Genomic DNA, 57,671 nt, shown 5'->3' with positions numbered 1-57,671 from the left:
ATCAAATGGTCATCCACAACTACAGCAAAGTGATAAGTTGGGAAACCATCTCTCTTAATAAGAACTTGGTCATCTTGGTCATCAGTATTAAAGGTAATCTTGCCCTTAATTCTGTCATTAAAGGAAATATCATAATCCTTTGGTAATTTTAGTCTAACAGTATGTTCTTCCCCATTAGCAACCCTTTGTTTAGCTTCTTCAAGAGGGATAGAACGGCAAAGGCCATCATATTTTGGTGTAAGACCATCAGCTCTCATTTGATCTCTTACCATATCCACTCTTTCTTGAGAGCAGAAGCAATAATAAGCCTTACCTTCATCAATTAATTGGTCGATATATTTATCATAAATGCCAGCCTTAACCCTTTCAGATTGGATATATGGACCAAAATCACCCTTTTCGGTAACCTCGCCATTTTCATCAAGCATAACACCTTCATCAATCTCAACACCAGACCATTTAAGGGCCTTAAGAAGATTTTCAAGGGCACCTTCCACAAAACGTGTCCTATCAGTATCCTCAATTCTTAAAATCATCTTTCCGCCAGTATGTCTAGCATATAGGTAGTTAAAAAGGGCAGTCCTTAAACCACCAATGTGTAGATATCCTGTTGGAGAAGGTGCAAATCTCACTCTAACGTCACTCATCATAATCTCCTTTATAGTTTTTCTTTAAATCATTTCTTACTTCTATTATAATATAAAATTTAAAATTAATAAATAAGTAAACAAAGGGAAGCAACTCCCACTTCCCTTCAATACCTTAACTTATCTAATTATAACATTATTTTCTATATAAAGCAACTTTATCTGTTGTTATTAGGGGTTTTTCTTATACAATATTAGATTATTATTTACTGTTATTCTTCGTAACTTAATATCAAAATAAATTATTATTATTTACAATTGAATCTTCGTCTAAAGGAGGGGCGAAGGGGGCGGCCGATGCCCCCTCATGCCCCTCCTTAAACCTCCCCATTTCACCCCCTCCCGGCTCCTTAAGCGGAGTGCGAAAGAGGAAGATTTTTTTCAAAAATCTTCTTTGTTATGGTGGATTACTTCGTATTTATTTAGCCTTGTTCATTCTGATTTAAAATCAAAAGTCCCCTAAAAATCACAATCTAGTCCAACTAGGATTTTTATAGTTACCTATCATCTTAGTATTAACAATATTTTTATTTAAGTGTTGTTGTCAGTGTGATTTTCTTTACGGTGACTTTTTATTTTAAATCTTCCAATAGATTAGAAAACCTATCGCTATCGCGATAAAAATATAAGCCCCACTTATCGCAATGTTTGCGATAGCAAACGAGCCTTAGAACTGCTCACAAGTTACCATTCTCTCAGAAAACAGACCTATATACCAAAGGTCGGGAGATTTTGTAAATGAATGAGCCGTTTAAAAATCTGATTGTTTGAGCGTAGCGAGTTATCAGATTTTAGGCGAATGAATGTCAAAATCACTAAGAATATAGATAGCTAATACAAGGGGGTTTGTCTACCAAGAGAGGCTTGCCGAAGGCAAGCTTCTAATCATGCTCCCCGCTTTAGGGGCCGCCTGGGGGTGTAACGGAGAGGGGTTTAAGGGGAGGCCGATGAGGGACCATGCGGAAGGTCCCTTGGGCCTCCCCTTATTACGAAGATTCAATAGTATATAAATATTATTATATATAAGATAAAGTTACGAAGAACAATACTATATGATATTGTATCACTAAAAGAAAAGACTCTTGGCCCTCCCCCTTTGGCGAAGTCATCAGCTTGATGACAATAATTTAATATGAGATAAAATAACGAAGAAAAATAGTAAATAATTACCATTCATTTAAAAAATAAAAAAAATGCTTTTATCTTGGATAAAAAAAAGGGGATAATTAGGGGGAAGCCCCCTAATTCCCTTTTTATTATTGTAAGAAAAACTCATCTAATGATTTCTTACTTGCAAATGGTGAAAGCCTCACAGCTATTTCTGTGCCTGCTTCCTTTAATTTCTTAAATATCCTCAAATCATTATCATCTACTGCCACTTCTTCTGTTAGGCTTTTTTTGCCCTCTTGCATGTGGATTATGCCTATGTTTAGTTTTTCGATTTTTATGCCGGAATCTGCGATTTTTTCTAAATCTTCTGGGCTTTCTACTATGGTGAAGTAGTCTCCTGGGTTTTTTTCTAGAAAATCTCTCACATCTGCCACTTTTAGGTAGGTCGCTTCAATATTTTCTGGAATTGTTAGGTTCATTACTTCTTGTCTAAAGTCATCTATGGCCACCCTATCATTGGCTATTATTACCTTATCTATCCCGTATTTTTCGCACCATATCTCTACGACCTTGCCGTGGGATAGGCGGGAGTCGATTCTTACTAATGGGATTTTCATTTAGGCCCTCCTTATATACATTTCTTTTGGCTCATCTATGATTAGATCAGGCTTTCCTTCTTCTAGGATTTTCCTATCCCTAAAGCCCCAAGAGCAAGCTACTGTGTAGATATTTGCGTTTTTGCCGCATTTTATGTCTACTTCGCTATCTCCAAAATAGATTATATCTGAATTATTTACCCCAAATCTCTCTTTTAAGATCATGATCCCTTCTGGAGATGGCTTTCTTTGGTAATCTTCCCTATAGCCTAGGATGTAGTCAAAATAGCCCTCCCCAAAGACTGCTGGAATTACCTTATTACAGGTTTCATCTGGCTTATTGGAAAAGCAAACTAAGGGCTTGCCGGTTTTTTTAAGCTTATCTAATACTTCTTTTATCCCATCATAAGGCCTTGTAAGGTGGGATGGGTTATCGTCATAGGCCTTGTTGTAGGTATCTAGGAAATCTTTTCTGTAGGAAGCATCCCTTTCTGCTCCCACATAGTCTAATACTTTTTCGCAAAGGACTACTGGCCCATTGCCTACAAATTTTTCGACCATGACTTTTGGACACTCGCTAAGGCCAAAGGCTTTTAAAGTTTGGTTTATAAAGTAAGTTATGGTATCTATCGTGTATAGCAAAGTACCATCTATATCAAATATATACATAAGTCTCTCCTCATTTCTTATGATTAATATACTTGTTTTAGCCCCTTATGGGTAATTTTTTGTAAATTTAAGAGCAAATTTCTAATTTTTGGGTATAAAATAAAGTAATAATATAGAAAAGAGGAGCTTATGAGCGAGATTAGAAATTTATCCATGCTTAGTGACTTTTATGAGTTTACAATGGCGGCTGGATACTTTGAAAATGGTATGAAAGATAGGGTAGCAGTCTTTGATGCCTTTTATAGGAAAAACCCCGATGGCGGTGGTTATGCTATCTTTGCAGGTCTTAACGATGTAATCGACTTTATCAAGAACCTACATTTTACAGAAGATGATATAGAATATTTTAGAGAAACTGAAAACTTCTCTGAAGAATTTTTAGACTACCTTGCTAATTTTAAATTTACAGGCGATGTGTGGGCCTTTCCTGAAGGGTCTGTCATGTTTCCTGGCGAGCCAATTATTACTGTCAAGGCCCCTATCATTGAGTGTTCAATTATAGAAACTTATTTGCTCTTGTCAATGAATTTTAATTCACTTATAGCAACTAAGACTAACAGGATTGTATCATCTGCTAGGGGCAGACTAGTTATGGAATTTGGGGCTAGACGTGCCCAGGGAGCTGATGCTTCAATTACAGGAGCTAGGGCTGCCTATATTTCTGGTGCCCCACTTACATCCAACACTTATTCATCACAAAAATACGGCTTTAAGGCGGCTGGAACCATGGCCCACTCATGGATTCAAGCCTTTGACTCCGAGTATGAAGCCTTTAAAACCTATGCAAAGATGTATCCAGATAATTGCATACTCTTGATAGATACCTACGATACCCTAGAATCAGGCCTTGTTAATGCCATGAAGGTCTTTAAGGAAGAGCTTGTACCAAAGGGACTTAAAGGTGGAGTTAGGATTGATTCGGGAGATCTTGCTTATCTTTCTAAGGAAGTTAGGAAAAGACTTGATGAAAATGGCCTTAAGGACTTTACCATAGTCGCTTCCAATTCCCTTGATGAATTTAAAATCGAATCCCTCCTTGCCCAAGGAGCAGAAATCGACTCCTTTGGTATTGGTGAAAGGCTAATTACAGCCAAATCTGACCCGGTTTTTGGCGGCGTTTATAAGCTTGTTGCTATGGAAAAGGATGGAGACCTTAAGGCTAAGATTAAGGTGTCAGAAAATGTTGAAAAAATCACAACTCCTGGCTTTAAAAAGGTCTACAGGCTCTATGACAAGGCTAGTGGCAAGGCTGAGGCTGATTATATAGCCCTTGCCCATGAAGAAGTTGACGATTCTAAGCCTCTTGTAATCTTTGACCCACTCTTTACCTGGAAGATGAAAAAGATGAAGGACTTTAGGGCAAGAGAAATGCAGGTTCAAATCTTTGAAAATGGTAAGCTTGTCTATGATGAACCAGACCTTGAAGAAATCGCAGAATATAGGAAAGAAGAAGTGGAAAGCCTTTGGGATGAGGTGAAAAGGTACGATAGCCCACACAATTACTACGTGGACCTTTCCCAAGACTTGTGGAATCTAAAGCAAAAATTGATTTTAGAAGCAAAATCCAAATAAGAATCCAAAAACAGGCTACAGACAAATTTATGTATTATTAATATCAGCCTTGTTTATGGGATTCTCCCTCACTTCGCTCGTCAGAATGACCTGAGAAGATGACCTTATAAAAAAATTAAGCTCCAAGCTGGATATTTTCCTGGCTTGGAGCTTTTTTATCTATTCATCTTTTAGGGCATCCTTGGCTAGGACATAGCCGCCTATAAGGCCTGCTTCATTGCCAAGTTCTGGGAAGACTATATATTCGTCTGGATCTGGGATATTTATATAGTGATTGTCAAGTTTTTTAAATTCTCTTCTGATTTTTTCAATCATGCCTTCCTTATTTACTACACCGCCACCTATTATTATGATGTGTGGTCTTAGGATCATGGTGTAGGTCATAAGGCCCTTGGCTATATATCTAGCGAGGATATCAAAGGCTGGGTCGTCTTTATCGAGATTTTCTCCCCTGACCCCTGTCCTTAGCTCAAGGGCAGGTCCTGCGCAAAGACCTTCAAAGCAAGAATCGTGGAAGTCGCACTTGCCCTTTACAGTATCGCCTTCTTCTCTGGCAAGCTCTATGTGTCCCATTTCTGGGTGGGAAAATCCCTCAAGTAGGACCCCATCTTGAATATAAGAGCCGCCAACCCCTGTGCCTATGGTTAGGTAAAGAGAAGAACGCTTATCCTTAGCTGCCCCATACTTGTATTCACCAATTCCGCTTGCTCCAACATCAGTTGTAAAGCCTATTGGTAGGTCAAGTTCTTTTTTGATTGAACCTAAAAGGTCAAAATTTCTCCAAAGCTTTTTTGGAGTTTCTAGGACAAAGCCGTAGGTCTTAGATTCCTTGTCCACATCAATTGGCCCAAAGGCTCCAATTCCAATGCTTTCTACAGGATTAGCCTTTAGAAAATCGACCACATCCTTCATATTTTCCTTAGGATCAGATGTTTCAATCCTAATTTCCTTGACAATATTGCCTAATTCATCTAAAACTGCGCACCTAATCTTGGTGCCGCCTAATTCAATTGACCCGTACATACTTACTCCTTTTTGCTTTCTTACTTATATTATAAGCTATTTTAGGAAAAATTGGAAATCGCTTTTTTATATTTCTCTCTTAAAAACCCTTGTCTTCACTTAATTTCTTAAACCAGGCTCCAGATTTTTTGATAATCCTCTTACCTGTATCAAGCTGGTATTCTACAAGGCCGTACCTATTTTTGTAGGAATTTAGCCATGACCAGCAATCAATAAAGGTCCAAAGCTGGTAGCCCTTGCAATTTGCCCCCTCATCCATGGCTTTTTTGAGGTAGGTGAGGTGCTCTTTGATAAAGTCAATCCTATAATCATCCTCTATCCTGCCATCTTTTCTGAACCTTTCCTCATCTTCAACTCCCATGCCATTTTCAGAAATGAACCAATCGATATTTTTGTAATTGTCCCTGATATTGATGGCAATATCATAAATAGCCTGAGGATAGATTTCCCAGCCCCTGTAAGGATTCATGCGCTTGCCTGGCATGTCGTATGGCAGATAGTACTTAGTAGGCATAAAAATGGCATCATCCTTGTAGGTGTAAGGATTTTCCATAACTCTAAGGGGTTGGTAATAATTAACTCCTAAGAGGTCTACGGTGTTAGCTTTAATTATTTCAAGCTCTTCTGCTGTGAAATCTGGCATTAGGCCTTCTTTTTTGATTATATCGATCAAGTCTTTTGGATAAGTTCCGTGGACTGATGGATCTAGGAAGGATTTTTGGGCAAAAAGGTCCGCAATCCTTGCAGCTTCCAGGTCATTTTTGTTCTGGCTTCTCGGATAGGCTGGAGTTAGGTTTAGGATTATGCCGATTTTCTTATTTGGGTCAATCTCTCTTAAGGCCTTTATGGCCTTGGCTGATGCCAGCTGAGTGTTGTAGGCAACTTGGACTGCCTTTTTTGGATTTACCTCACATGGGTAGTGGTATTGATAGAGGTAGCCACATTCGACATGGACAATTGGCTCATTGAAGGTAAAAAAGCAATCCACATATTCTCCAAAGAGCTTAAAACAAGTCCTAGCGTAGTCTAGGTATTTTTCTACGACCTCTTTATTGGCCCAACCACCAATTTCCTGAAGGTACATTGGCATATCAAAGTGGAAAAGATTTATGAAAAGCTTGATCTTTTTATCCTTGATGGCCTTAAAATATGACTTGTAAAAGTCGACTGCCTTTGGGTTTACTTTCCCATCCATGGCTGGAATAAGCCTAGCCCAGGAGATGGATGTCCTAAAGGAATTGTGGCCAGTTTTGGCCAAAAGTTCGACATTATCCTTATAATCGTAGTAGAAATTGGAAGTATTTTCTGGTCCTATCAAGTCGTGGAACTTGTAAGGGTCTTCTTTGTACCAATAATCCCAGATATTATCGGTCTTGCCATCGGTATTTCCCCCTTCTGTTTGGGTGGCTGAGGTAGCAGATCCGAAGTAAAAATCATCAGGAAATTTTATCATATCTTCTCCCTTTCTTCTCTTAATTTGATGTTGGCATAGGCCCCGTAGAGGTTGTTGTCATTAAAAAATGACACCGGCCTTATATTTAGGCTTACTCCAGCAAATATCTCATCTTTTAGCTTTTCTTTTAGGGCAGTCATAAAGTTTTCATCTTCAGAAATCGCACCGCCTATATAAATTATTTCTGGATTTATGGAGTAGGCGATATTGTATAGGCCCATGGCAAGATAGGTAAACATCTTATCTACCTCGCTATAGCAAGGCTCTTGTTTTTTGAGGTAGTTTTCAAAAATCGTGTAGGTATCAAGGTCGAGCTTATATTTTTCCTTGATGACTCTTGCCACATTTGGTAGAGTGCCTAGGGTGGAGAGGTTTTTGACCTTACCATAATCATTAAAAAGCATATAGCCAAATTCGCCACTTTCTAGGCTAAGTCCCCTTAGGATTTCCTTATCTTTCACCACAGCCCCACCTATGCCAGAACCTATAATTACAAAGGCAAGCAAGCTTTTATCAATATTCTTATAATAAATTTCCCCAAGAGCTGCGCAATTAGCATCATTTTCTATGGCTACTGGAATTTTAAATCTCTCTTCTATATGTCTTGCAAAATTTCTCTCACCCAAGTATCCTAAGGATGTAAGGCCAGCTACCTGAAAGCTTTCGCTATCAACTGTCCCTGGGGATGAAAAGCCAATTGCCTCTATGTCATATTCTGCCACAAAGCTTTGGACAGTATCTTCAAGAAATTTGATAAATTCATCCATGGTCGGAAGGCTTTTGGCAGACGCTTTTTTTATTATTTTTTCATTTTCAATTAGTGCATACTTGGTGGATGACCCACCTATATCAAATACTAAATACATAATTCCCTTCTTATGTTATAATTATCTTAGGAGTGATTAGATGACAAATACTACTTATAATTTCATTATGGATATCATAAGCTCAAAATCTATCAAACTTTCTAAGTCTGAGAGGATAATTGTCGAGAAAATCAAGGATATGGACCTTGACCTAAATAAGCTTCATATAAATGAATTTGCAAAGCTTTTAGACCTTTCAAACTCAACCATAACCCGCTTTGCCCAAAAGCTGGGCTTTGATGGATATTCTGAGCTTAAATTTAATATTTCTCAAAAGCCGACTAGGTCCAAGTCCCTAAGCCAGGAAATCTACAAAAATTTTATAGATTCCTGCAAGACCTTTGATGATAAGACTATTGATTTTATCAAAAACCTTGCAAACTTTGGCAAGATTGCCGTAATTGGAATCGGTTCTTCTGGTCTTTGCGCCAATGAATTTGTCTACAAATTTGGCGAAATCGGCCTCGATAATACCGACTATGCCAAGGAGCCTTATTCTATAAATCTCCTTAGCAAGGGGCTTTCGGCATCTGACCTTTTGATTGCAATTTCCCTTTCTGGAGAAAACCACAACCTCCTTGAAGGAGTGGACAATGCAAAGACTAATAAGGCCAAGATCCTTGCCATCACAGGAGATGGGGAGTCAACCCTTGCCAAAGAAGCTTCCCTTGCTATCATCCTTCCACCCTATCCGAAATATTCCTACAAGATTTCAAAAATATTTCCTGTAACCTTTATCCTTGATATGATTTGTGAGGCCTATCTTAGCTAGCCTTTATCATTTCTATGCCAAGATATTTTAGGACAGCCTCTACAAAAATCGAATTAGACCAAGAAAACCAATCTCTAGTATATTTTTCTGGCTTATCCTTATCAAAACCCTCGTGACACAAATAGGTGCCTGCGTGGGTTTTTTCAAAATATCCAAGAATTTCCTCCTGCTCTTTTTTATCGGTAGCCGTCATAAGCTGGATGGAAAGAGCCAAGTGCCAGATATAACTTTCTGGAGTGTGGTTTGAGCCAATCCCCTTGGCAGCTGTGCCTTCATAATAATTTTCATTTTTTTCTGAAAGGATAAAGGCCCTAGTGGCTTTATAAATTGGGTCATCTTTTGCTAGATAGCCAAGATATGGAAGGGATAAAAGGCTTGGGATATTGGCATCATCCATGAGATTATATGAACCCAGCCCGTCTGTCTCGTAGGCATAAATCTTTCCAAAATCATCATCCTCTACTATGCCATATTTTTTTATCCCGCAATCAATCCCATCTGCTAATTTTTTCATCTTTGCTGATAAATCATTTGCCAAATCCTCCTGATCTAAGCAAGCCGCTAGCCTTCTTAGGGCTACCAGGCAAAAGGCATTGGCTGGAATTAAATATTGGTAGATGCAGGAATCATCGCTTGGCCTAAAGCCTGTCCAGGACATACCGGTATATCCAACATCTCCTCCCCTAGGCCCTCCCCTTAGCGAATCGCTAGGGGCCCATGGGTCTGGCCTTTCGAAGATGTAGGGAGAATTTTCGTGCTTTTGCTCTAATTTTATAAGGTCTACCATATCATTCAAAACTCTTAAAAAGTCTTCGTCAAAAATAGTCCCGTCCTTGGTCTTTTCATAATAAAGATAGGCTAGTTCCATCACATAGCAAAGGGAGTCTAACTCGTATTTTCTCTCCCAAACCCAAGGTGATTCAAAATCTGTGATATCCTTATCAGTCCAACACCTGCCATTAGCCTCAATATTAAAGGCATTAGCATAAAGATCCTTATCTAGAGAAAATATCTGTCTGGCTAGGACTTTTTTTATAAGATCGTTGGCTTCATCGCTATCTATATAAAAAAGCGGTCTAATCTGTCCAGATGAGTCCCTAAGCCACATGGCCTCTATATCACCAGTGATTACAAAGGCATCACCCCTGGCAGTTTCTTTTATGGTAGTGGTGAAGGTGTTGTTAATGGCTTTTTTAAAAATCTTTTTAATTTCATTGCTTATTTGGTCAGATTTTTCAACTCTTTCCACTAAGTCTCTTACAATTTCTTTCATCAAAGCTCCAATCTATATGTTTTAATCTCAAAGCCTGGCAAGTTTTCATCAATTTCATCCTTTATTTTTCTCTCACCTAAGATATCATATTCAACTGCCTTAAGGTCAATCTTTTTGGCTGATTTTCCTGGATTATAGACTCTTAGGATTGGTTCGTTTTTGTCATTCCTAAAAAGAGTTGAAAAAATATTGTCACCCAAGTCGATTTTAGGAAGATTTAAATCTTTATCTTCAACATCATTTTTATCTAGGCCAAGAGATATAAAATCTACTCTAGCTTGTAAGATATCTTGCCTATTTTTATCAAAATCATTTGCAAAGCTTGCAAAATAAAATTCAAAGGTCATTTCAGATAAGTCATCTTTTACAAGCTGGGCATCAGGTGTTGGGAAATATCCCCAATCGCCAAGCTCGCCCACTGACCTAAAGAGAGTAATATAAAGGCCTTCATTTTTTATCATCTCATATTCGGCAGGACCTATTGCTGAGATTCCAAATCCTTTTTTATCATCATCCATTACCTGGACATATCGGTTGAAATTTTGGGAATAGTCTGGGTTTTTCCATGTCTGTGGTGGGTAGGCGGCTCTTTCTACGCATTCAAAGATGGATTCTGCATAGACCTTGTCTGTTTCAAGACTATGACCAAAGAGGAGGCGCATCCTGTGGTCTTTGGCCAAGTTTTTAAGGCTGATTTTTATCTTAAGAGGGATATTTTTATCATATAGGATGATTTCCTTATCGATGGTCATCTCTATTAAGTCACTTGACCTATTAGCCCTTCTCTGGGTGATATCGTTAAGTCTTATCTGCTCAGCTAATAGCTTATCTTCGGCTGATTTTGGAAGCTTAAAGCTTTCCCTTATCCTAATTATGGTCTTGTCATTTTCTCTTATGATTTTTTGACCTATTAGTTTGCCGCCAAGAATCCTTGTCCCATCTGTCGATTGTCTGTAGATGTACTCATTGCCTATATCGCCTGTATCTTCGATTGCTAGGACGTTTTTAAAGGCAAGTCCAGAGTTTTTATCAAATATATCAAGGCTGGCATTATCATTTATACTTAGCTTGTAAAAGTCATTTTCGATTTGTTTTTCATTTATTTCACAAGATGCAAAGGAAGATTGACCTGTAACTAGACTTAAGATTTTTTTCTCAAAGGCTCCCAATTCTAAGGAAAATCTAACCCTGACCTTATTTGCAAAATATGGCTTTCTAAACTTATCATCTGGCAAAATATAGGCAAAACCTGTGCCTAAGTAGGTGATTTCTGCTGGGATTTCTTTCCCCTCCTCATCTACTAATTTCAAAGCTGGGGCGGATTTCCCCGCAAGTTCATCATAAACATCCGGATAATCTATACCGAAAAATTTCCTGTCTATTTCAATCTCTGTCACCACTTCCTTAATCCTCCTATAAGGGAGGGTATTTATGATGCAGATAGCATAATCATTGACATTGGCAGTGCTTTCTCTAATCTTTTTCTTGGCGAAATCTTCTAGGTAATCTAGACCTTCATCCACATTCTTAAAGCGTCTTAGATTGCCATCGTGGACAGAATCTACAGAGCAGCCGCAAATGCTGTCGTGGGGGTGGTTTTTGATTAATTCTTGGTAGAAATAATCTAGCTTTTGGTGAGGATAGGCATCCCTGTCCACAAAAAGAGTGAATAGGGGTTGGATAACTTCTTCAAAACGCATCTCCAGGCTCTTGTTGTATTTTTTAAGATAATACCTAGATGATGATGTGGAGTTTAGAGTCCACCAGCCATCAGTCGCCTGACTTCTAAGCTCTCCTTTGATTGTATCAATCTCTCCCACCTCATTTTCAAGTGCCTTAAAATAAAGGTCTAAATTTGAATGAACAAAGTCATAATCCTCATAAAGAGCATTGGCCTTTTTGATAATTTGTCCGATATTTTTCTGGACTGGCGAATGGTCACACCCATTCATTAAAAGAAGCTGGTTTGTAGATGCGTATTTTTCCATATCGGCTATGCGTTTATCCATGTAGGCCTTAAGGTCTTCCTCATCTTCTGGTATATCTAGGCCATTGGCATACCAATTTGCAAAAAGCACGCTTAGGGTCTTATCCCCATTTGGGCTCTGCCAATAAATTTCAGAATTTTTTGATGTGAAATCTTCTATAACTACATTGTCAAAGCCAGTCGCCTTAACTCCCCTGCCAAAATATGCCACGTCTATCCCTGCTTTTTTAAGAATTTGGCTGGCCTGGCCAATATTGCCAAAGGTATCTGGAAAATAGCCAATCATTGAAGGAGATCCCCACTTTTTTATATTTTTTATTCCAAGGCTTAGGTTTTTAAGGTTGGACTCGCCACTTGTAAGGAAGGCATCTTGGAGGATATACCAAGGTCCTAGCTTAAGCTTGCCAGTCTCTATCAAAGATTTAAGCTTATCCTTATTTTGAGGGCGGACTTCTAGATAGTCTTCTATAGGAAGATAATGGCCATCTAGCCAATAGTATTTAAAATCCGGGTCTTCAAAGGCCTCAAGGACTCCATCCATCAGGTCAATTAGGCGCATATGGTGGTTTTCATAAGGCAGGTACCACTCCCTATCCCAATGAGTGTGGCTTACCACGTGGACTGTCTTTCTCATTGGTCATATCCTAATCTTAGGTCTTCGTAGATTTTTTCAAGGACTCTGGAGGTCTTTACCTGTCTTTGTTCGAGCCTATCTTGGGTAAATTCTGTATAAATTTCTACCTTGCAATCTTCTGTCTTTTTATAAAGGTCTTTGGCCTTTTCTAAATCGCCGTCAAGTAGGGCCTTGACTGCTTTTAAAAGATAAGAAAGGGATTTGAAAAATTCCTTTACTTCCTCATATAATTTTTCATTTGTGTAGTTTTTAAAATAAGAGTCGATTGCCATTAGCTTTTTATCAATGAGGCCCTCAAGCCTTTTATAATCATTGTCTTGGTAGGCTTTTAAAATTTCCCCATCTTCCTGATATTTCCTCTCGGTGAACCTATCATAAACCCCAGATCCAAAGAAGGAATCAGAAATTATATATAGGTCATCAGCCACCCTGCTATCCACATAGGAAAGGGCTGCCTTAAAGGATTTAAGAGGGTCGTAGGCCTTTGGGTCCTTGGCAAAATCTTCTATTTGATAGATTGAAATCTTTGATAGCTCTGCCTGGTTCATTGGATTTGAGAGGATTGACTTGTAAGATATATCCCTGGAGTCAAAAAACTCGAAGATTTCCATAAAGATTTGATCTCTTAGGTAATCATTGACCGGCCAATTAAACCAGATGTCTGCTTCCTTGCCGTAAAGGTCAATAAATTCATCGTTAGATGCCTTTGTGATTGGAACTACAACATCATAGCCTGTCCACATGATAGATAAATTATCAAGGCCTCTTAAAAGCTTAAAGTATTCCCTACCCTTTTCATCAATCCAAGCTGAATTGTACCAAGGATGGACAAAAAGTAGCTCTTTATTTTCAAAATTTTCTAGGCGGGCTAATATATCTTTTACAAGCCTTAGGTGGAAGTCTCTTTGCTCGTAAGCCAAATCCCTATCTATATCATCCATACAAAGGGCAAAAGATGTGACGCCTGCCGCATGAAGGCTGTCATATTTGGCAAAAAGCTTTGAAATTTCTGCATCGTAGTCGTCAAATTTTATGAGATTTTGTCCAGGATGGATGGCCCAGATGAAGTCTACTGATTTTTCTTTGGCAAGGGAAGCTAGTTTACTAAGCTCAGCTAACTTTTCATCTGGATAGGCTTCTCTCCATTTTATATTGTGGTAAGGGTCATCCTTAGGTGCGTAAATATAGCGATTCATGCCTATATCTGATAGGAATTCTATCATTGATAATCTATCTTCAAAGCTCCAAGGTATTCCATAAAATCCTTCTATTACCCCTCTTTTTTCTAACATATTCACTCCTATTTTAAAATTTTATATTGAAAACATTTTTATTTATAGCTTAACTAGGAAAATAATGATTGCTAATAATAAAGTTAAATCACGTTCATGTAATTTGTCACTTGCGTTCGAAATGACGTGTTTCGATTAATTGTCCTCGGTCTTGTTTAAATTTGAAAATATTTTCATTTTTCTTTGAAAAGATAAAGGGCTGCTGCCCTCGTGAAGATAACCCCCACATCCAGGGAATATCCCTTAGGCTTAGCCTTTAGTGGATATTCCTCTAATTGTGTGGATTGCTTATTCACTTAAGCAACTGCCCCTCTAATTTTTCTTACTATTTATTGTTCCAAGCGTCTAGTTGTTTTTGAACTTCTTCTATTACCTTGTCTATTCCTGCTGTATTTAGTTTTTCTAGGAATTCGTCATAATAGCTTTCATCGAAGGCACCAGTTTTTAGGTTGATGGTGTATTCGTTTACTGATTGTTGGATGTTTGCTATTTCTGTTGCGATGTTACTTTCATCTAGGGTGAAGCCAAGAACTGGAGATGGTGCTAGTTTTTCTTCAAATTCTTTTGCTTCCTTGTCAAATTCTTCATCGCCGATTCCAGGTGCGCCATCTAGTGGTGTTCTATTTAGTGCTGATAGGAAGGTAAAGGCTGGTACGTCATAGTCATTGTCGATACCGTCAGCTTCTTTGTTATGTTTTACAACCTTGCCGTCTTTGTATTCGAAGTTTTTGCCTTCTATACCATAGCATAACATATCTTGTAATTTCTTGTCTGTGAACATTCTGTTGATAAAGTCCATGGCTAGTTCTGCCTTGTCAGATTGAGAGTTGATTGATACCATCTTACCTTGGGCCTTGTCATTTGATACTACTATCTTTTCACCTACTATGTTTGATACTACATCATTACGTGGAGCTACTGACCAGATTGCTGCTGATCCTGGTTCTCCTTCACCTTCTGTTAGAAGTACTTCATTTTCTGGCATTACTGTTCCAGGTTCAACTTGTGGTGCAGATGGTGAAATATAGCCATTATCCATGTATTCTTTCATCTTCATGATTTGTTCTTTAAATAGGTCTGCTGAATAGCGGTTGTAGGCTACAAGTTTGCCATTTTCTTCTTTTACAGCTACACCGTCTGTTACTAGGTATTCTGGTTCTGGCATGGCAAATAAGAAGTCTTTTGATACGCCAAATGGATATTGCATGCCTTCTTTTTCTTTTACTTCTTTAAAGATTGGTTCTAATTCTGTGATATTTTTGATGTTTTTGTAGTCTATGTTGTATTTTTCAACCATGGACTTTGTCCAAACAAATTGGTTGGCTGCTACTACTCCTGGATAAGCTGCAGGTATACCGTAGATTTTATCATTCATGCTTACGCCTTTTAGCATGTCTGGGTTGATTAGGTCTACAAATTCTTTGCCCTTCATTAATTCTGTTAGATCCATTAGAGCATTTTGAGATACTAATGTCTTATATGGGCCTGCCCAGCTTGCTGTGAAAGCTAAATCCCAATCTTCACCTGTTGATGAAGCTAGTTGTAGTCTTTGTTCATAGTCACCCCAATCGTAGAATACTAGGTTTAGGTGGTAACCTGCTTTTTGTTCATCTAGGTATTCGTTGATTTTGGCTACAGTTTCTTCTGTACCTGCTTGTGGGGTACCGATGTTAAGATAGGTTAGGGTTGGAATGTCACCTGTTTCAGTTTCCTTTGCCTTATCGTCCTTTTTTTCTGCAGTTTCTGTTGTTTCTGTCTTTTTTGTTTCTTCTGCTGGCTTTTCATTGTTTCCACATGCTGAAATTCCTAAAGCGAGCATTAGTGCCATTGATGTGTAAGCAAATTTTTTAACTAAATTCATAATCTCCTCCTTAATGAATTATTCTTTTACTGCTCCAAGTGTTAGGCCACTGATAAAGTATCTTTGGAAGAATGGGTAGGTTATGGCAATTGGCGCTGTTGTTATAACTACTATGGCCATTCTCAAAGTCTCCTGTGGCAAGGTTTTCATTGCTTGATTGGCTACACCTCCTATTTGGCTACCTCTTGATGCGAGGAAGGCCGTTGAATTTTGTACTCTTATTAACAGGTATTGGACTGGTATCTTGTTTAAGTCATCTATATAAAGCATAGCATTATACCAATCATTCCAATAACCTAGTGTTAAAAATAGTCCGATTGTGGCAAGGACTGGCAAAGATAGGGGTAGGACGATTTTGAAAAATATCTGAAATTCGTTGGCCCCGTCTATGGTTGCCGCCTCTATTAGGGCATTTGGGATGGACGTTTGGAAAAATGTCCTCATTATTATTATGTTAAAGGTACCTAGAAGTAGGGGCAAGATTAGGGCCCACACTGAGTTTCTAAGGCCTAAAAACTGAGTCATTACTAAATAGCTTGCTACAAGTCCGCCTGAAAAAAGCATGGGAATTGTAGAAACTTTTGTGAAAAATCCCTTAAATTCAAAGTCATCTCTGGATAGGGCGTAGGCATAAAGGGTTGTTAAGGATAGGGCAAGGATTACACCTACCACTGTTATAAAGATTGACACCTTATAGGCCTGAATTATAGATGATCCTGACCTAAAGATTAGCTTGTATGCATCAAAGCTTATCTTTTCAGGAAATAAGCTATATCCGTTTGTCGCAAGTGTTGCCTCATCTGTAATTGATATGACAAATACAAATAAGAAGGGCAAGATTGCCGAAATGGTCAAAAATATCAAATATATATTTAGGCCGATATTGCTAGCCCTAGACACTTCCAAGGGATCATAATGCTTTTTCTTTTTTATTTCTTGCATAATATCCTCCTAGAATAGGGACCTTTGTGGGTCGTATTTCTTGACTAGCTTGTTGGCTCCGATTATCAAAACCGCACCAACAGCCGATTGCAAGAGTGAAACTGCTGATGAAAGGCCGATGTCTCCATTTTTCATAAGGGCCCTAAATACATAGGTATCGATTACGTTTGTAACAGCATAAAGTGGTCCAGAATCTCTAGGCACCTGGTAGAATAAACCAAAGTCTGCCCTAAAGATATTTGCCAGACTCATTATAAATAAAACTGTCACAACTGGCTTAAGCATTGGGATTGTGATGTATTTAATCTGCTCCCACTTACTGGCTCCGTCCATAACCGCAGCCTCGTAATAGGTCTTATCGATTCCTGATAGGGCTGAAAGATAGACTACAGTGTTGTAGCCTAGGCCCTTCCAAGCATTGACAATTACCAAGAACACTGGCCACCAGGTCTTAGTGGTGTACCAATTTATATTTCTTCCACCAAATTTGGTGATAAGGGCATTTAGAAGACCCTTATCTGGTGATAAAAATGCAAATACTGCATAAGAAATAACTACCCATGACAAAAAGTAAGGCAAAAAGAGGGAAGTTTGGTAAAACTTCGCAGCCTTCCTATTTAATAGTTCATGGAGGGCAATAGCTGTAAACATTGCAAGAACAATGTTTACAACTATAAAGGTAGCATTGTACAAAATTGTATTTCTTATGATCACCCAAGCGTCGTTGGATTTAAAGAAGAACTTGAAGTTATCAAGACCAATCCAATCGCTGTGGTAGAGATTATAAAAGAAATTTTTAGAAAATACCTTATAATTTTTAAAGGGGATGATTACCCCAAACATTGGCAGATAGCTCATTATGGCAAACCAGATGAAACCTGGCAGGCAAAAGGCCATCAGAGGTAGGTTCTTTTTAAATCTTTGGCTAAATGGTTTTTTGGCCTTTTTCTTTCTTTCTTTCAATTCTTTTTGGTCAAGGACCTTAGGCTGGCCCAAATTATTATTATCCATTTTAACCTTCCTTATAAGTTTTTAACTTTACTTTGGTTTATAAAATTGCCCATAAAGCCCATAATTATCACCAGGACATAGGTCCAAAGAGAATTTTTTATCATAAGCTCTTCGATCAGACCCCAAATCAGGCAAATAATTATAGCATATAGGGGATATTTTAAAGCAAGTAGGGCTGAATTTTTGATAGTTTCCACAAAGCCCAGCTCTTTTCTAAAGGCCCTTTGGAGGATGGTATAAAAAATTATATTTCTAAAGGCTAGGCTTAAAAATATCCTAAGGATAAAAAGACCTAAGACCTCATTTTCCAAAATCCTCAAAGAATCACAGGAGTAAAAATATAGACTAAGCAAAAGGCAATAAGTCGCATATTTTTTGATGGGCCTAGTAGAAAAAAGCTCTTTAAAATATGGTCTATAAAATGATTTTTGATTTACAAATACATTCCTCGTTCCTATAAAGGCCCTTTCTATAGCAAGGCCTAAAAGTCCTATAAGGGGCACAAATAGGAAAATATAGGAGATGAGGCTTCTATCTATCAAAAGATTTATCAAAATTATAGGCAAAAGGATCAAACTTGTGTAGACTAGGGAAAGAAAAATAAATATTATTATCTCCCCAAGGCTTCCAAGGGATTTTGCTAAGGACTCCATCAGATAATTCTCATGGTTGTGTCTTTATCAAAAAGGTGGATTTCATCAAGGTTGATATCTAGATTTATCTCATCGTGCTTGTCGACTCCCTTAAACTTGCCCTGGACTTTGACTGCTATTTGGCTAGCAGCTTCTTCAGCTTGGGCATAGAGGATTGACTCATCACCGAGCATTTCAATGTTTTCTATGACAGCCTTTATTGATTTTCCGCTTTTTTCATCAAGATTTACGGCAAAGGACTCTGGCCTTATGCCAATGATTATTTCCTTGCCTTCATAAGGCTTGATGGCTTCTTTCTGGGCATCATTTACAGGGATTTCTTCCTTGCCGATTGTAATTTTGCCTCCGGCCGCCCTTCCGTTGAAGAAGTTCATTGGAGGAGAGCCGATAAAGTTTGCAACAAAGATATTAGCAGGCTTATCATAGATTTCTTCTGGAGTGCCCACTTGTTGCATATAGCCATCTTTCATTACGACTATCCTTGTAGCCATGGACATAGCTTCAGTTTGGTCGTGGGTTACATAGATTGTGGTTGTATCAAGCTGGTCGTGGATTTTGGAGATTTCTGTCCTCATCTGGACCCTAAGCTTGGCATCGAGGTTAGATAAAGGCTCATCCATAAGGAAAATATTGGCCTCCCTAACTATGGCTCGACCCAGGGCTACCCTTTGTCTTTGACCACCTGAAAGGGCCGCAGGCTTTCTGTCTAGGTAGTCTTTTAGCTCTAGCATCTCAGCAGCCTTTTCGACCTTTTTCTTAATCTCAGCCTTGTCTACCTTTTGTAGTTTTAGACCAAAGGCCATATTGTCAAAGACTGTCATGTGGGGGTAGAGGGCGTAGTTTTGGAAAACCATTGCAATATTCCTATCTTTAGGGCTAACCTCATTCATAAGCTCGCCGTCTATGTAAAGATTTCCGCCAGAAATTTCTTCAAGGCCTGCTATCATCCTAAGGGTAGTGGACTTGCCGCAACCGGAAGGACCTACAAATACAATAAATTCTTTATCTTCAATATCCAAATTGAAGTCAAATACCGCTTGGACACCATTTGGATAGATTTTGTCAATGTGCTCTAATTTTAAATTAGCCATATTTTCTCCTTTTCTCGTATGAAAAGGATTTTCTTATAGATATATCCCTTTCTTCTAAATATTATTTTATAACATTTGCATAAAAAATGCAAGTAAGTGGCACAATAATCACATTTTCATAATTTTTATGCAAGAGCTTCGAATTATGAAAATATTTTCATTTTTTATCTCGGAAAATGTTTTACCTAAGTAAAAGGCAAAATAGACAAAAAAAGATAGGCCAGATGAGTGGTCTATCTATTAAGCTCTTAGCTTTAATTTTCTTTCTACATACCTTTTTTCGACTAAGCGAGCAAAGCGAGAACATGAAGAAATCTATTTAGTTTTCTTATCTTTATATTTGGGTATTTAGAAAATTATGCCTAAATCTTTACTCCACTGGGTTTGACTCAACTACAGTCATCTGTCCCTTAAATTCATAAGCTTGGGCATCATTTGTTATTATAAAGAAATCTCCCCTCTTAAGTGGGTAAGTCTTGCCATCTACTAGGACCTCTCCCTGGCCAGCTACCACAAACTCTAAAAGGTAAGGCTTAGTCCTTTCTAGTTTAGCAGAAGTCTTTATGGTCATTTCCCTGACCTCAAAATATTCATTGGCTGTAAGGATTCTTAGGCCATAGCCGTCTTTTTCTTCTACTACGATCTTATCTTCATTTTCAATAATCTTGATGGCTTCCTTGGATTCTTCTAGGTGGAGATCTCTTAAATTTCCATCATCATCTTTCCTGTCATAGTCATAGAGTCTATAGGTGATATCTGATGCTTGTTGGATTTCTAAGATTAGAGATCCCTTTTTTATGGCATGGACGGTGCCGCTCCTTACAAAGAAGAAATCACCTAATTTTGTTGGAACTTCCTTTAAAAGCTCATCCCATTTTCTCTCGTCGATTAATTTGATGGCTTCTTCTTTACTATCTACATTTAAACCATAGATAATTGAGGCAGGCTCTTCATTTAAAATATACCAGCACTCAGTCTTGCCCCTTCCGCCATGAAGTCTTGCTGCCATCTGATCATCTGGGTGGACTTGGATTGAAAGGTCATCACCTGCATCTATTAGCTTTACTAAAAGTGGGAATTCTTCTTCTTTGGGATTTCCAAAAAGTTCTTTGTGATCTTTATAAACTTCCCTTAAATTTTTACCTGCTAATTCTCCATTAGTTATGACTGAGCTTTCGCCAGCCATGCCTGAAATCCCCCAATATTCTCCGACCTTGCCATCTGATACATCAAGCTTAAAGACAGTCTTTAGCTTGTCTCCGCCCCAAATTTTCTCACGATAGTCGCCTTTTAAAAATAATACTTTCATCTCTACCTACCTTATATTTTCAAGTATCCTAAGTGTCTCTTGGATGTGGGAATCGCCTAGGTTATTTATATCGCTATAAGGCACTCCCATTACTACTACAATATATTCCTTTTTATCCTTTACCGCCAGGGTCGCCCAGCAAAGACCGGCATTATCTGTTGTTCCTGACTTACCTCCGATTATTTCAAAGCCATTTTGATGGTAATCTTTAAGGTGCTTAAAGATTGTCGATTCTACATAGACCCCATTTGGGTGGTCGGCTGTAGGAGTGGTTTGAAATTCTCTTTTTGTAAAGATTGCCCTGAAATTTCCATCATTAAGGCTATCTTTGATAAGCATGGCACAGTCCTTGGCTGACTGGTAATTTTCCGGATCATCCATCCCATCAGCATTGGCATAGGAGGTGTTTTTTAGATTAAGATCCTTAGCTTCATCATTCATCATCTGAACAAAATCTCCCATAGCCCCTGCCACATTTATGGCAAGAGAATCTGCCGCCTCCCCTGCTGAAGCCAGCATAGTCGCATAGAGAAGGTCCCTGTAGGTGGTAGGTTCCCCTCCCACAAAGCCTGCCATTGAGGCATTCATATTGACAGCCCTCTGGTAGGCCCCCACATCAATCGGGGCAAGGCCTGCCAGGTCGTCTATATGCTTTAGGGCAACCCTTACAGTCATTATCTTAGTAAGGGATGCCATTGGCAAGGTCATGTTCTCATTTTTGGCTAAAACCTCCTTATCATCAGTCAAATTGTAAACATAAACTGCCTTTGATATATACTTGTCATTTTCAATCTTTTTTCTAATCCTAAGGCCTAGGTAGGCTCCTAGGATCAAAAGCAAGATAATAATAAATAAATTTCTAATCTTTCCCATAAGTCTATTGTACACCATCTTTTATTTTATTTAATTAAATCTTTTGTAAGCATAGCTTAGCTTTCTTTGAAAAATTTATAAAATAATCTTGAAAGCTACTTGCAATTGATTATTTCTATCAGATAGTAATAAAGAGGTGAAAAAAATGAAAGATATAATAATTATTGGAGCAGGCCCTGCCGGTGTAAGCGCTGCCTTATATGCAAAGGCTCGTGGCAAGGACCTACTTTTACTAGAAAAAGATAGGGTAGGTGGCCTTATTAGCCATGTTTCCAAAGTTAGTCATTATGCTAGCCTTGCCGATAATGAATCAGGTGAGGAATTTTCACAAAAACTAAAAGACCAACTCGCCTTTTCTAATATCGATGTAACTTATGAAGAATGCCTATCTATAGAGAAAAAGGACGACTATTTCCTCGTTAAAACTGACAAAAATACCTATGAAGGCAAAAAGCTAATCTATGCTGCAGGATCTCATCTTAAAGACCTAGCCATAGACTACAAGGGCTTTGATGTCAAACATTGGCCATATGGCAAGGAAGAAAGCCTTAAGGGCAAAACTGTCATTGTAAATGGCGGATCAGATGGAGCAAGCAAGGAAGCTTTATATATAGCAAAATTTGCCAAAGAAGTTCACATTGTCCAAAACCAAGATGCCCTAATGTGCATTGACGAATTTAAAAAGCAAATCGAAGCTTCAGAAAAAATAAAAGTCCACACAGGAACAAGCCTTAAGGACCTAGAAATAAAAGATAATAAGTGTGTGAAAGCTATCTTAGAAGATTGCGAGATTTGCGATGAAAACGGCATAGAAATCTATGTTCAAATCGGCCAAAATGGCTCTACAGACCTCATAAAAGACCTTGCAAATGTCAAAAATACCTTCCTTGATGAAGAAATTTCATCTCAAGTCGATGGCCTATATTTTGCAGGCGATGTAAGAATAAAAGATGTAAAACAAATAGCAACAGCAGTAGCTGACGGAACCCTTGCAGGAATTAGAGCAAGCAAGTAAGACTTACCCCTTTCAGTCGAAAGGGGATTTTTTTGCCCAAAAATCGGGACATTTTTCTCATTTTTGCTATATATAAGCAGACTTAAATATCAAAGGAGATCTTATGACCAAGACTTATTACACAATTTTACCAGCAGATGTTAGATACGATAAAAGATTATTAGCAAATGAGAAAATTATATATTCAGAAATCCTGGCCCTAGCCCAAAAAAAGGGCTATTGCCATGCCACAAATGCCTATTTTGCTGAAGCCTTGTCCACAACTGTCACCTCAGTTTCAAAATGGATTAATAAGCTAATCAAGCTTTCTTATATAAGAGTCGAATACAAATACAGAGAAAATACCAAGTGCATCGAAGAAAGAAGGCTTTTTGTAAATGATTTAGGAAATGAAGATCCTACAAGCGGCCTTAAAGAGGATATGAAAGAAGATTTAAAGACCCCTCTTCAAGGAGACTTGAGGGAGGGTATTAAAGCAGACTTCAAAGATAATAAGACAAGTATTAATAATACAAGTATGAATAAGACTAAGACACCCATAGATATTTGGAATGATTTGGGTGGAAAGATTTCAAAAATTACTGACGCTGACAAATACCAAGCAAGGATAAAGTTCCTAATCAAAACTTATGGAGAAGACGACCTTATTTCCACAATCAAGTCCATAAACAAAAGCAAGTTTCTAAAGGGCGAAGTGGGCCATTTTGTTATTAGCTTTACTTATTTTTTGAATAATTATGATAAAATTAGGTCAGGGGCCTATGACGATTGGGATAAGACAGATAGGCACAAAGGCCTGGGGGAAATTTCCAAATCACAAGCAGAAAACCCATCCCTAGCCCAGCTAGCCAGGGCCAGGAGGCTGGCTAGGATGAGGGATAAGGGAAAGATTGCCCTTTCTGCCTTTTAGGAACTTATAAAAATTAAATATATCTGGCTGATGGCTTTTCTAATCAAATCCCTAAAATATCTAGAATTTAAATATTTTTGGCCTTTGAATCTAACAAAAAAAGAGCCCCTAAGGACTCTTTATAATTTTTACTTGCTTATATATTTTTCGGCATTCTTGGCAGCATTTCTACCAAATACAACTATGTCTGTTACTGCGTTGCCGCCTAGTCTGTTAGCTCCGTGGATGCCTCCTGTAACTTCACCTGCTGCATATAGACCTGGGATTGGCTTTCCGTCTTTGTCTAGTACTTCAGAGTTTGTGTTTACCTCTACCCCGCCCATGGTGTGGTGGATGCCTGGGGAGATTTGAACTGCATAGTAAGGAGCTACTGATAGGTCGCTTCTTGTTTGATCCATGCCCTCTCTACCAAAGTCTGGGTCTTGGTTATTTTTAACGATAGCATTCCATCCTTCTATGGTCTCTTTGATTGTAGCTTCATCTGTGCCAATTAAGTCAGCTAGGGCCTTGTAATCATCACATTTTGTGAGAAGTCCCTTTTCGAAATATTTGGCAATTGTTGATGATTGGTCCATCATTGATTGGTCTACTATTAGCCAAGCTGATGGGTCTTTTTGGCTTAGGATTTCTTTTGAAACGAAATCTCTTGTTTCAAGCTCATTTACAAATCTCTTGCCGTCTTGGTTTACTAGGATTGCTCCCTCTCCCCTTAGGCCTTCTGAGATTAAAGATCCGTCTTTTTGAACTACTGTTGGGTGGATTTGAATTTCATTCATATCTATGAAATTAGCCCCAACTTCTTCTAAAAATCCTATAGCATCGCCTTGGATTGACTTAGCATTTGTTGATACATAGCCCTTTAGGTCTGGGTTATATTTTTCAACTAATTCTTGGTTTGCACCAAAACCACCTGTTGCCACGATTACTGCCTTGGCATTGACCTTTAGCTTTTCTCCGTCTGGATAGGTTGCTTCAACTCCAGCGGCCTTTCCATCTTCCATGATTATCTTATCTACCTTAGCATCATAAACTATATCAATTCCTAGCTCTTTGGCCTTGGCTGTAAGTTTGCTTACTAGGTAAGAACCTACTGGGATTGATTTACCTTCGTCATTGATTGGAGCGTGGGTTCTCATCTTGCTTTGACCACCAGCAAGTTTAAGCTGTTTAAGTGGAGCACCTTGCTCTTCTAGCCAATCAACAGCAGCAGCTGATTCGCCTGCAAGCTTTTCTACTAGTTCTTTTTTGTTTTTCTCATGGCCACCCTTCATGGTATCTTCGATGAAGGTTGCTACTGTATCATCGATTCCTTCTTCTTTTTGAAGCTTGGTTTCTGCAGCATTCATACCAGCTGATGCATAAGATGAGTTACCACCTGTGATGCCTGCCTTTTCGATGATTGTGACATTTTTTCCATCTTCTGCCATTTGGATAGCTGCAGAAAGGCCAGCTCCACCTGCACCTACAACTACTGTATCTGTTGTTATTTCGGCTTCTCTTCCCTTTTCATCTTCCTTAGCTGCTAGGTCTTCTGCTTTGATACCAGCCTGTTCTAGGGCAGAATTTACTGCTGAAAGGAAGGCTGCTGATGAGATTGTCGCTCCAGAAATATTGTCTAGGTCTGTAGAATTTTTGGCAATGACTTCTTCCTTGATTCTTTCAAGTCCTGCCCCACCTACTGAGCTTGTCTCCTTGTGGTCTGCTTCGATGGCTGTAATTACACCCTTATCAAGGCTTAGCTTTACCTTTATGTCACCACCGTAACCTTGAGCACTTCCCTCATATGTACCGCTTATACCAGATAGGTCTTTAGCTTCTTTTGCTGCTTCTTCTGTCTTTGTTTCTGCTTTAGGCTCTTCTTTGCTAGCCTCTTTTGTAGCCTGATTGCCACATGCTGCAAGGCTAATAACCATGGCTAGGGCTAGGCTTATGGATTTAAATTTGTTCATATTACCCCTTTCCTATGTTTTATATATGATATTTTTCAAAATAAAGGGCTACCAATTAAGATAGCCTCTATTTATTTCTTATTTTGCGCCTGCAATAGCATCTTTTAGAGCAGATTTGAAGGCTTCACTTGTTACTGTTGCGCCTGATTCGTTGTCAATTTCTGCACTATTAGCAGCCTTTGCAGCTTCTACTAATTTTGGAAGAGCATCTTTACCGATACCTTCTGTTTCAGCTTCTTCATCGATTGTGATGTCTTTGATTGTATCACCTTCCATTTTTACAGTAAGTTTGATGTCTCCACCGTAACCAGCTGCTGTAGCTGTTCCTGTTTTTTCTACTGCTTCTGCTGTTTCTGCTGGTGCATCTTTTGCAGCATCATCTGTCTTATTTGCAGAGTTACCACATCCAGCTAATACTAGAGCAAGAGCTCCAACTAAAAATATATTCTTTTTCATAATTTTCTCCTTTTACTTCTGTTACTATGCAAGTATACCATTTTTATACAATTTTTTCAAGAAAAAAACCTTGTCATCGTTGATTTTGCTTTATCTGAATACTTCTTTAATTACTTCTTTTATATTAGCAAGCTCTCTTACCTTTATTTCCTTAAAGTTCTTTGCATCCAGGGAGTTTTTGGCTAAATATACCTCTTTATAGCCAAGTCTTTCTAGCTCCTTGACCCTATTTTTGACCTGAGGAACCTTTTTGAGCTCTCCTGTAAGGCCTACTTCTGCTATAAAAACTGTCTTATCTGATATGGGCTTTTTGAGGTAGGATGAGGCTATGGACATGATTATAGCAAGGTTTACAGAAGGCTCTGATAATTTTAGGCCTCCTGTGGTCTTGATTATGACATTATAGTCAAAAAGATTTAGGCCTGCACGCTCCTGAAGGATTGAAATTAGGGTGTTTAGGTCATCACGCCTTAGACTATCGCCGATTCTTTGGGGATAGGGCATGAAGGACTTGGAAACTAGGGATTCTATCTCTACTTCAAGCAGCCTTGAACCTTCCTTGGTCACCGATATGGCTGATCCTTCGGCTTCCACTTCCCTTTGGGTGATAAAATACTGGCTGGGATTAGATATTTCAACAAGTCCCTCTTCATCCATTGAAAATAGGCCAATTTCCCCTGTCCTACCAAATCTGTTCTTGCTTGATGTTAAGACCCTTAGGTCTTCATCAGGACTCCCATCTAGGATTAGGACTGTATCTACCAAGTGCTCAAGAGTCCTTAATCCAGCCATCTCACCTGTCTTTGTCATGTGACCTACCATGATGAAGGCCCTTTTCTTGTCAGGATTTTTGGCCAAATTTACAGCAGCTCCTGCCACCTCAATTGTCTGGGTAGGTGAGCCCTGCTTGTTGTCAAATTCCTGGAGGCTAAAGGTCTGGATAGAGTCAAGAATTATAATATCTGCGTCTATCTTCTTAATCTCCTTGATGGATAAATCCATTGAATTGGTCGATAGGATCCAAAGATTTTCTGGCTCCGAATCCATTATCCTCTGGGCCCTTGATTTTATCTGGCTTTCGCTTTCTTCTCCCGACACGTAAAGGACCCTTAGTCCACTTTTTGCATAAGAATTAGATAATTGGAGGAGGAGGGTGGATTTTCCTGCTCCAGGTCTAGCTGTAAGAATTGAAACAGAGTCCCTTACAAGGCCTCCGCCCACAGCCCTATCAAATTCTTCATAGGCTGAGTGGATTCTTTCAGATTCGTTTATCTCAATGTCTTTTAGCTTTTTTGCGTCCTTATCATCTAGGATTTGGGCAGGCCTTCCTTTAGTTTCCTTGACTGTGACTTCGATTAGGCTGCCCCACTTTTTGCAAGATGGGCATTGACCAGCCCAAACATTTTGGGTGTGGCCACAGTTTTTACATTCGTAAGCTTTTTTGACCTTAGCCATCTAGCCCCTCTACAAATTTATTGACTGAAAATTCATAGACAGCCCTTTTTGGGTCTTCCTTATAGATTTTGGCAAAGATATCCCTTGGGACAATGCCAAAGTCTAGGAGGGCCTCAAGCTCATCTAAAAACCTATTTTCAAACTCACTAAGGACTGGTCTTACGAGATCGATGATGTCTAGGACGTGTTGGTAGAGCTCTACATTTTCATAAAGGGCGAAAATCCCCATCCTAGCTGCGTTATATTTAAGCTTAGTAGCCATGTCATAGTCCATTTCATTAAAGATGTCATAGACCTTATCAAAAATTTCCTCATTGAAGAAGACACCCTTAATTAAGGCCAGGCCTGCCATATTATAAGGGAAAGGCACCTCATCTGCCATCCTTATTTCTATATATTTCTTAGCCCTAACATCTGGAAATACGATAGAAAGGGCATGGTCTACCAAGGCGTCAGCATTGTCTTCTGTCATTAGATCTTCAAGGGTTTTTCTACCAACATAGACATCTTCCCCATCCTTATTTATAAAAATCATTGGAGTTTCAAGGATTCTTTCGGCATAAGTTTTGTAAGATAGGTCAGGATCAAAGGAAAAATCGTAAAGACCAGTCCTCATCCTATCTGTATTATCCCAAATTGTCTGTCTGAGGTTTCTTTCGTAATAGATTTCTCCCTCAAAAATATAGGAATTGTCAAAGACTGAATAAATAAATGGCGAAAGGGCTGAGGCTAGGAAATATTTCCTCCTAAAGTCATCCTCATCCTTATAATCAACAGCAAACTGCATGGAGGCTGTTCCCTTCATCATATTGTGGGCCATATCGCCCCCAAAATCAGCAAAATATTTATACATAAAATCGTAACGAGCCTTTGGAATGACCTTGATATCGTCAATCTTAGTCCTTGGGTGGTAGCCAAGAGTTACAAGTAATTGGCCTCTTTTTTCAAAAACTGGGACAATCTTTCTCATATTTTCCTCATAGAGCCTATAAAGGTCTTCTACAGAGGCCTTGGCAGAAATGGCAAGCTCAAATTGGCCAGCTGGCTCGATAGAAATATCCACCCCATGGCCCCTTAGGGCAAGGCCAGAATCATCAAAGGCCTCGTAGCCAAGATTTTTTAAGTCTTTAAGACTAGCCCCCACGCCATTTTCCCCATAATAGGAAATAGACTCCAAAGTGTCCTTATCCACAACAAAATGTTCAACTTCAAAACCCAACCTAAAATCAGCAGGATCCTTCTCACCGCTTCTTAGGTAGGCAACAATTTTTTCTAATTTTTCTTCTCTATTCATAATTACCTCAAATCTATAATCATATTATACGATTATTAAAATTTAATACATTTATAAATTTATTTAAAAGAAAATTTTATAGAAATAAATTTTGACGTATATTAATCCTATAAGAAATTAGGAGGAAAAAATGTCTTGTACAACAATATTAGTAGGTAAAAATGCCTCATACGACGGATCAACCTTGGTTGCCAGAAATGAAGATTCTGGCAGCGGAGAGTATTGTCCTAAAAAATTCATCAAGGTTGACAAAAAAGATCAGCCAACTTTATATAAATCAGTCATATCCCATGTAGAGATAAAATTGCCAGATAATCCAATGTCCTACACAGCCATGCCAAATGCAGTAGCCAACGAAGGAATCTGGGCAGCCTGCGGAGTCAATGAGAAAAACGTCTCAATGACAGCCACAGAAACCCTCACAAGTAACGAAAGAGTCCTAGGAGCAGACCCTCTTGTAGTCTACAAAAAGGCAGAAGATGGTAAGGCAGAAAAAATTGAAGGAATCGGTGAAGAAGATATAGTAACCATAACACTTCCCTATATAAATTCAGCTCGTGAAGGAGTACTAAGACTAGGAAGTCTATTAGAAGAATACGGCACCTATGAAATGAACGGAATAGCCTTCCAAGATGAAAGCGAAATCTGGTGGCTAGAAACCATAGGCGGCCACCACTGGATAGCCAAAAAAGTCCCAGATGATTCCTATGTAATCATGCCAAACCAACTAGGCATCGACTCATTCGACCTAGAAGATGCTTATGGAAAAGGCGAAAACCAGCTCTGCTCCAAAGATTTAAAAGATTTTATAAGAGATAATTTTCTAGACCTATCCCTAGATGGAAAGCTTAATCCAAGAGATGCCTTCGGTAGCCATTCAGACGCAGACCACGTCTACAACACACCAAGGGCTTGGATCCTTCAAAGATTCTTCAACCCAAGGTCAAATATTTGGGATGGGGAAAATGCAGACATAAGACCAGATGACAATGACATTCCATGGGCAAGGGTCCCTGAGAGGAAAATCACACCAGAAGATATAAAATACGCCCTCTCCCACCACTACCAAGGCACAAAATACGACCCATATGGCAAATACGCCGACAAAAAGGGAGCCTTCAGGCCAATAGGCATCAACAGAAACAACTTCCTAGGCCTAGTCCAAATAAGACCATACATGCCAGAAGGCGTAAAATCCCTAGAATGGCTAGCCCTAGGATCAAATGTCTACAACGCCATGGTCCCATTCTATCCAAACGTAGATGACACCCCAGCCTACCTAAGGGATACCACAGGAGATGTAACAACAGAAGACTTCTACTGGACCAACCGCCTAATAGCAGCCCTAGCCGACCCACACTACGCAGATACAGCCAACCTAATCGAACGCTACCAAGAAGAAATGGGCGCCATGGGCTGGGAAATAGTCCACAAATACGATAAAAAAGTAAAAGAAGAAAAGCTAGAGGGAAAAGCCCTAAGAGACCAACTAGAAAAGGCCAACCAAGAAATAGCAGCAAATCTTAAAAAAGCAAGCCTAAAACTTTTAGACAAGGTCTTATACGAGGCAAGTAATAAAATGAAAAACTCCTTTGCTAGAAGTGATGCTTAGAACATATTTTCAATATGATTGTTAGAGGGAGAGCCCGGGGCTCTCCCCTTTCCTTTATAAAATGATTTTTTAGGGGCATCCCCTAAAAATCCCCTTTTTTTATTATCCAAAATAATAATATTTTGATTTATTATTCTAGATAATATTATTATATAGTTTTTTCTTCGTAATTTTATCTCATAATGAATTATTGTCATCAAGTTGATGACTTCGCCTAAAGGAACTTTCTTTCTAATGATACAATATCATATGGTATTGTTCTTCGTAACTTTAACTTATAATAAATGGTTGTCATCAAGCTGATGACTTCGCCAAAGGGGGGAGGGCCAAGGACCCTTTCGCATGGGTCCTCATCGGACGGAAACCCGTTTGCTACGCAAACTCCTTCGTGCTACCGCACTATGTTTCAGGCATAAACGCCCCAAATCAAGGGGCGTTTATGTCCCCCTTACACCCCCTCTTCGTTACACCCCGCAAGCGACTCCTTAGCGGAGGGCATGATTAGAAACTTGCCTTCGGCAAGCCTCTCTTTGTATACTGAACTCCTTGTTTTAGCCGTCTTTATTCTTACTGATTTTGACATTCCGATGCCTAAAAATCTCAATCTAGTCCAAATTCTTGTTCTGTATAAACTATACATCTCAGTAGTTACAGAAATTTAATTTAAACTCGTGCGTCAGGAGATTTTCTTAACGGCATCTCCACTTACAAAATCTCCCGACCTTGGGAGAATTATTTTGTATTCTTAGAGAATATTAACGTCAAAGTAGGTCTAAGGCTCGTTTGCCTTTGGCAAACATTGAGATAATAGGGTATAAAATACTAATCTATCGGGAGATTTAAAAGCAGAAGTCACCGTTAAGAAAATCACACTGACAACCATCCTTAAATAAAAATATTGTAACTACTAAGATGACAAGTGACTATAAAAAGCCAATTTGGACTAGATTGTGATTTTTAGGGGACTTTTGATTTTAAATCAGTAAGAAAAAGGCCAACTACATAAGAAGTAATCCACAATACTAAAGAAGATTTTTGAAAAAAATCTTCCCCTTTCGCACTCCGCCTAAGGAGCCGGGAGGGGGTGAAATGGGGAGGTTTAAGGAGGGGCATGAGGGGGCATCTGCCGCCCCCTTCGCCCCTCCTTTATACGGAGATTCAATTGTATATAAAAATAATTATCTATAAGACGAAGATACGAAGTATTCATGTTAATAATATTATCTTGGATAATAAATAAAAAATATTTTATCTTGGATAAAAAAAAGAGGGTCTTAGGGGGATGCTCCCTAAAACCTTCTTTTAAAAAATGATTATTTATTCATATTTAGCCAACAAGTTATTTGCTTGTTTTATTAATTTTTCTTGTTTGACCATTAATTGATCTAGCTGAGCCCTTACTGATTTTATTGTTTCTGGTGTGAATTTGATTAGTAAGTGGCAAGCGTTTAAGGTTACTTCTGCTTGTTTTTTGGCTGCCCTTAGGCCTGCTATGGCTTTTTTGTTTGCTTCTGACTTATCTTTATTTTCTGGCTTTTTATTTTCATCCTTTTTTGGAGCTTCTTTTTCAGGTTTTGCTTGTGTTTGGTCTAGCTCTCTCATCCTGATTTCTATTCTATCGTCATTTCTATAACCTACAAGAGGTACATCAAATTCACCTTCTGCTACAAATGGCGCTCCTGGTTCATCAGTTTCTTTTAGCTTGAAGGTTACTCTTTCGCCTCTCTTATATGTTGCTTTATTTGTTATTTTACCGCCCCAAAATTTATTTGGAACTCCATTGATATAGACATACTCTGCTTTATAATAGTCGTTGTATTCTTTATCTTTACCTACTTTTCTTAAAAGTGTAAATGATAAGTCTATTGTATCATTTTTTGGAGCTTGTTCTTCTTTTGCATAAGCTACATTGCTATCTAGATTTGCACTGACTCCAAATCCTAAAGCACTTATTGATAGGCCTAGGGCCATAGTCATCATTATTTTCTTTGATTTTTTCATATTTCCACCCCTTTTCTTTCTTATTTATACATTTTATCTTTTTACTTATCAGTTTCAAGTTTTTTAGCTTACTATATCTCTTTGATAAAAATATTACCGAGACTTATATCCCGGTAATATCTTTTCTAGTTTATTCTTTCTGTTGTTTCGCCATCGAAGAAGTGTAGGGCTTCTGGATCTAGGGCGAATTTGGTGTTATCGCCTATGTTGTATTCTAGGTGGCCTGGTTGACTTATTACTAGGTCTGTTCCATCTGCCATCTTTGAATAGATTATTTGTTCTTTTCCTAGCATTTCTATTACTTCGATGTTAGATTCTACTGTGTTGTAGTCTCTGTCTTCTGCTATAAATCTCTCGCTTCTGATACCGAGGTAGACTTTTTTGCCTTCGTAGTTTTTAAGGACTGCTGCGTCTTTGTCGTTGGCTTTTATTTTCATTTGGCCAGAGTTATTGACGAACATTCCATTTTCTACTTTTCCTTCTATGATGTTCATGGTTGGTGATCCAATGAAGCCTGCTACGAAGAGGTTTTGTGGTCTTTCGTAGAATTCTACTGGGGCTCCTACTTGTTGGATAATTCCCTTATCTAGAAGGACTATCTTTGTGGCCATGGTCATGGCTTCTGTTTGGTCGTGAGTTACATAGACACTTGTTGTATCTAGTTGGTTGTGGATTCTTACTATTTCTACCCTCATGTGCTCTCTTAATTTAGCATCTAGGTTTGATAATGGCTCATCCATTAGGAATACTGATGGTTTCCTTACTATAGCACGGCCTAGGGCTACCCTTTGTCTTTGACCACCTGAGATATCACTTGGTCTTGAGTAGAGGTAGTCTTTTAGCTGTAGGATTTCTGCAGCTTCTTGAACTCTCTTGTCGATTACTTCTTTTCTCTCATTTTTCATTTTTAATGAGAAGGCCATGTTATCATATACTGTCATATGTGGGTAAAGAGCGTAGGATTGGAATACCATGGCTATGTCCCTATCTTTTGGCTCTACTGTGTTCATTATCTTATCGTTGAATGATAGGGTTCCTTCTGTTATTGAGTTTAGTCCTGCTATCATTCTGATTAAGGTTGATTTACCACAACCTGAAGGACCTAGGATTACACAAAAGTCCTTATCGTCTATTTCAAGATTTATATTTCTGATGGTAAATTTATCTCTACCTTCGTATTTTTTTCCTAAATTATCTAATGTTACGCGCATTTTTCTCTCCTATCCCTTAACTGCACCTGATGACAATCCACCTACTAGCTCATCTTGTAAGAACAAGAACAAGAGCATGACTGGTATGGCTGATAAGAATCCACCTGCTGCGAAGGCTGGCTGATTCATATTTCTCATATCGCTTATTAGTGTAAATAAGCCTGTTGCCAAGGTGTAGTCAGCTGGATTTGTTAGAAGTATCTTTGGCATCATGTAATCTAGGAATGGTCCTATGAAACATTGAAGGGCTATGATTGCAAGCATTGGTCTTGCAAGTGGCATGATTATTAGCCTATAGACCTGGAAGTTTGAACAACCATCTATCCTTGCTGCTTCGTCTAGCTCAGGGGATATTGAGTCTAGGTAGCCCTTTAGGATAAAGGTGTTACCTGCTATTGCTCCACCTGAATAGATTAATATCAGCATCATTGAGCGGGAGAATACTGGCACTATACCTGATATGATTGTGTGGATGGCATAGAAGGCAGTAATTCCTGCAAAGGCTGGGATTATTTGTACGAGCATGATTGTGATTAATGATGCTTTCTTACCCTTAAATCTGAATCTTGAGTAGGCATAGCCTGTAAAGGATACAAAGATTAGGGTTAAGGCTGTTGTTGCTGTTGCTATCTTTAGTGTATTTACTACCCATCTGACAAATTGAGTTTTTTGGAATAAAAACTTAAAGTTGTCAAGTGAGAATACGAACTTACTAGTCATAGATATATATTGGCCTTGGTTGCCGTTAAATGATGAAATCACCATTATTGCAAGGGGTACAAGAATGATGGCCGCCCATATAAATAAGACTAAATATGATATACCTAAGGCTAGCTTACCTGCAGCTGATAAGGGCTGGAGGTCAGATAAATATAGGTCTTTGTTTTTATTTTTCTTTGCCATATTAATACTCCTTAAAGGCTGATGATTTCATGTAACCTATGAAGGAAATAACTATAAGTAAGATTGAAATAAATACAGTTATGGCAGCACCTATAGCTTGGTACTGACTATTCATAGTTAAGTTATAAATGTATGAAATCAAAATATCACTTGATCCCGCTAAGTTACCATAAACCTGTGGATTGAAAGGTCCACCGCCGTTAAATAGGTAAATTATTGAGAAGTTGTTGAAGTTAAATGTATATTGGTTAATTAGCATTGGCGCTATTTGGAAGAGTACAAGTGGAATTGTAATCTTGGCTGTAGCTTGCCAACCTGTTGCTCCATCTATACTTGCAGCTTCGTAGAGGTCTTTTGGAATGGCTTGTAATACTCCTGTTGTGAGTAGGAAGATGTAGGAATGACCCAACCATCCTTGGAGGAGTATGAGGGCAGTTCTAGTTTGAACTGTGTTATTTTTGATATCTAAGCTTACATTAAAGACCGAGTTTATCGCCTCTGTTATTACACCACCACGGCTTGTCATGATTGAGAAGAACATGATTGTGATAAAGGCTGGTATTGCCCATGGCAATAGGTAAACTGTCCTAAATACCTTCTTAGCCTTGATTCTTTCGTTATTTACCATTAGAGCAAAGACAAAGCCTAGGACTATTGCTAGGGTTGATGCACCTAGGGTCCAAATTATTGTCCAAGCAAAGATATGCCAGAAGGCCTTTCCTGCTATACCTTGACCCTTTGCTATGGTTAGGTAGTTATTTAGTCCTATCCATTCAAATTTGTTTTGGTGTTGTGGATCCATGTTGGTAAAGGAAATTAGGATGGCTGTTATGATTGGCACCATTACTATAAATATTATTACTAGTAGGGCTGGTGTTGAAATCAAATATGGGAAGCCATCTGTTCTCATCATCTTCTTTGTTTCAAAAAATGAGTTTGGTCTGATACCCTTAAGCTGGTCTTTTTCTGTCTTGTGGGCATCTTTAAAAGAAAATACGTATATTGCCATAGCAAGTACTACAAATACTATAGCAAGTACACCCTCAATCATGAAGATGATTGACCTATCTAGTCTCTTGCCGCCTTGGGCTAAAGATACTAGACCTGCTATACCTTGACCTTGGTAGTTACCGAAGCCTAGGGCATATGGTAGGGCTATTAGATAGATAAATAGGGCTCCAAGGAAAAACATTATTGCCTTTTGCCATTGGCCGTTTAATAATTGGCCAAGCCCTGGAATAGGTGCTGATAGTATGGATTTGATTGCACTTTGGTTTTCTACTTCGACTGGTGTCCTACGTCTGATGTCAGACCTATCTTCTTCCAAAATCTTCATTGAGTGCTTGTAATCTTGTTTAATCTTGTAATTTAGAGAATCTATTTCTTCTTTGATAGATTTTTCTGGATTTCTGTAATCAATTTTTAGATTTTGGTCTTTGAATTTTTGTTTTAATTGTTCTTTGGTTGCCTTGTAGGCTTTCTTTGAGATCAGACCTTCTTTGAAAGATTTTTCTAAATCTTTTAGGTCTTTGTCATATTTTTCCTTAAGGGTAGCTCTATCTTCTTCGATTAATTTAGATTCAGCCTTGATATTCTCATCTGTTAGGTTCTTTAATCTTTCGTTAGCATTTGCTAGTTGGTCCTTTAGGTATGAATCATGTTTGATTATCTCTGGAATAGAAACAAGGTCTAGTTCATTTAATTTGTAATCAAGAAGTGAGTCATAAGAAAGTTCCTTATTTGCCTCATAAAAGTCTTTCATCTTACTAGCAATCTGACTTTTTTGATGAAGTTGATTTAGGTATTTCTCCCCATGAGAACTATTATCTTTGACTGCTTCTTTGATAGCTTGATCTAAGAGTTTTTTCTTCTCTTCTTTATATTCCTTAACTTTTTTATTATAAGGGTGGTCAGCCTTTGAGTACTTATTATTGCCTTCGATTTGATCAATTATATATTGATTCTTTCTTGGATAAGTCTGGCCCCTCCTATCATAAAGTTTTTTTTCATAAGTCATATTCTTTTACCTTTCTTGCCTTGTGATTACTATTAATAGGGCTATATCAAGTATTAGGCCTATATAATAAAATACTGAGCCAAATGAGAATTGTAGGAGGTGATTAATTATTCCAATTAAAGTCATTCCTCCAAAAAATATCTTATAAAACATATTTATGCCGTATTTTTTAATAGTAAAAAAGGTGTATAAGGATATTACTATTGGATTGATTACCTTTATAAATAAATTAAATATCAGTGCATTGAGGTAATCTCCATAAGTAAGCTCCTGCTTTACTTTTGCGATTGTACTGTAAATATCTGGGTCTTTTGCCATCATCATTGTCTCAAGCGAGAAGTTTAGAATCAAAAGAGCTGATATTATCAGTATCTGGTAGAGAAATCTTTCTCTTTTTTTTGCTATATCCATAATATTTGAATAAAGGGCAATCCCTAAGGATCACCCTCTATTTAATTTGATTATTTGTTAAAGTTAGCCATCATTGAATCAAATGAAGCTTTTATTTCTGCATATGCTGCCTTTTCGTCTGCTGGTTTTACAGAGTTCCAAGATAGGATTGCGTTTTTGTAGGTATCCCAAACATCGCCCCACTCTTTGAATAGTGGTCTAGCTGGAGCTTCTTTGTAAGAAGCGATTGTAGCTTCAATAATATTTTTATCTACATCTGGAAGATCCATTTCTTTATATTTATCTACTGGTACGTTTTCAAGAATCTTACCTGAAGCCTTGTATAGGTCTGCTGCAAATTCTGGGTTAACTATTTCTTTAATCATAGCTTCTGCTAGAGCTACCTTGTCAGCATCTTCTTCTATTCTAGCATTCATTGCAAGTCCCCAACCACCTTGCCAGTGTGTTAGTGGTTTGCCTGCTAATGTTAGTTGGCCGATTGGATGAATTTCTAGGTTGCCTTCGCCTGCTTGTTCGCCTATAGCAGCTGCATCCCATGGTCCACCAAGTCTAGCAACACCGCCGTTGCCTGGTTTGAATGTATCATCTATATAACCCCAACCTGCATCAGCATCAAATAATTGTGTGCCAGCTTCGTTGTGTTTTTTCCAATAATCGAAAAGTGCCTTAACTGTAGCTTGTTTTTCTGGTTCAAGCTCATCCCATTCTTTAGTAAAGTCTGAGTAAAGTGTTCCGTCTTCTTTTTTGCCAAGAAGTTCGATATTTGAAGAGTTAGTAGCAGCAACGCCGTACCAAGCATCAAATAATGGGAATAAAACTGTAGATTCATCTGCAACATCTTCAATTTCGATAGGTTTAGATAGGTCTACGTTCTTTTCTTTAGCATTTGCTGAGTTTACATAAGTGATAAGTGTTTCTATATTGAATGGGAAAGCAAAATATTCACCATCAATATTGAAGTTTCCACCTAATCCCTTATCAAAGTCATCCCAACCACCGATTTCTTCAGCAAGTTTTTTAGAATCAATTGCGCCAAGTACATCATTACCATGTAGACCATAAAGTCTATCTGCAGGAATTGCAAAAAGGTCAGCAACGTCTTCATTTGTAGCATCTGTAGAATCGATAATATCTAAGTTGTCAAAAGAACCAACTGTTTTAATCTCGATATCTGCATTAGGGAATTGTTTTTTAACACGTTCTGCTGCAGCTTTGTAATAATCTACCCAACCTTCTTCAGCTTGAACTGTTAACTTTGTAGCAGCATCAGTATTAGCAGCTTCTTTAGTATCTGCTCCCTTGTCCGCTTCTTTAGCTCCACCACAAGCTGTAAGAACAACAGCTAGAGATAAAGCCATGAGTGACTTAAACTTATTTTTCATGTATTCCTCCTGTGATTTCAAGTGAAATCGTATTCTTTATATCCATATTATAGCTTATATTTTCATAATTGTCAAAAATTTGTCTTAAGTATATTAGTTTGTTAACTCACTCAAAAAATAAATTCCGCTTGAATCTTTATAAACTCAAACTTATAATATAAAAGTAAAGAAAAATCAAAGGAGAAAATATGTCAAAAACACTCGGACCCATCCATTATATGATGTATGAAAAAATAAAATTCCAGGATAAAATTACAGACTACCTAATGGATGGTCATATTCAAGATATAAAACCAGATCCGGTTTCAACAAAACCCCTAGAAGAAATTCTAGATCAAGAAAATATCCACGGATATTTGCAAGAAAAAATAGATATAGTAGAAACAAGGCTAGCCAAGGCCCTAAAATTAGCCAAAGACCCTGATGAAAAATTATACAAATTAGGACAGGAGTGTGGCAAGGACAAGGACTTTTCAAGCTTTGAACAAGTATTTAGGGACCTAAACACCTACCTCCTAGATGGGATGCCATGCGATCAAGGCCTAGCAGCCATGGTCGATGGAGATAGCCTCTACCTAATCACAAATAACAACCTCCACTCTAAATACGATGAGGAAATAGACCTGGAAAAATCAAAAGAAGCGACATGTGCGGGAGGCCACGGCCACGATCACCACGAATCCTTCGAAATCAGAGAAGGAAATCTTGACCTAAAAGAAGAACAATCCACCTACCACACCCATCGCCTAGCCTTCCTTAAAGGCTACTTCAGCGATAGCCCTTATGAGGTAAGCCTTATAAATGGCATAAATTACAAAATATCACCAAGATAGAAAAATCGTCCTAGCTTAATGCCGGGGCGATTTTTAATTTTGCTGGTCAGATTAAAGAGAAAAATAGTATAATAAAAGCCGAGGTGAAACATGCAGAAAAAAGAAATCAACGAAATCAGAAAAATAATCAGACCTGACCAATCAAGGCTTGATACCATCTATACTTACTATATAAATGCAGAGGGCGAGATGATATTTAAAGATGCCTTTGCTTATGGGCTTTTAACCATCAGAGAAAAAGACCTTTATGATGAAATCTTCAAAAAAGCCCTCTCAGGATCCCTTGAGAAAAATCTCCTAAACTTAGAATTTACCGGCAAATACGAGACAAATTCCCAGCAAGAACTCTTCTACCAAATTTCAAAGGCCAATGAAGAAAGTGATGTAAATATCCTAGTAGAAAAGATAAGGAAAAGCTACCAGACAGATGGCAACTACGCCATAATCTTAGGCCACGGAGTCTATGATGTAATAGAAAAGGCCCAGGATGGATCTTATTCAGGCGATAGCGAAGAGACATATTCCTTCTTCATCCTAGCCATCTGCCCGACAGCAAGTCCAAAAGCTAAGCTAATCTATGACCAAGAAGAAAAGAAATTTTCCGAAAGCGAAAACAAGTCTACAGTCAAGGCCCCAGATTTTGGTCTTCTTTACCCATCATTCACAGATAGGCAGGCCCACATCTACGAATGCCTCTACTATGTCAAAAACAACAGCAAAAGAGACGAGGCCTTCGAAGAAGAAATCCTAGCCTGTACTATGCCAAGCAAGGTAGACTACCAGCAGGACTATTACAAAATCCTAGTCGAAGAATCCCTAGAAGATAAGAAAACCATCAAAAACCTGGTAAGCCTCAATGACAAGCTCAAAGATCTGTCAGAAGAGGGTAAGGAAAGCGAGATAATCCCAACACTCGAAAAAGAGGAAATCAAAGAAATCCTAGAATCCCTTGGCGGCAAGGAAGTAGAAATAGAAGAAGACACAAAGCTAATAGTAGACAACATCCTAGCCAAAGACTATAAGCTAGTCTCAGATACTGGCATAAAAATTACCATCCCAGAAGATGAAATCACAAGTATAAAAGAAGAAAAAATAGACGGCAAATCCTACATCCTAATACCAGCCACAGGCATGGACTTAAATGGGATAAAGTTATCTAAATAAAAAAATCCCCTAGGATAAAATAATAAATCTTAGGGGATTTCGGGAGGGATACATATATTTTTATTCTTCTACTAGGTGTCTAATCAAAGAATGTCCGTCTTCCTTATCAAAATATTTTATTTTCTCAGCATTAAAACTGATATTTATAAAGCTATCCTTGGTATAGGATTCCTTATCGCCCTTTATGATGAATTCCTCATCTCCTATGCTTGCATAAAAGATTGTGTCAGAACCTAAGAGTTCTGATAATTTCATATCAGCATGGAACTTGTTACCATAGTCAACTTCTGTGCTTATATCTTCTGGCCTAATTCCAAATATCAATTCTTTTCCATCATAACCAAGGTCTTTTAGTTTTTGATATTGGTCTTCAGGAATCTTTATGGCTAAGTCTTCGCCTTTTCTTAAATAGCCATCTTCAAGTCTTGCTTCTACCAAGTTCATGGCAGGTGATCCTATAAAGCTTGCCACAAAGGTGTTGGCTGGGTCATCATAAAGCTCGATTGGACTTCCAATTTGCTGGATGAGTCCTTCATTCATTATAACTATCCTGTCAGCCATGGTCATAGCCTCTGTCTGATCGTGGGTTACATAGATTGTTGTGGCATCTAATTGGTCATGGAGCTTTGATATTTCAGCCCTCATTTGCATACGAAGTTTTGCATCAAGGTTTGATAGGGGTTCATCCATTAAAAACACCTTGGCGTCCCTTACTATAGCACGACCTAGGGCTACCCTTTGTCTTTGACCACCAGATAGGTCTGCAGGTTTCCTGTCTAAATATTCATCAAGACCTAGGACTGCACTTGCTCCCCTTACTTTCTTGTCTATCTCATCTTTTTTATATTTCCTTAGTTTTAGACCAAAGGCCATATTGTCATAGACATTCTTGTGTGGGTAGAGGGCGTAGGATTGAAATACCATTGCTATTCCACGGTCCTTTGAAGGAACCATATTCATAAGCTTGCCATCTATATATAATTTTCCCTTTGTAATATGCTCAAGTCCTGCAATCATCCTAAGTGTTGTAGACTTACCACATCCTGATGGACCTACAAAGACTATAAATTCCCCATCTTTTATATCTAGGTTAAAGTCTTTTACAGAATAATCAGTCGCCTTGTCGTATTTTTTATAAACATTTTCTAATTTTATATCTACCATAATTATCCAACCTTTTCTCTTGCCTTATCTCTTGCTAGGAGGAGTGCTCCGATTATCGCAGATTCGCCATTTCTTTCAGGTTTCACGATGTATTTATCTACATTTTCAACTGAGATATAGTCATTCATTAGTTTTTTATAATTATCTCTAACCTTTTCTATTAGGCCTTCTTTTTGAATAACGCCACCACCTAGGACTATCACGTCTGGGTTAAAGGCTAGGACTGTATTATAAACGCACTGACCTATATAGTAGGCTTCTATATCCCAAAACTTATCTTCTATAGGAAGGTCTTTGCCTGGGATTCCAAATCTCTTTTCGATGGATGGTCCTGACGCAAGGCCCTCAAGGCATGCACCATGAGCATAACATATTCCTTCAAACTTATCATCTGGATGTTTATTTACAATCATGTGGCCTAGTTCTTGGTGACCCCTGCCTCCTATAAATTCCTTATTTTGTATAACTCCTCCGCCTACTCCTGTACCAAAGGTGTAATAGGCTAGGGAATTTTGCCCCTTGCCTGCACCTTCCTTTAATTCCCCATAGGCTGCTGCATTGACATCTGTTGTAAGATATACATCTATACCAAGTCCCTTTTCTAAGGATCCCACAAAATCAAAGTTTTGCCAGCCTTTTTTTGGAGTGTTTAAGATGTAACCATAGGTCTTTGACTCTGGATTTATATCTACTGGACCAAAGGTTCCAAGGCCTATCGCTTTTAAATCCTTCTTATATTTGCCAAAGAAGTCTATCATTTCATTGATATTTTCTTCAGGAAGTGTGGTAGGAAATTGAATTTTATCTATGATATTAAAATTTTCATCACTTACGGCACAAATCATCTTTGTGCCGCCAGCTTCTATTGCTCCGTACATTTATTCTCTCCCAGCAGGTCATAAATTCTTATCTCATCAAGCAAATCTTTTTCTTCTATTATTATCCTATCTAACTCACAATCAGAATAATAGGTATTGGATATAGAATAATCATCATTGATATATACCTGAACTGATGACCTATCAATTATGATTTTAAACTTATTCTCATCTTTAAAGTCTAAATCAACGGCTTTTTTATTTATATCAAAATCATGTTCTGTCTTTATCCTGTAGGCCATCTTTGACCTATCAAAGCTTGCCTTATTATTTGCTAAGTCAAAGTTAAAATCAAAGGCTTCTTTATCATTTGCAAGGCTTAATTTTAAAAGCTCTCTTTGCTTTGTTTCAAACTCTATGAAGTTGCCATTTTCTAAGCTAATTGGCCCTTCGCTTATTTTTTCTTTTTTGACTAGGGTCTTTTTTGCTAGGGCTTTTGGGTGGATGGTTCTTTTTATCTTGCCATCTTCTTCAAAAATTAATTGAGGAATTGTCATCTGTCCCATCCATTTATGGCCTTCTTCTCCTGGTATTAGGCTTGAGCCCCAAGCTTGGTTCCAAGCTATGGCAAAGTAGCCACCATCTTCCTTGGCACTTTGAGGAGCATAATAGTCAAAGCCAAAGTCCATCTCTCTAGTAGATTCTGCCAGGAATTTGTAATTATCCCAATCCATCCTTCCTTCTACTAGCATAGTCTTGTGTGGATGTTTTCTTCCTTGGTAATTGTAATTCATGGCACTTACTAAGAGGACCGCCTTATTATCTTCAAAGAGTAAAAGGTCTGGGCATTCTGCCATATCCCCTAGATAGGCATCATCTGATATGAGTATAGACTTATAGGTCCAAGCTAGCATATCTTCTGATTCATAAAGGAGAACTGTACCTATTTTATCATCTGTCTTTGTTCCTATCACTGCATAATACTTGCCATCTTTCTTGAAGACTTTAGGGTCTCTAAAGTCTTCTTTTGAGATATTAGCTGGCAGGTCTTTTTCATCAAGAACAGGATTATTGGCATATTTTTCAAAGTTTATATAATCTTTTGACCTAGCTATATTTTGGTTTTGTCTTACCTGACCGTGGTCAGTTTCTGTAAGGTGGCCTGTATACATTAGGTAGAGCTCATCTTCTACAAAGATTGCAGATCCGGAAAATACTCCATTTTTGTCATAGGCCATATCAGGAGCTAGGGCCACAGGTAGGTTTTCCCATACTAGTCCATCCTTAGTCCTTGCATGACCCCAGTGCATAGGGCCGTGGCAAGCATCATAAGGATAGTGTTGGTAGAATAAATGATAATATTCATCTTTTACACTGACCCCATTTGGATCATTAATCCAACCTATCGATGCGGCGTAATTTATTTTTGGGAAAAACTTTTTATTAATGGACTCTTTATTCTTTTCTATAAATTCATTTGCGTTTTTCAAGTTAAATTCCATTATTACTCCTACTTTTTCTTGTAATCGTCGAAGTTTCTTTGTTTGATTTCTAGCCATTCTTCTAGGCCTAGTCGTTTCAATTCTTCCTTATAAGCATTCCAGCTTTCATCTGTTATTCCATTTTGGATAAACTCTGCACGACTTCTTTGGATGTATGGTTTAAGATCTGCTTCAATTTGAGCTAGTCTTTCTAGGTCCTCTTTGCTTGCAAATAATCTTGGATAGATTTCATCCTTTTCTGCATAAGGAGTATATTTTTCTTTTAATATATCTAGTCTCCATTTAGCATCATCTGGCATAGTTGTATATTTATCATAGTATTCATCTAGAATTGCAAGTGGGCCACCTACTTCTGTCTTTTGTCTTAATTCTCCAGGCGCTGTTCCATTTAGTGGAAGGTGTTTAAGCATTGGCTCTCCTGCATCATTTTTAGACATTTCGAAGATGTTTTGTTGGTTCTCATCACCATAGGTTCCCCAGTTGTTTTGTACTGATTGAAGAGGCTCATACATCTTGTCAATCCATTTTGCTGTTAGCTCTAGGTTTTTGTTTGCTGATGTAATTACTAGCCTATCTCTTGAAAAGCCCATGTTATTTGTTCTTGTTACTCTCTTTACTCCATCTGGACCTTCCATTACATCCATGGCATCGTAGGAATCATTCATTCCACTTACATTTCCCTTATCCCAGGTGAAATACATACCATATCTCATGTCCTTACCCTTGGCTATATAGGTGTTCCAATCATGTTCAAAGGCTTCAGGGTCTATTAGTCCTTCATTATATAGGTCATTCATATATTCAATTCCTGCCCTATATTCATCATCATCTGCTGTAAAGTTTAGCTTTCCATCATTGCCTACTACTAGGTGTTGGTCATTGTCCCCATCTCCTCCAAAGGCTGCCATGATGAATTTGAAGTCTTCATTGCCATCGGCATCAATAAAGGAGAATGGTATCTCATCTTTTTCTCCATTACCATTTGGATCTTTATCCCTAAAGGCTATGAGGGCTTCTTTAAGTTCTTGAGGATTTTTAGGCATTTCTAGACCTAATTTTTTAAGCCATTCTACATTTATCCATGGAATATCGTTTACAGTGTGGATTGATTCCTTATCATTACCTAATTCTTCTATCCATGGGAAGGAATACATCTTTCCATCAGGAGCTACCATCATGGCCTTATATTCTGGATATTTATCATAAATTGCCTTTAGGTTTGGCATATATTTTTCAACAAGCTCATCAACTGGCACTATTACTCCAGAATCTGCCCAAGTCATTAGGTCAGCATCGCTTGCTTCTGAGTTCCAAATAAAGTCTGGCAAATCACCTGCAGCTATATCTAGATTTCTCTTTTCTGCAAAGTCACTGTTATAATTTGTCCAGTCTATGTGAACATTTGTATCTTCTTCTAATCTCTTATAAATTAGTTTTTCATTTGGGTCTTCTGGTGCTAGAGGTGAACTAGATGTGATACCTTTTAGGCTCACCTTATCTTTTAATGGAAGGCTTACATCTGTAAGGCCGTAGTCTTCACTACTTGTTGTCTTAGATTCTTTAGATCCACAGCCTACTAGTAAGGCTGGTATTGTTAAAGCTATAATACATTTTTTAATATTCATAATTTATCCTTTCACTGCTCCTACTGAAATTCCTTTTTCAAAATATTTTTGGAAGAATGGGAACATAACTATTAATGGTACACTGGAAACAACGATAGTAGAATACTTAACTAATTCTGCTATTTTCTTTAGTTCGGCCATAGCTGTTTGCTGGCCAATCATATTCATGTTTGGTTGATTTTGAACCAAAATTTTTCTTAAAACTATTTGCAAAGGCTCTAATTCTGGTGATTTAATATAAATCATTGCATCAAAGTAACTATTCCACATTCCAACAAAGGAATATAAGAATATTACAAACATAATTGACTTAGATAAAGGCACTATAATCTTTGTAAAGACTTGAATCTCACTTGCCCCATCTACCTTAGCTGCCTCAATCATCTCTTTTGGTAAGGTTTTTATATAAACCTGAGCCAAAAACAAGTTAAAGACTGATAAGCATCCTGGCAAGATCAAAGCCCAAACAGTATCAAGCATGCCAAGATTTTTAACAAGCAAGTAGGTAGGTACTAGGCCTCCACCAAAAAACATGGTTATTACAAAAAATACGTAAATACCTTTTTTAAAAACAAGGTCATCCCTGCTCATTGGATAAGCAGCCATCATTGTTACAACAACATTTAAGGTCGCAAAGCCAAATGAGTAGATTAAAGAGTTGAAAAATCCCCTTAAGATACTCTTATCACTAAAGACCCTCCTATAGCCTTCTACAGTCCAGTCTGCTGGATTGAGACTAACTCCCTTGCTAAGCAAGGTATCAGGTGCCATAAAACTTGCCAGCAAGACATAAATCATAGGCACAAGGATCAAAAGCAAGATGATTACTAAGCAGATAATATTTATTCTTCTGATATTCTTATCAACCCTAGTCATAGAATTAACATTCATATTTACCCCTTCTTCTTTTCAATCTTATTCACAAACAAGTAAGTAACTGCCAATAAAATCAAGTTAATAACTGAGTTAAAAAGCCCTACAGCTGTTGAATAAGAATAATTTCCTTGCTGTAAACCAATCTTATATACATAGGTAGAGATAATCTCTGATGTAGGTAGGTTAAGAGAAGTCTGCATTAGGTAAGCCTTTTCATAGCCGATACCCATGATACCACCTACAGCCAAAACAAAGTTTACAATCATAATTGGCTTTAAGGCAGGTAATTCTATATTTATAATCTTTTGCAAAAGATTTGCCCCATCAAGTTCAGCAGCCTCATATAAATCTGGTGGAATACTAATCAAGGCGCTGGTATAAAGGATAGATGCCCATCCCATGCCCTGCCAAATTCCAGAAGCAATATACAAGGATCTAAAAGACTCTGGATCAGTTAGAAATTGTGGAGGCGTTATCCCCATACTCGTAAGAATCCTAACAATAGGACCATTAGCTGAGAAGAACAAAAACACCATACCAACTATAATAACAGTAGATATAAAGTTAGGTGTATAAAGGATAGTTTGAGCATATTGCTTAATCCTATCAGACATAAGTTGATTTATCATCAAAGCTAAAATAATTGGAGGGAAAAATCCCCACAAGAGTCCATAAATAGAAAGCTTCAAAGTATTTACAAGCAATACATTAAAATTTGGTGAAGTTAGGAAATTTTTAAAGTGTTCAAAGCCAATCCATTGACTTCCCAAAATCCCCTTCAAAGGGTTATATTGCTTAAAGGCAATCAAGATTCCATACATAGGTATATATTTAAAGATGAAAGTAATCAGCAAAGCTGGCAAAAGCAGCAAAAACAACTGATATTGATCTTTAAGTCTTTGCCAAATAGTCAGTTCTATTTCATCGTCTGCATCAATCATATTTTTATTTTTTTTCATAAAAGCCTCCTTCCATAAATTTAATCATTTAGTCGTTCCACCCTCCTCGAACCTAACTTCTACATAAGAATTAGCATAATAATTCTCATCTTCAATATTTTTAAGTAAGATATCCACACTCCTTGTCGCAATCTCTTCAACATCTTGGACAATAGTAGAAACCATATAAGACCTCTCTTCGCTAAGCTTGATCCCATCAAAACCAATCAGCTGGTAATCAACTAAGACTTCCTTACCAATAGCCTTTAAAGTCTCAATGACATCCATGCCCACAAAGTCATTGATAGTAAAAATACCATCTATACCAGGATTTTCCTCAAAAATCGCGTATATTTCATCGTCAAATCCCTCATAGGGCTCAAGTATATCAATAATGTGGAAAGAAATCTTCTTATCCCTACAAAAATCTTCAAAACCCCTTCTTCTGTCCATGGTAGCATTCATAAATTTATTATGACTTCCCACATACAAAAGCTCTTTACATCCCTTACTAAGCAAGGTCTCAGCAGCCAAAAGGCCACCCTCGTAGTTTTGACTAGCTACAAAATTAATATTCTTATCAAACTTTCTGTCGATACTTACGAAAGGTAAGTTGGAATTAATATAAACTTCAATATCAGAATAGGAAATCGCTATTATTCCATCGATCATATTCTTCCTAAGCATCTGCAAATACTGGATTTCACTATCTTCACATCCATTGCTATTGCACAAAAGAAGCTTATAACCCCTCTTTTGTAAAACTTGTTCTACATGAAAAGCCATCTCCGAAAAAAACGGGTGCCAGATAGTAGGAATAATTAGACCAATAGTATTAGTTTTATTATTCTTAAGACCACTAGCTAGGTCATTTTTTTCATAATTAAGCTTCTCAATAGCATCCATCACCCTCCTATAAGTCTCAGGCTTAACCTCCCTTCCATTAATAACATTACTCACACTTCCTAAGCTAACCTTTGCCTCGTTAGCAACATCCTTCATAGTAGCCATCTTATAACTCCTTTATTTTATCTTGAATAAATTTAATCTTTGAAACGTTTCAATTATATCATAAAAAAATATATTTTGCACTTAAATTTTTAAAATAAGAATTTGTAACGTTTCAAAATTTATCCAAAATAAAAATCCCAGCTTAAACTAATATGAGAATTAATTTTTGTAACGTTTCATTTATTACAAGTCCATTATATGATAACATTTTCATCTTGTCAAGGCTTTTTTGAAAAATCTTAAGTTTTATGGTAGAAAGCTTTTCATACTTCCTTCTTTACCCCTTGTCTTAAGCGTGGTCGATAAACCTATTACTTTCTTTCGAGCTTCGCTCGACCACTCTGCCTCTGCACCAGTCCTTCCTCAATCTTCTTTCAGAAGATTGGGATAGGGCTTCGCGTGGGGCTCCTCATAGCGCCGGAGGGGCTTTCTCGCTTCGCTCGACCACTCCGTGGGGCTCCTCTTCGCGCCGGAGGGGCGTTTTTCAATCCTAAAATAAGCCTAAGAACGATAATTTGCAATATTCAAAGGCTTTGTGAAAATTAAGCAAAAGCCTGCCCTAAGTATTTTTTTAACTCCCTACAAAATCTTTAGGCTTGTCTCCTAGAGCCGACGGGCTTGATACAAGGTCGAAGCAAGGGAGGGTGGTCGAAGCTAGGTCTCTCTTTTAATTTACTAAGTTAAGGAAGATAATGAATATTATAGTAAAAAGCCAAATGTCATGTCGAACCCTCCTAGAGGGTGAGATATCCCATTTTTTGATTATTTATTTGAAAACATATGTCTATCTTAGGGGCTTCTTTTTTCGAGCTTCGCTCGACCATTTCATGGAGAGTCCTCCACGAGCCGGACGGGCTTGTTCCCTTGTCTCGAGCGAAGTCGAGAGACCTATTACGCACACTAAAATTCCAAAACAAGCCTAAGAGCGATAATTTGCAATATTCGAAGGCTTGTAAAAATAAAGTAAAAGCTTGCCCTTTATGTATTTCGACACCTTGCAAAACTTTTAGGCTTCTCCACGTTGGTCGAAGCAAGGGTAGCAGAGGTCGAAGCAAGGGTAGCAGAGGTCGAAGCAAGGGGAATGTTATTCCAAGAAAATTCCCAGCAAAAAACTAGTCAAGCTTTTCCCTTGACTAGTTTTTTTTCCTATTTAATTTTCACACAGAAGGCGTCCCATGGGGCTAATTTTTTTGATGCTTTTATTTCTTCAACATCTGTGTTTGCTATTATTATTTCTTGGTAGTCGTCCTTTAGGTCGAAGTTTTGGCTTTCTCCTGATAGATTTACTACTACCAAATATTTCTCATCTGCTGTGGCCCTATAGTAGGCGAATACTTTTTCTGCTGTATCTATCAGTTCAAAGTCGGCATCTATTAGCCAATCGTTGGTTTTTCTTAAGTCTACCAGCTTTTTGTAGGTGTAATAGATTGAGTTTTCATCGGCTAGGGCATTTTTTACGTTTATTTCCTTATAATTTGGATTTACTGCAAGCCAGGTCTTTTCTGCACTTGAAAATCCTGCGTTTTTGCTAGCATCCCATTGCATTGGTGTTCTGGCGTTGTCCCTGCCTATTACTGATATCCTGTCAAGGATTGCCGCCATGTCCTCGCCTTTTTCTAGGCACTCATTGGCATAATTTATTGATTCTATGTCTTCAAAATCGCTTAGGTCCTTGAATGGATAGTTGGTCATGCCTATTTCTTCTCCCTGATAGATGTAAGGAGTTCCTCTCATCAGATGGAGGAGGATGGCGAAGGCCTTGGCTGATTTGACTCGGTTTGCTCCCTCATCACCCCATAGGGATAGGACTCTTGGTAGGTCATGGTTTTCCCAAAATAGGGAGTTCCAACCCTTGCCTAATTCAAGTTTATTTTGCCATTTAGCAAATATTTCCTTTAATTTCTTCACATCTAGGTCTTTTTTGTAGAACCATTTTGCCTTGCCCTCTTCGTGGGATAGGCCGATGTGTTCAAATTGGAAGACCATTGATAGTTCTTTATTTTCTGGATTTGAATATTTCTTGGCAATTTCTGGGCTTGCTCCCCAGGTTTCGCCTACTGTGAGTAGGTCGTGGTTTCCAAAAGTGTTTGCGTTCATTTCCTTTAGATAGGTATGAAGCATTGGACCATTTTCTCTGATTTCCTTATCAGGAACCTTGCCTAAAAGGTCGATTACATCCATTCTAAAACCGCCAATGCCCTTGTCTATCCAGAAATTCATCATGTCGTAGATTTCATGACGGAGGTCCTCATTTTCCCAGTTGAGGTCTGGTTGCTTTTTGGAGAATAAATGGAGGTAATACTGGCCAGATTTTTCATCATATTGCCAAGCTGATCCTGAAAAGGCTGATTCTAATGAGTTTGGCTCATCTCTCCATATATAAAAGTCCCTTTTTGGGCTTGATGGATTATCCCTTGCTTCTATAAACCAAGCGTGCTCATCTGATGTGTGGTTTACAACTAGGTCCATGATTATCTTGATGTCCCTCTTGTTGGCTTCAGCAAGGAGTTCGTCCATGTCATCCATATTGCCAAAGATATCGGCTATATCCCTGTAGTCGGAAATATCATAGCCATTATCATCCATCGGACTCTTGTAGACTGGAGATAGCCATATTGCCCCGATGCCTAAATCCTTGAGGTAGTCAAGCTTGGAGATTATTCCCTTAAGATCTCCCATTCCATCCCCATTAGAATCCATGAAGGACCTTGGATATATTTGATAAATTGTAGTCTTATGCCACCAATGTTTTTTCATATTCATCTCCTTTGTTTTTTGCTTTCCTTTTCATTGTAATCGATTCAGGGTCAAAGTTCTAGTTTTATATTTATATTAAAAAACGAGGATATAAATCCCCGTATTTTAAGCTTTTAGTTGATTTTTCTACCCTTTTCGTCATATTTGTAGAAGCCTTCGCCTGCTGCCACGCCGGTTTTGCCTGCTTGAATTTTTTCTTCAAGCATTTTTACAATCTTACCTGCCATTGTAGATGGGTCATCTGCCCCTTCCTTGTATTTGGCAAGGTTATATGGGGTCATAAGGCCTACTATATCTAGGATTTCAAAAGGTCCTCTTGGGGCTCCTGCTCCGACTTTCCAAGCCATATCTACATCTTCAAAGTTTGCGTATTCGCCTGCTACTAGCTCTTGGGCCGCACTTAATAGTGGCACTAGGAGGGAATTTAGAAGATAGCCAGGTCTTTCCTTTTTGATTACAACTGGGATCATGGTAATTTCTCTAGCATAGGCTTCAACAGCTTCTCTTGCCGCATCAGATGTTTCTGGTGTTACCATAATCTCTGCCAGGTTGTTTCTCCAGATGTGGTTGGCAAAGTGGAAGTGTAGGTAATTTTCTGGTCTGCCGGCATCATCCTTGAAGGTTGATGGAAGCATGGTTGATGAATTGGAAGCTAGGATTGTATCTTCTCCCAAATAGTCCTTAATCTTTTTAAAGAAGTCGTGCTTTACATCTTCAACTTCTGCTATAGCCTCGATTACAAAGTCAGCCCCTTCCATGGCCTTGGCCAAGTCTGTCTCATATTTGATTGATTCGTAGGCCTTTTTTACATCCTCTTTTAGCTTATCTATCTCTTCTGGGCTAATATTTTCAAAGTCTTCTATCAAGGCCCTGGCATAATCTGGATTTTCCTTGCCAATTTGAGCCTTGGCATGGTCTAGCTCTGCTAGATAGGTCATATATAATTTTTCGATTTTTGGCTTAGCTCTGCCGATTGATTCCTCGCTTCTTAGCCAAAAAGTAACATTTTTTCCCCTATAGGCTGATTGAAATCCAATTTGACTACCTAGGACTCCACCGCCTGCAATTACAATATTTTTCATCTTATCTCCTCTCTTTTCTCCTATAAAATTACCCCATAAAATCTCTTACAAAACACTTTTTGCAAAAAAATGTCAATCTCTAAAAATCACCTGTCAAAATAAGCTTCAAACTCAAAGGCAGCCACAAAAACACCTAAGTAACTAGATACCATAATAAAAGTTTTTAAACAAAGATTCAATATGATATAATGAGAGAAAATAAAAGGAGCCACCATGAAGAAGAAAATACTAACAATCCTAGCCCTAGGCATCATCCTGTCATCTTGCAGCAGGGTAAAGGATGATTTTAACAATCTCATAAGACTAGGCAGAATCAAAGCAGGTAAAGAAATAGAAGATAGGACCATTGAAGATGCAGATGATGATTACTTAGCCGATAATGACGATGATAATGATTTAGAAAAAGACAATGAAAATCATAAAATTGAAGTAAAAGAAAAGAAAAAATCCACAAGCAAGGAAGAAAAATCAACCCTCTTTGCTGGCCTTCAAGGAAAGATAATCTACGATTGCATAGCAGATAGTGGTGAAAGGTTATATTTCCGCAAGGACGGCAATTTTGACGGCATAACCCTCTACGGCGATGGCATGAACATGTCCTACTCCCTCTTTAAGGGTCAATTTTCAAACCCAAAGAAAATCGACGATAACACCTATACAGTAAGGCTAACAAAATTCACCTACCAAACCCCAAAATCAGGCAGCTTTATCGATGGGGAAGCCACAATCAGGTATACCGACTCCATCAACTTCGATCCATCACAACTAGGAGAAGAATTCACCATCCACTTGCCAAGCTCAAATATAGGAGACCTAGAAAATAGGGGCTATACAGTAGATCTCTACTACAAAGAAGACTATCCAGGCGGCAAGGCAGGTGCCTACATGATATCCAAGGAAAATCTCAAACAGTATCCCGACCTCAAGAACCTGATATTCATGAAAGAACTCCCAGAAACCACAAGCGATCCAGTAAATGAAAATGACTCAAACGTCTTCGAATTAAAAAGTCAGGCAGGAAGTAAGCAAGAAACAAAGGCCAGCCAAATAGATATGCTCAAAAAAACACACGGAATAAACACCAAATCTGTCCAATTCTATAGTCATGCAGAGCAAATCAACTTAGCCGACATGATTCTAAGTAACTATGAAGAGGAGAAAAAACAAGCCATAGGCGGGGTCAACGACCTAGAAGGTGGCATAGGCTTCCTAAACACTGGCTCACGAGTCCTATATAACATAGGCCAATCACAAGACTTCAAAGATATGTTTGAAAACAAAACCCTCTCAGACCTAGACCTAGAAAGCACAGACAAACAGCCAATCATCAAAGTCCTAGGCAACATCAGAGACAAAAAAGAAATAAAACCAAGATATGAAACCGACAACAAAGTCACAACCTACACCCTCCTAGCCAGCAAAAGAACAGGCGAGAAAATCCTAATAAGCCTAGACTTCTGCGGCGACATAGACACAGCCACCTTCATCCAAGAAGATGGAAGCGAACTAGTCAAAACCTGGGCAGTCCCAATGGGAGTCTACAAGAAAAAAGACAAAGACCTAGGAGAAGTCACAGTCTACAAATTCGCCGCCGGTGAAGGCACCCAACAGGCAGCCTACGAAATATATGGAGAAAGTTACGGATTTTAGACAGGTCAAATTTATCCACCAAAAGAGGAAGCTTCCTGAAGCTTCCCTTTTTTTCTGCTAATTATTCAAAACAAGAACACACATCTTTATCTTACAATCTTTCAGCTATTTCTAAATACAAATCCAAAAATATGGAATTCTTGCTGGCCACAATGGACATATCATGACTCAGATTAAAATCCTCTAGGTCTACAATCCTAAGCTCCCCTTCCCTTAATTCTTTTTCAACACAAGACTCAAACAAGAAGCTAATACCGCAGTCTGCCTTAAGAAGCTCAACAATAGCGTGCATATTATTAATCTCAATAATATTTGCAAAATCATTTGTATTTATATTATCCATATTGAGGAAATTTTTAAGAATTGCAAGAGTCCCAGACCCCTCTTCTCTTATAATAATCCTCTCATCAAGCAAATCAGTCAGCTTTGTGATAGGTCTTTGAAAAACATGGTCCCTGTGGCAAATACACTGGACCCTATCGGTCTTATATTTTTTGGCAAAATAATCCTTGCCATCCAAAAATCCCTCAATAATTGCAAAATCAATCTTCCCACTATCAATATCCCTCAAAATCTCATCGGTATTTTCATAATAAATATGAAAATCACATGCCGCTTTCTCCTTAACCAAGGCAATTAGTTTATCAAGGACTATATACTCACCAACTGACCTCGTAAAACTAAGAGAAATCTTCTCCCCCTGGGATTTTTTCTTGCCAAGGAGCTTCTTAAGCCTATGCTCGTCATTTGACATAGAAAGGAGCGCCGCCCTTAAAATCTTGCCCTGGTCAGTCAAAGATAAACTTTTCTTATTCCTAGAAAAAAGCTTACAATTATAATAATTTTCCAAATATTTAATATGCTGAGATATGGCAGGCTGGGTAATATTCAGACTCTCCGCCGCCTTAGTAAAATTAAGATACTCACACACTGCCAAGAAACTTTCAATTCTAAAATCCAACATATAATCCTCCCTAATAATCATAACAAAAATTTATAATATAGTAAATAATTATAATTTTACATTATGATAATCCCTTGCTATAATAAAAAAAGTGGAAGGAGAAAACATGACAAAATCAATAGAAAAAAATATAAGGGGAATAATACTCTGCCTCCTAATAGCAAGTATATCCCAATTCATAGGCAAAAAAGTGCCCCTAGTAGGACCTGCAGTATTTGCAATACTCATAGGCATGGTCCTCGGTCAAATAATCAAAAACAAAACACCCTACATGGACGGAGTAAGATTCACCTCCAAAAAAATCCTACAATACGCCGTAATCCTCCTAGGATTCGGACTAGATTTAGGTCTAGTATTAAAAACAGGAAGAGAATCACTACCAATCATCCTATCAACCATATCAAGCTCACTATTAGTAGCATTCATAGCCAGCAAAACAGGCCTCATCAAAGACCACATAGCAACACTAGTTGGAGTAGGTTCATCAATTTGTGGAGGATCCGCCATAGCAGCCGCCGCACCAGTAATAGATGCAGACGAAGATGAAATCGCCCAAGCCATATCAGTAATATTCTTTTTTAACATCCTAGCCGCCCTATTATTCCCAAGCCTAGGACAGCTAATCGGCTTTAGCCACGCCAACGGTCACGCCTTCGGAATATTTGCAGGATCAGCAGTAAACGACACATCATCAGTCACAGCCACAGCATCCACATGGGACACAATCTTTAACCTAGGCAGCCAAACTCTAGATGAAGCAGTCACCGTCAAGCTAACCAGGACCCTCGCCATAATCCCAATATGCCTAGGCCTAGCCTTCATAAGAATGAAAAAAACAGACACAGATGATAGCAAAAAAATATCCATCAAACAAATATTTCCATTTTTCATAATATACTTCATAATAGCAAGCCTAATCACAACCATAGCCCTCGCCAAGGGAGTAGACATAGGATACTTCAAACCCTTCAAAGACCTATCCAAATTTTTCATAGTAATGGCAATGTCAGCCATAGGCTTCAACAGCGACATAGTAAAACTAGTAAAATCAGGCTCCAAACCCCTAGCCCTAGGAGGAACATGCTTCATAATCATCACATCAATAACCCTAATAGGAGAAAAACTCATCGGGCTATTATAGAAAAAATATAGAAAGAAAAGCAAAACACCCACTCATATAAAAGATTGAGTAGGTGTTTTTGTTTGTAGATTTGACAAAGAAATAATTTGAATATACATAAACAAATAATATAATGAAACTACCATAAAGAGAAGGTTAGAGACAAGCTCGACGATCCTTCAGCAACCTGGCAAAGTCTAAGGTGCTAAAGCTTGAATGATGGGGCAAAGTGCATCCATCGTCGATGGGTGTTTTTTTCTTCTCAAAAAAGGAGGAAATTATGGAAAATAGAACAGTAAAATTAAGTTTCTTAGTAGCAGATGATGACCTAAAAAATGGAAACGCAAAATTAGTAGAATTCTTAGAAAAAGAAGGCTTCAGCCATCATAAACACACAGGCTATAGCCCTTATTGCCCACGGATCTTTATAGACCTCAACCAAAAACTCTACGGAAGAAGCAAGGTGGGAGTAGGATTTGGCACAATAATAGGCAACCACGCCATCAGAGAAGAAGAATTCTACACCATCTATAAAATATACAAACAATACGAAGGCAAAGAACTCTTCACCTTCAAAAAAGAAAGACTAGACTATAATGATTAAAAAAAGACCTAATTAATAAATTTAAATAAAACCAGCAGAAAAGCCAGCAGATGTATAAAATACTCTCCTGGCTTTTCTGTGGTGGGCAACCATCTTGTCACCCCGGCATGCTTATATTTTATTTTTGTTTTTTAGTATTTCAAGTTTGGGGTTATGCTCGCCCTATATAAATTTTCAAGTTCATTTTAATAAGCTTAATTATCTTGTTAATTATCTTTCATTTAAAGTCTAAAAATGATACAATGATAGTAATAATATGATTGCTTATTTAGTATTTTAACCTATAAAATGCTCTACTGAAATGAGTATTTATTTAGTATATAAAAAATTAGATTGGGGAAATTATGACTCTAAAAGTTAGCAAAAATACCAAAAAAGAAGAATTATCTTTAGAAACAGTTTTATTGAATTGTAGAGTAGCTCTTAGGGGCTATGGTAGTAGTGAAAAAAATAGGGATGCTGTAATTGGCCTTGTTTTTCTTAAGTTTGCTGGGGAAAAGTTTGAAGCTAGAAGAAAGGAAATCTTAGCTGAACAACCTGATATCCCTTTACTTATGGAGATGCCTGCTTCCTATAACGCCAAAAACGTTTATTACCTCAAAGAAAATGCTAGATGGGACTTTATTGTCAAAAATGCTGCCTCAAATGATATAGCAGTAATCCTTGATACAGCCATGAAAGATATCGAAGAAGACAACGAATCCCTAAGGGGAGCCTTGCCACAAAACCTCTATGCGACTTTGGGTGCAAGTTCTAGCAAACTAAAAAGTCTAATTGATGAAATCAACAAGATAAACAAAGACAGATTTCACGAAGATGACCTTATCGGTAGGGTATATGAATACTTTCTTCGAATTTATGCTGCATCAGGCACCAAGGAAGACGGGGAATTTTATACACCAGCAAGCGTTGTAAAGCTAATAGCTGAGCTAATCGAACCTTACGATGGCGTGGTATATGACCCATGTTGTGGGTTTCGTGTCATAATAGTGATAGAGGCAAATAGTTATGTAAATATAAGGAGTTCAAGACTTCTACCAAAGTTTAAAACTCAAAAAATAAATAGTTGGTGTGCTGCTTAGAGTATCCATTTTAACAATGGGTATTGTAAATAGCATACCAATAAAACTAAGGATTCTTTAAAGAGTCTTATTTTGTGATAAAAATTTAATATGTAAATCTCAGACGATAGAAAGTAATAATTCTGTCGTCTTTTTTATTTTAAAGAGAGGAGGTAGGAATGAATTTTGATTATTTCTATAATAGGCAATCTGAGATGTATAACTTCATTAGGTTACCTATGGTATTAATGG

47 protein-coding genes and 1 riboswitch (1 of these 48 running past the window's edge) are annotated in these 57,671 nt (G+C 38.0%); of the genes, 11 read left to right on the top strand and 36 right to left on the bottom strand.

Annotated elements, in window-relative coordinates; genetic code table 11:
* The 3 genes from gltX to RRB46_RS02880 form a co-directional block, all read right to left on the bottom strand.
* Positions 1 to 647, bottom strand: the 5' end (the start) of a protein-coding gene (gene gltX, locus RRB46_RS02890) for a glutamate--tRNA ligase (protein ID WP_311537413.1). 835 nt of this gene lie to the left of the window's left edge; the window shows 647 of its 1,482 coding nt (coding positions 1-647); its start codon is at positions 645 to 647; the stop codon falls past the left edge of the window.
* 1,256 nt (positions 648 to 1,903) lie between these two features.
* Positions 1,904 to 2,374, bottom strand: coding sequence for a PTS sugar transporter subunit IIB (locus RRB46_RS02885; RefSeq protein ID WP_296126554.1), 471 nt, complete (start codon positions 2,372 to 2,374; stop codon positions 1,904 to 1,906).
* A complete protein-coding gene (locus RRB46_RS02880; RefSeq protein ID WP_311537412.1) occupies positions 2,375 to 3,022 on the bottom strand; it encodes an HAD family hydrolase in 648 nt (215 codons plus the stop codon). It abuts the gene before it with no gap.
* Between the two features lie 129 nt (positions 3,023 to 3,151).
* Here RRB46_RS02880 and RRB46_RS02875 point away from each other — a divergent pair, with 129 nt between their 5' ends.
* The gene (locus tag RRB46_RS02875) at positions 3,152 to 4,594 is read left to right on the top strand and encodes a nicotinate phosphoribosyltransferase (RefSeq protein ID WP_311537411.1); all 1,443 of its coding nucleotides are present in this window, start codon (positions 3,152 to 3,154) and stop codon (positions 4,592 to 4,594) included.
* A 159-nt stretch (positions 4,595 to 4,753) separates the two neighbouring features.
* Here the strand turns inward: RRB46_RS02875 and RRB46_RS02870 are convergent, their stop codons facing one another.
* The 3 genes from RRB46_RS02870 to RRB46_RS02860 all read right to left on the bottom strand — a co-directional run bounded on the left by RRB46_RS02870 (position 4,754) and on the right by RRB46_RS02860 (position 7,936).
* On the bottom strand, positions 4,754 to 5,617 hold the full coding sequence (locus RRB46_RS02870) for an ROK family protein (RefSeq protein WP_311537410.1): 864 nt from the start codon (positions 5,615 to 5,617) through the stop codon (positions 4,754 to 4,756).
* A gap of 79 nt (positions 5,618 to 5,696) precedes the next feature.
* On the bottom strand, positions 5,697 to 7,070 hold the full coding sequence (locus RRB46_RS02865; protein WP_311537409.1) for a glycoside hydrolase family 1 protein: 1,374 nt from the start codon (positions 7,068 to 7,070) through the stop codon (positions 5,697 to 5,699).
* Complete coding sequence (locus tag RRB46_RS02860; RefSeq protein ID WP_311537408.1) at positions 7,067 to 7,936, bottom strand: ROK family protein; 870 nt, start codon at positions 7,934 to 7,936, stop codon at positions 7,067 to 7,069. The genes RRB46_RS02865 and RRB46_RS02860 overlap by 4 nt, the downstream gene beginning before the upstream one ends.
* Positions 7,937 to 7,976: 40 nt before the next feature.
* On the opposite strand from RRB46_RS02860, the gene RRB46_RS02855 reads away from it, so the two are divergent.
* Positions 7,977 to 8,708, top strand: coding sequence for a MurR/RpiR family transcriptional regulator (locus RRB46_RS02855; protein ID WP_311537407.1), 732 nt, complete (start codon positions 7,977 to 7,979; stop codon positions 8,706 to 8,708).
* On the opposite strand, the gene RRB46_RS02850 is transcribed toward RRB46_RS02855, so the two are convergent.
* The 10 genes from RRB46_RS02850 to RRB46_RS02805 all read right to left on the bottom strand — a co-directional run bounded on the left by RRB46_RS02850 (position 8,701) and on the right by RRB46_RS02805 (position 21,634).
* On the bottom strand, positions 8,701 to 9,981 hold the full coding sequence (locus tag RRB46_RS02850; RefSeq protein ID WP_311537406.1) for a glycoside hydrolase family 125 protein: 1,281 nt from the start codon (positions 9,979 to 9,981) through the stop codon (positions 8,701 to 8,703). The genes RRB46_RS02855 and RRB46_RS02850 overlap by 8 nt on opposite strands.
* Complete coding sequence (locus RRB46_RS02845) at positions 9,981 to 12,602, bottom strand: glycoside hydrolase family 38 C-terminal domain-containing protein (protein WP_311537405.1); 2,622 nt, start codon at positions 12,600 to 12,602, stop codon at positions 9,981 to 9,983. Before RRB46_RS02845 ends, RRB46_RS02850 begins: the two co-directional genes overlap by 1 nt.
* Entirely contained in the window at positions 12,599 to 13,894 is a 1,296-nt protein-coding gene (locus tag RRB46_RS02840) for a beta-N-acetylglucosaminidase domain-containing protein (RefSeq protein ID WP_311537404.1), read from the bottom strand. Before RRB46_RS02840 ends, RRB46_RS02845 begins: the two co-directional genes overlap by 4 nt.
* A gap of 325 nt (positions 13,895 to 14,219) precedes the next feature.
* On the bottom strand, positions 14,220 to 15,755 hold the full coding sequence (locus RRB46_RS02835) for an ABC transporter substrate-binding protein (protein WP_311537402.1): 1,536 nt from the start codon (positions 15,753 to 15,755) through the stop codon (positions 14,220 to 14,222).
* A gap of 18 nt (positions 15,756 to 15,773) precedes the next feature.
* Positions 15,774 to 16,697: a carbohydrate ABC transporter permease gene (locus RRB46_RS02830; protein ID WP_296126587.1), complete on the bottom strand. Its 924-nt coding sequence runs from the start codon at positions 16,695 to 16,697 to the stop codon at positions 15,774 to 15,776.
* Positions 16,698 to 16,706: 9 nt separating this feature from the next.
* Entirely contained in the window at positions 16,707 to 17,708 is a 1,002-nt protein-coding gene (locus tag RRB46_RS02825) for a sugar ABC transporter permease (protein WP_297689378.1), read from the bottom strand.
* An 11-nt stretch (positions 17,709 to 17,719) separates the two neighbouring features.
* A complete protein-coding gene (locus tag RRB46_RS02820; RefSeq protein WP_296126592.1) occupies positions 17,720 to 18,361 on the bottom strand; it encodes a hypothetical protein in 642 nt (213 codons plus the stop codon).
* Entirely contained in the window at positions 18,361 to 19,452 is a 1,092-nt protein-coding gene (locus tag RRB46_RS02815; protein WP_311537401.1) for a sn-glycerol-3-phosphate ABC transporter ATP-binding protein UgpC, read from the bottom strand. Before RRB46_RS02815 ends, RRB46_RS02820 begins: the two co-directional genes overlap by 1 nt.
* Positions 19,453 to 19,822: 370 nt before the next feature.
* Positions 19,823 to 20,761, bottom strand: coding sequence for a type I phosphomannose isomerase catalytic subunit (locus RRB46_RS02810; RefSeq protein WP_311537400.1), 939 nt, complete (start codon positions 20,759 to 20,761; stop codon positions 19,823 to 19,825).
* A gap of 6 nt (positions 20,762 to 20,767) precedes the next feature.
* Positions 20,768 to 21,634, bottom strand: a complete 867-nt coding sequence (locus tag RRB46_RS02805) for a D-alanyl-D-alanine carboxypeptidase (protein WP_311537399.1) — start codon at positions 21,632 to 21,634, stop codon at positions 20,768 to 20,770.
* 145 nt (positions 21,635 to 21,779) lie between these two features.
* Here RRB46_RS02805 and RRB46_RS02800 point away from each other — a divergent pair, with 145 nt between their 5' ends.
* Both RRB46_RS02800 and RRB46_RS02795 read left to right on the top strand, forming a co-directional pair.
* Positions 21,780 to 22,649: an NAD(P)/FAD-dependent oxidoreductase gene (locus tag RRB46_RS02800; protein ID WP_311537398.1), complete on the top strand. Its 870-nt coding sequence runs from the start codon at positions 21,780 to 21,782 to the stop codon at positions 22,647 to 22,649.
* Between the two features lie 103 nt (positions 22,650 to 22,752).
* A complete protein-coding gene (locus tag RRB46_RS02795) occupies positions 22,753 to 23,559 on the top strand; it encodes a helix-turn-helix domain-containing protein (RefSeq protein WP_311537397.1) in 807 nt (268 codons plus the stop codon).
* Positions 23,560 to 23,687: 128 nt separating this feature from the next.
* On the opposite strand, the gene RRB46_RS02790 is transcribed toward RRB46_RS02795, so the two are convergent.
* The 4 genes from RRB46_RS02790 to RRB46_RS02775 form a co-directional block, all read right to left on the bottom strand.
* Entirely contained in the window at positions 23,688 to 25,508 is a 1,821-nt protein-coding gene (locus RRB46_RS02790; RefSeq protein WP_311537396.1) for a flavocytochrome c, read from the bottom strand.
* Between the two features lie 78 nt (positions 25,509 to 25,586).
* Positions 25,587 to 25,964, bottom strand: coding sequence for an FMN-binding protein (locus RRB46_RS02785; RefSeq protein ID WP_311537395.1), 378 nt, complete (start codon positions 25,962 to 25,964; stop codon positions 25,587 to 25,589).
* A 90-nt stretch (positions 25,965 to 26,054) separates the two neighbouring features.
* Positions 26,055 to 27,419 (bottom strand): DNA repair protein RadA, encoded by a 1,365-nt coding sequence (gene radA, locus RRB46_RS02780; RefSeq protein ID WP_311537394.1) that lies wholly within the window; start codon positions 27,417 to 27,419, stop codon positions 26,055 to 26,057.
* Positions 27,412 to 28,713, bottom strand: coding sequence for a glutamate-cysteine ligase family protein (locus RRB46_RS02775; protein ID WP_311537393.1), 1,302 nt, complete (start codon positions 28,711 to 28,713; stop codon positions 27,412 to 27,414). Before RRB46_RS02775 ends, radA begins: the two co-directional genes overlap by 8 nt.
* A gap of 130 nt (positions 28,714 to 28,843) precedes the next feature.
* Here RRB46_RS02775 and RRB46_RS02770 point away from each other — a divergent pair, with 130 nt between their 5' ends.
* Positions 28,844 to 30,325, top strand: a complete 1,482-nt coding sequence (locus tag RRB46_RS02770) for a C69 family dipeptidase (RefSeq protein ID WP_311537392.1) — start codon at positions 28,844 to 28,846, stop codon at positions 30,323 to 30,325.
* Between the two features lie 1,317 nt (positions 30,326 to 31,642).
* On the opposite strand, the gene RRB46_RS02765 is transcribed toward RRB46_RS02770, so the two are convergent.
* The 6 genes from RRB46_RS02765 to RRB46_RS02740 form a co-directional block, all read right to left on the bottom strand.
* Positions 31,643 to 32,326 carry a hypothetical protein gene (locus tag RRB46_RS02765; RefSeq protein ID WP_311537391.1) on the bottom strand — a complete coding sequence of 228 codons (684 nt, stop codon included), beginning with the start codon at positions 32,324 to 32,326 and terminating at the stop codon, positions 31,643 to 31,645.
* A gap of 125 nt (positions 32,327 to 32,451) precedes the next feature.
* Complete coding sequence (locus RRB46_RS02760) at positions 32,452 to 33,537, bottom strand: ABC transporter ATP-binding protein (protein ID WP_296126618.1); 1,086 nt, start codon at positions 33,535 to 33,537, stop codon at positions 32,452 to 32,454.
* 9 nt (positions 33,538 to 33,546) lie between these two features.
* Positions 33,547 to 34,440, bottom strand: coding sequence for a sugar ABC transporter permease (locus tag RRB46_RS02755; protein WP_106461400.1), 894 nt, complete (start codon positions 34,438 to 34,440; stop codon positions 33,547 to 33,549).
* 1 nt (position 34,441) lies between these two features.
* On the bottom strand, positions 34,442 to 36,457 hold the full coding sequence (locus tag RRB46_RS02750; protein WP_311537390.1) for an ABC transporter permease subunit: 2,016 nt from the start codon (positions 36,455 to 36,457) through the stop codon (positions 34,442 to 34,444).
* Positions 36,458 to 36,463: 6 nt separating this feature from the next.
* Positions 36,464 to 36,868 carry a hypothetical protein gene (locus tag RRB46_RS02745; protein WP_106461398.1) on the bottom strand — a complete coding sequence of 135 codons (405 nt, stop codon included), beginning with the start codon at positions 36,866 to 36,868 and terminating at the stop codon, positions 36,464 to 36,466.
* Positions 36,869 to 36,918: 50 nt separating this feature from the next.
* On the bottom strand, positions 36,919 to 38,250 hold the full coding sequence (locus RRB46_RS02740; RefSeq protein WP_297689346.1) for a sugar ABC transporter substrate-binding protein: 1,332 nt from the start codon (positions 38,248 to 38,250) through the stop codon (positions 36,919 to 36,921).
* A gap of 188 nt (positions 38,251 to 38,438) precedes the next feature.
* Between RRB46_RS02740 and RRB46_RS02735 the strand changes: the two genes are divergently transcribed.
* Together RRB46_RS02735 and RRB46_RS02730 are read left to right on the top strand one after the other, a co-directional pair.
* Positions 38,439 to 39,083, top strand: a complete 645-nt coding sequence (locus RRB46_RS02735) for a hypothetical protein (protein ID WP_311537389.1) — start codon at positions 38,439 to 38,441, stop codon at positions 39,081 to 39,083.
* Between the two features lie 90 nt (positions 39,084 to 39,173).
* Complete coding sequence (locus RRB46_RS02730) at positions 39,174 to 40,247, top strand: DUF4317 family protein (protein ID WP_311537388.1); 1,074 nt, start codon at positions 39,174 to 39,176, stop codon at positions 40,245 to 40,247.
* Positions 40,248 to 40,307: 60 nt separating this feature from the next.
* Here the strand turns inward: RRB46_RS02730 and RRB46_RS02725 are convergent, their stop codons facing one another.
* From RRB46_RS02725 to RRB46_RS02685, 9 genes are all read right to left on the bottom strand, one after another.
* Positions 40,308 to 41,411, bottom strand: coding sequence for a sn-glycerol-3-phosphate ABC transporter ATP-binding protein UgpC (locus tag RRB46_RS02725; RefSeq protein WP_311537387.1), 1,104 nt, complete (start codon positions 41,409 to 41,411; stop codon positions 40,308 to 40,310).
* A 2-nt stretch (positions 41,412 to 41,413) separates the two neighbouring features.
* Positions 41,414 to 42,289 (bottom strand): ROK family protein, encoded by an 876-nt coding sequence (locus RRB46_RS02720; protein ID WP_311537386.1) that lies wholly within the window; start codon positions 42,287 to 42,289, stop codon positions 41,414 to 41,416.
* Positions 42,274 to 43,731: a GH32 C-terminal domain-containing protein gene (locus RRB46_RS02715; RefSeq protein ID WP_311537385.1), complete on the bottom strand. Its 1,458-nt coding sequence runs from the start codon at positions 43,729 to 43,731 to the stop codon at positions 42,274 to 42,276. Before RRB46_RS02715 ends, RRB46_RS02720 begins: the two co-directional genes overlap by 16 nt.
* Positions 43,732 to 43,739: 8 nt before the next feature.
* A complete protein-coding gene (locus RRB46_RS02710; RefSeq protein WP_311537384.1) occupies positions 43,740 to 45,356 on the bottom strand; it encodes an extracellular solute-binding protein in 1,617 nt (538 codons plus the stop codon).
* 3 nt (positions 45,357 to 45,359) lie between these two features.
* A complete protein-coding gene (locus tag RRB46_RS02705; RefSeq protein WP_106461390.1) occupies positions 45,360 to 46,247 on the bottom strand; it encodes a carbohydrate ABC transporter permease in 888 nt (295 codons plus the stop codon).
* 2 nt (positions 46,248 to 46,249) lie between these two features.
* Entirely contained in the window at positions 46,250 to 47,191 is a 942-nt protein-coding gene (locus RRB46_RS02700; protein ID WP_311537383.1) for an ABC transporter permease subunit, read from the bottom strand.
* Between the two features lie 24 nt (positions 47,192 to 47,215).
* Entirely contained in the window at positions 47,216 to 48,181 is a 966-nt protein-coding gene (locus tag RRB46_RS02695; RefSeq protein ID WP_311537382.1) for a LacI family DNA-binding transcriptional regulator, read from the bottom strand.
* 1,146 nt (positions 48,182 to 49,327) lie between these two features.
* Positions 49,328 to 50,938, bottom strand: coding sequence for an alpha-glucosidase (locus tag RRB46_RS02690; RefSeq protein ID WP_311537381.1), 1,611 nt, complete (start codon positions 50,936 to 50,938; stop codon positions 49,328 to 49,330).
* A gap of 113 nt (positions 50,939 to 51,051) precedes the next feature.
* The gene (locus RRB46_RS02685) at positions 51,052 to 52,020 is read right to left on the bottom strand and encodes a 3-hydroxyacyl-CoA dehydrogenase (RefSeq protein ID WP_311537380.1); all 969 of its coding nucleotides are present in this window, start codon (positions 52,018 to 52,020) and stop codon (positions 51,052 to 51,054) included.
* 213 nt (positions 52,021 to 52,233) lie between these two features.
* Between RRB46_RS02685 and RRB46_RS02680 the strand changes: the two genes are divergently transcribed.
* Entirely contained in the window at positions 52,234 to 53,670 is a 1,437-nt protein-coding gene (locus tag RRB46_RS02680; protein ID WP_311537379.1) for a hypothetical protein, read from the top strand.
* 91 nt (positions 53,671 to 53,761) lie between these two features.
* Here the strand turns inward: RRB46_RS02680 and RRB46_RS02675 are convergent, their stop codons facing one another.
* A complete protein-coding gene (locus tag RRB46_RS02675; RefSeq protein WP_311537378.1) occupies positions 53,762 to 54,634 on the bottom strand; it encodes a LysR family transcriptional regulator in 873 nt (290 codons plus the stop codon).
* Positions 54,635 to 54,740: 106 nt separating this feature from the next.
* Between RRB46_RS02675 and RRB46_RS02670 the strand changes: the two genes are divergently transcribed.
* From RRB46_RS02670 to RRB46_RS02660, 3 genes are all read left to right on the top strand, one after another.
* Complete coding sequence (locus RRB46_RS02670; RefSeq protein WP_311537377.1) at positions 54,741 to 55,775, top strand: putative sulfate exporter family transporter; 1,035 nt, start codon at positions 54,741 to 54,743, stop codon at positions 55,773 to 55,775.
* A gap of 118 nt (positions 55,776 to 55,893) precedes the next feature.
* Positions 55,894 to 56,005: riboswitch (SAM riboswitch) on the top strand.
* A gap of 29 nt (positions 56,006 to 56,034) precedes the next feature.
* The gene (locus RRB46_RS02665; protein WP_311537376.1) at positions 56,035 to 56,358 is read left to right on the top strand and encodes a hypothetical protein; all 324 of its coding nucleotides are present in this window, start codon (positions 56,035 to 56,037) and stop codon (positions 56,356 to 56,358) included.
* A gap of 344 nt (positions 56,359 to 56,702) precedes the next feature.
* Complete coding sequence (locus RRB46_RS02660) at positions 56,703 to 57,440, top strand: N-6 DNA methylase (protein WP_311537375.1); 738 nt, start codon at positions 56,703 to 56,705, stop codon at positions 57,438 to 57,440.
* Positions 57,441 to 57,671: the final 231 nt, after the last annotated feature.

Source organism: uncultured Anaerococcus sp. (assembly GCF_963512375.1).
In the GTDB taxonomy this organism is placed as follows: Bacteria; Bacillota; Clostridia; order Tissierellales; family Peptoniphilaceae; genus Anaerococcus.
Note: the sequence above shows the minus strand (reverse complement) of the source record. Positions and strands in the feature narration are given on the sequence as shown.

Coding starts and splice junctions, on each gene's coding strand:
- RRB46_RS02885 (WP_296126554.1), bottom strand. CDS start 2,374: ATGAAAATCCCATTAGTAAGAATCGACTCCCGCCTATCCCACGGCAAG.
- RRB46_RS02880 (WP_311537412.1), bottom strand. CDS start 3,022: ATGTATATATTTGATATAGATGGTACTTTGCTATACACGATAGATACC.
- RRB46_RS02875 (WP_311537411.1), top strand. CDS start 3,152: ATGAGCGAGATTAGAAATTTATCCATGCTTAGTGACTTTTATGAGTTT.
- RRB46_RS02870 (WP_311537410.1), bottom strand. CDS start 5,617: ATGTACGGGTCAATTGAATTAGGCGGCACCAAGATTAGGTGCGCAGTT.
- RRB46_RS02865 (WP_311537409.1), bottom strand. CDS start 7,070: ATGATAAAATTTCCTGATGATTTTTACTTCGGATCTGCTACCTCAGCC.
- RRB46_RS02860 (WP_311537408.1), bottom strand. CDS start 7,936: ATGTATTTAGTATTTGATATAGGTGGGTCATCCACCAAGTATGCACTA.
- RRB46_RS02855 (WP_311537407.1), top strand. CDS start 7,977: ATGACAAATACTACTTATAATTTCATTATGGATATCATAAGCTCAAAA.
- RRB46_RS02850 (WP_311537406.1), bottom strand. CDS start 9,981: ATGAAAGAAATTGTAAGAGACTTAGTGGAAAGAGTTGAAAAATCTGAC.
- RRB46_RS02845 (WP_311537405.1), bottom strand. CDS start 12,602: ATGAGAAAGACAGTCCACGTGGTAAGCCACACTCATTGGGATAGGGAG.
- RRB46_RS02840 (WP_311537404.1), bottom strand. CDS start 13,894: ATGTTAGAAAAAAGAGGGGTAATAGAAGGATTTTATGGAATACCTTGG.
- RRB46_RS02835 (WP_311537402.1), bottom strand. CDS start 15,755: ATGAATTTAGTTAAAAAATTTGCTTACACATCAATGGCACTAATGCTC.
- RRB46_RS02830 (WP_296126587.1), bottom strand. CDS start 16,697: ATGCAAGAAATAAAAAAGAAAAAGCATTATGATCCCTTGGAAGTGTCT.
- RRB46_RS02825 (WP_297689378.1), bottom strand. CDS start 17,708: ATGGATAATAATAATTTGGGCCAGCCTAAGGTCCTTGACCAAAAAGAA.
- RRB46_RS02820 (WP_296126592.1), bottom strand. CDS start 18,361: ATGGAGTCCTTAGCAAAATCCCTTGGAAGCCTTGGGGAGATAATAATA.
- RRB46_RS02815 (WP_311537401.1), bottom strand. CDS start 19,452: ATGGCTAATTTAAAATTAGAGCACATTGACAAAATCTATCCAAATGGT.
- RRB46_RS02810 (WP_311537400.1), bottom strand. CDS start 20,761: ATGAAAGTATTATTTTTAAAAGGCGACTATCGTGAGAAAATTTGGGGC.
- RRB46_RS02805 (WP_311537399.1), bottom strand. CDS start 21,634: ATGGGAAAGATTAGAAATTTATTTATTATTATCTTGCTTTTGATCCTA.
- RRB46_RS02800 (WP_311537398.1), top strand. CDS start 21,780: ATGAAAGATATAATAATTATTGGAGCAGGCCCTGCCGGTGTAAGCGCT.
- RRB46_RS02795 (WP_311537397.1), top strand. CDS start 22,753: ATGACCAAGACTTATTACACAATTTTACCAGCAGATGTTAGATACGAT.
- RRB46_RS02790 (WP_311537396.1), bottom strand. CDS start 25,508: ATGAACAAATTTAAATCCATAAGCCTAGCCCTAGCCATGGTTATTAGC.
- RRB46_RS02785 (WP_311537395.1), bottom strand. CDS start 25,964: ATGAAAAAGAATATATTTTTAGTTGGAGCTCTTGCTCTAGTATTAGCT.
- radA (WP_311537394.1), bottom strand. CDS start 27,419: ATGGCTAAGGTCAAAAAAGCTTACGAATGTAAAAACTGTGGCCACACC.
- RRB46_RS02775 (WP_311537393.1), bottom strand. CDS start 28,713: ATGAATAGAGAAGAAAAATTAGAAAAAATTGTTGCCTACCTAAGAAGC.
- RRB46_RS02770 (WP_311537392.1), top strand. CDS start 28,844: ATGTCTTGTACAACAATATTAGTAGGTAAAAATGCCTCATACGACGGA.
- RRB46_RS02765 (WP_311537391.1), bottom strand. CDS start 32,326: ATGAAAAAATCAAAGAAAATAATGATGACTATGGCCCTAGGCCTATCA.
- RRB46_RS02760 (WP_296126618.1), bottom strand. CDS start 33,537: ATGCGCGTAACATTAGATAATTTAGGAAAAAAATACGAAGGTAGAGAT.
- RRB46_RS02755 (WP_106461400.1), bottom strand. CDS start 34,440: ATGGCAAAGAAAAATAAAAACAAAGACCTATATTTATCTGACCTCCAG.
- RRB46_RS02750 (WP_311537390.1), bottom strand. CDS start 36,457: ATGACTTATGAAAAAAAACTTTATGATAGGAGGGGCCAGACTTATCCA.
- RRB46_RS02745 (WP_106461398.1), bottom strand. CDS start 36,868: ATGGATATAGCAAAAAAAAGAGAAAGATTTCTCTACCAGATACTGATA.
- RRB46_RS02740 (WP_297689346.1), bottom strand. CDS start 38,250: ATGAAAAATAAGTTTAAGTCACTCATGGCTTTATCTCTAGCTGTTGTT.
- RRB46_RS02735 (WP_311537389.1), top strand. CDS start 38,439: ATGTCAAAAACACTCGGACCCATCCATTATATGATGTATGAAAAAATA.
- RRB46_RS02730 (WP_311537388.1), top strand. CDS start 39,174: ATGCAGAAAAAAGAAATCAACGAAATCAGAAAAATAATCAGACCTGAC.
- RRB46_RS02725 (WP_311537387.1), bottom strand. CDS start 41,411: ATGGTAGATATAAAATTAGAAAATGTTTATAAAAAATACGACAAGGCG.
- RRB46_RS02720 (WP_311537386.1), bottom strand. CDS start 42,289: ATGTACGGAGCAATAGAAGCTGGCGGCACAAAGATGATTTGTGCCGTA.
- RRB46_RS02715 (WP_311537385.1), bottom strand. CDS start 43,731: ATGGAATTTAACTTGAAAAACGCAAATGAATTTATAGAAAAGAATAAA.
- RRB46_RS02710 (WP_311537384.1), bottom strand. CDS start 45,356: ATGAATATTAAAAAATGTATTATAGCTTTAACAATACCAGCCTTACTA.
- RRB46_RS02705 (WP_106461390.1), bottom strand. CDS start 46,247: ATGAATGTTAATTCTATGACTAGGGTTGATAAGAATATCAGAAGAATA.
- RRB46_RS02700 (WP_311537383.1), bottom strand. CDS start 47,191: ATGAAAAAAAATAAAAATATGATTGATGCAGACGATGAAATAGAACTG.
- RRB46_RS02695 (WP_311537382.1), bottom strand. CDS start 48,181: ATGGCTACTATGAAGGATGTTGCTAACGAGGCAAAGGTTAGCTTAGGA.
- RRB46_RS02690 (WP_311537381.1), bottom strand. CDS start 50,938: ATGAAAAAACATTGGTGGCATAAGACTACAATTTATCAAATATATCCA.
- RRB46_RS02685 (WP_311537380.1), bottom strand. CDS start 52,020: ATGAAAAATATTGTAATTGCAGGCGGTGGAGTCCTAGGTAGTCAAATT.
- RRB46_RS02680 (WP_311537379.1), top strand. CDS start 52,234: ATGAAGAAGAAAATACTAACAATCCTAGCCCTAGGCATCATCCTGTCA.
- RRB46_RS02675 (WP_311537378.1), bottom strand. CDS start 54,634: ATGTTGGATTTTAGAATTGAAAGTTTCTTGGCAGTGTGTGAGTATCTT.
- RRB46_RS02670 (WP_311537377.1), top strand. CDS start 54,741: ATGACAAAATCAATAGAAAAAAATATAAGGGGAATAATACTCTGCCTC.
- RRB46_RS02665 (WP_311537376.1), top strand. CDS start 56,035: ATGGAAAATAGAACAGTAAAATTAAGTTTCTTAGTAGCAGATGATGAC.
- RRB46_RS02660 (WP_311537375.1), top strand. CDS start 56,703: ATGACTCTAAAAGTTAGCAAAAATACCAAAAAAGAAGAATTATCTTTA.